Origin of the sequence: Candidatus Pseudoscillospira sp. SGI.172 (assembly GCF_050313575.1) — a bacterium.
GTDB lineage: Bacteria > Bacillota > Clostridia > Oscillospirales > Oscillospiraceae > Vermiculatibacterium.
Map to the genome: position 1 here is coordinate 1 of NZ_JBNPLQ010000009.1, position 53,523 is coordinate 53,523.

61 protein-coding genes, 2 pseudogenes and 2 riboswitches (1 of these 65 only partly in view) are annotated in these 53,523 nt (G+C 61.5%); of the genes and pseudogenes, 23 read left to right on the forward strand and 40 right to left on the reverse strand.

Features of this window, described 5'->3' with window-relative positions:
• Window positions 1-213: 213 nt before the first annotated feature.
• Entirely contained in the window at window positions 214-1,575 is a 1,362-nt protein-coding gene (locus ACQRD3_RS05105) for a citrate/2-methylcitrate synthase (protein ID WP_080906524.1), read from the reverse strand.
• A gap of 142 nt (window positions 1,576-1,717) precedes the next feature.
• Between ACQRD3_RS05105 and spoIID the strand changes: the two genes are divergently transcribed.
• From spoIID to ACQRD3_RS05140, 7 genes and pseudogenes are all read left to right on the forward strand, one after another.
• Window positions 1,718-2,758, forward strand: a complete 1,041-nt coding sequence (gene spoIID, locus ACQRD3_RS05110; protein WP_427780224.1) for a stage II sporulation protein D — start codon at window positions 1,718-1,720, stop codon at window positions 2,756-2,758.
• Between the two features lie 98 nt (window positions 2,759-2,856).
• A complete protein-coding gene (locus ACQRD3_RS05115; protein WP_427780226.1) occupies window positions 2,857-3,252 on the forward strand; it encodes a CidA/LrgA family protein in 396 nt (131 codons plus the stop codon).
• Window positions 3,245-3,937 carry an LrgB family protein gene (locus tag ACQRD3_RS05120; protein WP_427780228.1) on the forward strand — a complete coding sequence of 231 codons (693 nt, stop codon included), beginning with the start codon at window positions 3,245-3,247 and terminating at the stop codon, window positions 3,935-3,937. The genes ACQRD3_RS05115 and ACQRD3_RS05120 overlap by 8 nt, the downstream gene beginning before the upstream one ends.
• A gap of 598 nt (window positions 3,938-4,535) precedes the next feature.
• A pseudogene (locus ACQRD3_RS05125) lies at window positions 4,536-5,225 on the forward strand (PAS domain-containing protein); the annotation flags it as partial.
• Between the two features lie 982 nt (window positions 5,226-6,207).
• Window positions 6,208-6,300 (forward strand): annotated as a pseudogene (locus ACQRD3_RS05130) (hypothetical protein); the annotation flags it as partial.
• Between the two features lie 126 nt (window positions 6,301-6,426).
• A complete protein-coding gene (locus ACQRD3_RS05135) occupies window positions 6,427-6,726 on the forward strand; it encodes a response regulator (RefSeq protein ID WP_427780291.1) in 300 nt (99 codons plus the stop codon).
• Window positions 6,678-7,130, forward strand: a complete 453-nt coding sequence (locus ACQRD3_RS05140) for a response regulator (RefSeq protein ID WP_427780230.1) — start codon at window positions 6,678-6,680, stop codon at window positions 7,128-7,130. Before ACQRD3_RS05135 ends, ACQRD3_RS05140 begins: the two co-directional genes overlap by 49 nt.
• A gap of 131 nt (window positions 7,131-7,261) precedes the next feature.
• On the opposite strand, the gene ACQRD3_RS05145 is transcribed toward ACQRD3_RS05140, so the two are convergent.
• From ACQRD3_RS05145 to larA, 6 genes are all read right to left on the reverse strand, one after another.
• A complete protein-coding gene (locus ACQRD3_RS05145; RefSeq protein ID WP_080906516.1) occupies window positions 7,262-7,963 on the reverse strand; it encodes a FadR/GntR family transcriptional regulator in 702 nt (233 codons plus the stop codon).
• Window positions 7,964-8,125: 162 nt separating this feature from the next.
• Window positions 8,126-9,268, reverse strand: coding sequence for an acyl-CoA dehydrogenase (locus ACQRD3_RS05150; protein ID WP_080906515.1), 1,143 nt, complete (start codon window positions 9,266-9,268; stop codon window positions 8,126-8,128).
• A gap of 33 nt (window positions 9,269-9,301) precedes the next feature.
• Window positions 9,302-10,306 carry an electron transfer flavoprotein subunit alpha/FixB family protein gene (locus ACQRD3_RS05155; RefSeq protein ID WP_427780232.1) on the reverse strand — a complete coding sequence of 335 codons (1,005 nt, stop codon included), beginning with the start codon at window positions 10,304-10,306 and terminating at the stop codon, window positions 9,302-9,304.
• 12 nt (window positions 10,307-10,318) lie between these two features.
• Window positions 10,319-11,125 carry an electron transfer flavoprotein subunit beta/FixA family protein gene (locus ACQRD3_RS05160; RefSeq protein WP_080906512.1) on the reverse strand — a complete coding sequence of 269 codons (807 nt, stop codon included), beginning with the start codon at window positions 11,123-11,125 and terminating at the stop codon, window positions 10,319-10,321.
• 49 nt (window positions 11,126-11,174) lie between these two features.
• Window positions 11,175-12,596 carry an FAD-binding oxidoreductase gene (locus ACQRD3_RS05165; protein ID WP_080906510.1) on the reverse strand — a complete coding sequence of 474 codons (1,422 nt, stop codon included), beginning with the start codon at window positions 12,594-12,596 and terminating at the stop codon, window positions 11,175-11,177.
• A gap of 56 nt (window positions 12,597-12,652) precedes the next feature.
• Complete coding sequence (larA, locus tag ACQRD3_RS05170; protein ID WP_427780235.1) at window positions 12,653-13,927, reverse strand: nickel-dependent lactate racemase; 1,275 nt, start codon at window positions 13,925-13,927, stop codon at window positions 12,653-12,655.
• A gap of 337 nt (window positions 13,928-14,264) precedes the next feature.
• Here larA and ACQRD3_RS05175 point away from each other — a divergent pair, with 337 nt between their 5' ends.
• Window positions 14,265-15,815 (forward strand): L-lactate permease, encoded by a 1,551-nt coding sequence (locus tag ACQRD3_RS05175; protein ID WP_427780237.1) that lies wholly within the window; start codon window positions 14,265-14,267, stop codon window positions 15,813-15,815.
• A gap of 338 nt (window positions 15,816-16,153) precedes the next feature.
• A complete protein-coding gene (locus tag ACQRD3_RS05180) occupies window positions 16,154-16,984 on the forward strand; it encodes a putative RNA methyltransferase (protein ID WP_427780239.1) in 831 nt (276 codons plus the stop codon).
• A gap of 50 nt (window positions 16,985-17,034) precedes the next feature.
• Here ACQRD3_RS05180 and ACQRD3_RS05185 read toward each other — a convergent pair whose 3' ends face one another.
• The 6 genes from ACQRD3_RS05185 to ymfI all read right to left on the reverse strand — a co-directional run bounded on the left by ACQRD3_RS05185 (window position 17,035) and on the right by ymfI (window position 22,775).
• Window positions 17,035-17,736, reverse strand: a complete 702-nt coding sequence (locus ACQRD3_RS05185) for an ABC transporter ATP-binding protein (RefSeq protein ID WP_080906716.1) — start codon at window positions 17,734-17,736, stop codon at window positions 17,035-17,037.
• Window positions 17,737-17,745: 9 nt separating this feature from the next.
• The gene (locus tag ACQRD3_RS05190; RefSeq protein WP_080906506.1) at window positions 17,746-18,594 is read right to left on the reverse strand and encodes an ABC transporter ATP-binding protein; all 849 of its coding nucleotides are present in this window, start codon (window positions 18,592-18,594) and stop codon (window positions 17,746-17,748) included.
• Complete coding sequence (locus ACQRD3_RS05195; RefSeq protein WP_427780241.1) at window positions 18,591-19,631, reverse strand: branched-chain amino acid ABC transporter permease; 1,041 nt, start codon at window positions 19,629-19,631, stop codon at window positions 18,591-18,593. Before ACQRD3_RS05195 ends, ACQRD3_RS05190 begins: the two co-directional genes overlap by 4 nt.
• Before the next feature lie 13 nt (window positions 19,632-19,644).
• On the reverse strand, window positions 19,645-20,526 hold the full coding sequence (locus ACQRD3_RS05200; RefSeq protein WP_198933197.1) for a branched-chain amino acid ABC transporter permease: 882 nt from the start codon (window positions 20,524-20,526) through the stop codon (window positions 19,645-19,647).
• A 187-nt stretch (window positions 20,527-20,713) separates the two neighbouring features.
• Window positions 20,714-21,949, reverse strand: coding sequence for an ABC transporter substrate-binding protein (locus ACQRD3_RS05205; protein WP_427780243.1), 1,236 nt, complete (start codon window positions 21,947-21,949; stop codon window positions 20,714-20,716).
• A gap of 109 nt (window positions 21,950-22,058) precedes the next feature.
• On the reverse strand, window positions 22,059-22,775 hold the full coding sequence (gene ymfI / locus ACQRD3_RS05210; RefSeq protein WP_427780245.1) for an elongation factor P 5-aminopentanone reductase: 717 nt from the start codon (window positions 22,773-22,775) through the stop codon (window positions 22,059-22,061).
• A gap of 140 nt (window positions 22,776-22,915) precedes the next feature.
• Here ymfI and ACQRD3_RS05215 point away from each other — a divergent pair, with 140 nt between their 5' ends.
• The 12 genes from ACQRD3_RS05215 (at window position 22,916) to ACQRD3_RS05270 (ending at window position 33,333) form a co-directional block, all read left to right on the forward strand.
• Window positions 22,916-23,653, forward strand: a complete 738-nt coding sequence (locus tag ACQRD3_RS05215; protein ID WP_080906502.1) for an ATP-binding cassette domain-containing protein — start codon at window positions 22,916-22,918, stop codon at window positions 23,651-23,653.
• Complete coding sequence (locus ACQRD3_RS05220) at window positions 23,653-24,573, forward strand: SufB/SufD family protein (RefSeq protein WP_080906501.1); 921 nt, start codon at window positions 23,653-23,655, stop codon at window positions 24,571-24,573. Before ACQRD3_RS05215 ends, ACQRD3_RS05220 begins: the two co-directional genes overlap by 1 nt.
• Complete coding sequence (locus tag ACQRD3_RS05225; protein ID WP_427780247.1) at window positions 24,573-24,833, forward strand: NTP transferase domain-containing protein; 261 nt, start codon at window positions 24,573-24,575, stop codon at window positions 24,831-24,833. The genes ACQRD3_RS05220 and ACQRD3_RS05225 overlap by 1 nt, the downstream gene beginning before the upstream one ends.
• A gap of 293 nt (window positions 24,834-25,126) precedes the next feature.
• Window positions 25,127-25,244: riboswitch (molybdenum cofactor riboswitch) on the forward strand.
• Window positions 25,245-25,321: 77 nt separating this feature from the next.
• On the forward strand, window positions 25,322-25,813 hold the full coding sequence (gene mobB / locus ACQRD3_RS05230) for a molybdopterin-guanine dinucleotide biosynthesis protein B (protein WP_427780248.1): 492 nt from the start codon (window positions 25,322-25,324) through the stop codon (window positions 25,811-25,813).
• A complete protein-coding gene (locus ACQRD3_RS05235; RefSeq protein WP_080906363.1) occupies window positions 25,810-26,838 on the forward strand; it encodes a molybdopterin-binding protein in 1,029 nt (342 codons plus the stop codon). Before mobB ends, ACQRD3_RS05235 begins: the two co-directional genes overlap by 4 nt.
• 2 nt (window positions 26,839-26,840) lie before the next feature.
• Complete coding sequence (gene moaC, locus ACQRD3_RS05240; protein WP_080906364.1) at window positions 26,841-27,335, forward strand: cyclic pyranopterin monophosphate synthase MoaC; 495 nt, start codon at window positions 26,841-26,843, stop codon at window positions 27,333-27,335.
• Window positions 27,332-28,297 (forward strand): GTP 3',8-cyclase MoaA, encoded by a 966-nt coding sequence (moaA, locus tag ACQRD3_RS05245; protein ID WP_427780251.1) that lies wholly within the window; start codon window positions 27,332-27,334, stop codon window positions 28,295-28,297. The genes moaC and moaA overlap by 4 nt, the downstream gene beginning before the upstream one ends.
• A gap of 203 nt (window positions 28,298-28,500) precedes the next feature.
• Window positions 28,501-29,430 carry an MOSC domain-containing protein gene (locus ACQRD3_RS05250; RefSeq protein ID WP_080906366.1) on the forward strand — a complete coding sequence of 310 codons (930 nt, stop codon included), beginning with the start codon at window positions 28,501-28,503 and terminating at the stop codon, window positions 29,428-29,430.
• Between the two features lie 4 nt (window positions 29,431-29,434).
• Window positions 29,435-29,551, forward strand: a riboswitch (molybdenum cofactor riboswitch).
• On the forward strand, window positions 29,544-30,362 hold the full coding sequence (gene modA / locus ACQRD3_RS05255; protein ID WP_427780253.1) for a molybdate ABC transporter substrate-binding protein: 819 nt from the start codon (window positions 29,544-29,546) through the stop codon (window positions 30,360-30,362). It overlaps the preceding riboswitch by 8 nt.
• Before the next feature lie 67 nt (window positions 30,363-30,429).
• On the forward strand, window positions 30,430-31,119 hold the full coding sequence (gene modB / locus ACQRD3_RS05260; RefSeq protein WP_427780254.1) for a molybdate ABC transporter permease subunit: 690 nt from the start codon (window positions 30,430-30,432) through the stop codon (window positions 31,117-31,119).
• A 2-nt stretch (window positions 31,120-31,121) separates the two neighbouring features.
• On the forward strand, window positions 31,122-32,162 hold the full coding sequence (locus ACQRD3_RS05265) for an ATP-binding cassette domain-containing protein (RefSeq protein WP_080906369.1): 1,041 nt from the start codon (window positions 31,122-31,124) through the stop codon (window positions 32,160-32,162).
• 1 nt (window position 32,163) lies between these two features.
• On the forward strand, window positions 32,164-33,333 hold the full coding sequence (locus ACQRD3_RS05270) for a molybdopterin molybdotransferase MoeA (RefSeq protein ID WP_427780256.1): 1,170 nt from the start codon (window positions 32,164-32,166) through the stop codon (window positions 33,331-33,333).
• A 45-nt stretch (window positions 33,334-33,378) separates the two neighbouring features.
• Here ACQRD3_RS05270 and ACQRD3_RS05275 read toward each other — a convergent pair whose 3' ends face one another.
• Together ACQRD3_RS05275 and ACQRD3_RS05280 are read right to left on the reverse strand one after the other, a co-directional pair.
• Window positions 33,379-33,792 carry an Rrf2 family transcriptional regulator gene (locus ACQRD3_RS05275; protein WP_080906371.1) on the reverse strand — a complete coding sequence of 138 codons (414 nt, stop codon included), beginning with the start codon at window positions 33,790-33,792 and terminating at the stop codon, window positions 33,379-33,381.
• Window positions 33,793-33,795: 3 nt separating this feature from the next.
• Window positions 33,796-34,212 carry a rhodanese-like domain-containing protein gene (locus ACQRD3_RS05280; RefSeq protein ID WP_427780258.1) on the reverse strand — a complete coding sequence of 139 codons (417 nt, stop codon included), beginning with the start codon at window positions 34,210-34,212 and terminating at the stop codon, window positions 33,796-33,798.
• Between the two features lie 314 nt (window positions 34,213-34,526).
• Between ACQRD3_RS05280 and ACQRD3_RS05285 the strand changes: the two genes are divergently transcribed.
• Window positions 34,527-37,556, forward strand: coding sequence for an S-layer homology domain-containing protein (locus tag ACQRD3_RS05285; protein ID WP_427780260.1), 3,030 nt, complete (start codon window positions 34,527-34,529; stop codon window positions 37,554-37,556).
• A gap of 197 nt (window positions 37,557-37,753) precedes the next feature.
• On the opposite strand, the gene ACQRD3_RS05290 is transcribed toward ACQRD3_RS05285, so the two are convergent.
• Window positions 37,754-38,167: a hypothetical protein gene (locus tag ACQRD3_RS05290; RefSeq protein WP_427780262.1), complete on the reverse strand. Its 414-nt coding sequence runs from the start codon at window positions 38,165-38,167 to the stop codon at window positions 37,754-37,756.
• Between the two features lie 234 nt (window positions 38,168-38,401).
• Here ACQRD3_RS05290 and ACQRD3_RS05295 point away from each other — a divergent pair, with 234 nt between their 5' ends.
• The gene (locus tag ACQRD3_RS05295; RefSeq protein WP_080906376.1) at window positions 38,402-38,806 is read left to right on the forward strand and encodes a hypothetical protein; all 405 of its coding nucleotides are present in this window, start codon (window positions 38,402-38,404) and stop codon (window positions 38,804-38,806) included.
• An 84-nt stretch (window positions 38,807-38,890) separates the two neighbouring features.
• Here the strand turns inward: ACQRD3_RS05295 and ACQRD3_RS05300 are convergent, their stop codons facing one another.
• From ACQRD3_RS05300 to rpsQ, 24 genes are all read right to left on the reverse strand, one after another.
• Complete coding sequence (locus ACQRD3_RS05300) at window positions 38,891-41,647, reverse strand: S-layer homology domain-containing protein (protein ID WP_427780263.1); 2,757 nt, start codon at window positions 41,645-41,647, stop codon at window positions 38,891-38,893.
• 244 nt (window positions 41,648-41,891) lie between these two features.
• Window positions 41,892-42,389, reverse strand: a complete 498-nt coding sequence (gene bilS, locus ACQRD3_RS05305) for a flavodoxin family protein BilS (protein WP_427780265.1) — start codon at window positions 42,387-42,389, stop codon at window positions 41,892-41,894.
• A 419-nt stretch (window positions 42,390-42,808) separates the two neighbouring features.
• Window positions 42,809-43,150, reverse strand: a complete 342-nt coding sequence (rplQ, locus tag ACQRD3_RS05310; protein WP_080906379.1) for a 50S ribosomal protein L17 — start codon at window positions 43,148-43,150, stop codon at window positions 42,809-42,811.
• Between the two features lie 25 nt (window positions 43,151-43,175).
• Window positions 43,176-44,129 carry a DNA-directed RNA polymerase subunit alpha gene (locus ACQRD3_RS05315; RefSeq protein ID WP_080906380.1) on the reverse strand — a complete coding sequence of 318 codons (954 nt, stop codon included), beginning with the start codon at window positions 44,127-44,129 and terminating at the stop codon, window positions 43,176-43,178.
• A gap of 77 nt (window positions 44,130-44,206) precedes the next feature.
• Window positions 44,207-44,809 (reverse strand): 30S ribosomal protein S4, encoded by a 603-nt coding sequence (rpsD, locus tag ACQRD3_RS05320; RefSeq protein WP_080906381.1) that lies wholly within the window; start codon window positions 44,807-44,809, stop codon window positions 44,207-44,209.
• A 20-nt stretch (window positions 44,810-44,829) separates the two neighbouring features.
• Window positions 44,830-45,228: a 30S ribosomal protein S11 gene (gene rpsK / locus ACQRD3_RS05325; protein ID WP_080906382.1), complete on the reverse strand. Its 399-nt coding sequence runs from the start codon at window positions 45,226-45,228 to the stop codon at window positions 44,830-44,832.
• Window positions 45,229-45,240: 12 nt separating this feature from the next.
• Window positions 45,241-45,609, reverse strand: coding sequence for a 30S ribosomal protein S13 (rpsM, locus tag ACQRD3_RS05330; protein ID WP_080906383.1), 369 nt, complete (start codon window positions 45,607-45,609; stop codon window positions 45,241-45,243).
• 21 nt (window positions 45,610-45,630) lie between these two features.
• Entirely contained in the window at window positions 45,631-45,744 is a 114-nt protein-coding gene (gene rpmJ / locus ACQRD3_RS05335) for a 50S ribosomal protein L36 (RefSeq protein WP_006573428.1), read from the reverse strand.
• A 94-nt stretch (window positions 45,745-45,838) separates the two neighbouring features.
• Window positions 45,839-46,057 carry a translation initiation factor IF-1 gene (infA, locus tag ACQRD3_RS05340; protein WP_080906384.1) on the reverse strand — a complete coding sequence of 73 codons (219 nt, stop codon included), beginning with the start codon at window positions 46,055-46,057 and terminating at the stop codon, window positions 45,839-45,841.
• Window positions 46,058-46,061: 4 nt separating this feature from the next.
• Window positions 46,062-46,316 (reverse strand): KOW domain-containing RNA-binding protein, encoded by a 255-nt coding sequence (locus ACQRD3_RS05345; protein ID WP_427780270.1) that lies wholly within the window; start codon window positions 46,314-46,316, stop codon window positions 46,062-46,064.
• A 1-nt stretch (window position 46,317) separates the two neighbouring features.
• A complete protein-coding gene (gene map, locus ACQRD3_RS05350) occupies window positions 46,318-47,073 on the reverse strand; it encodes a type I methionyl aminopeptidase (RefSeq protein ID WP_427780294.1) in 756 nt (251 codons plus the stop codon).
• Between the two features lie 10 nt (window positions 47,074-47,083).
• Window positions 47,084-47,716 (reverse strand): adenylate kinase, encoded by a 633-nt coding sequence (locus ACQRD3_RS05355; protein ID WP_080906495.1) that lies wholly within the window; start codon window positions 47,714-47,716, stop codon window positions 47,084-47,086.
• Between the two features lie 23 nt (window positions 47,717-47,739).
• Window positions 47,740-49,089 (reverse strand): preprotein translocase subunit SecY, encoded by a 1,350-nt coding sequence (gene secY, locus ACQRD3_RS05360; protein WP_080906386.1) that lies wholly within the window; start codon window positions 49,087-49,089, stop codon window positions 47,740-47,742.
• A gap of 1 nt (window position 49,090) precedes the next feature.
• Entirely contained in the window at window positions 49,091-49,531 is a 441-nt protein-coding gene (gene rplO / locus ACQRD3_RS05365) for a 50S ribosomal protein L15 (RefSeq protein WP_080906387.1), read from the reverse strand.
• Window positions 49,532-49,544: 13 nt separating this feature from the next.
• Entirely contained in the window at window positions 49,545-49,727 is a 183-nt protein-coding gene (rpmD, locus tag ACQRD3_RS05370) for a 50S ribosomal protein L30 (protein WP_080906388.1), read from the reverse strand.
• A gap of 15 nt (window positions 49,728-49,742) precedes the next feature.
• Window positions 49,743-50,243 (reverse strand): 30S ribosomal protein S5, encoded by a 501-nt coding sequence (gene rpsE, locus ACQRD3_RS05375; protein WP_080906389.1) that lies wholly within the window; start codon window positions 50,241-50,243, stop codon window positions 49,743-49,745.
• An 18-nt stretch (window positions 50,244-50,261) separates the two neighbouring features.
• Window positions 50,262-50,621: a 50S ribosomal protein L18 gene (gene rplR / locus ACQRD3_RS05380; RefSeq protein ID WP_080906390.1), complete on the reverse strand. Its 360-nt coding sequence runs from the start codon at window positions 50,619-50,621 to the stop codon at window positions 50,262-50,264.
• Between the two features lie 17 nt (window positions 50,622-50,638).
• Window positions 50,639-51,187, reverse strand: a complete 549-nt coding sequence (gene rplF / locus ACQRD3_RS05385) for a 50S ribosomal protein L6 (RefSeq protein WP_080906391.1) — start codon at window positions 51,185-51,187, stop codon at window positions 50,639-50,641.
• Between the two features lie 15 nt (window positions 51,188-51,202).
• Window positions 51,203-51,604: a 30S ribosomal protein S8 gene (gene rpsH, locus ACQRD3_RS05390; protein ID WP_080906392.1), complete on the reverse strand. Its 402-nt coding sequence runs from the start codon at window positions 51,602-51,604 to the stop codon at window positions 51,203-51,205.
• Between the two features lie 178 nt (window positions 51,605-51,782).
• Entirely contained in the window at window positions 51,783-51,968 is a 186-nt protein-coding gene (locus ACQRD3_RS05395) for a type Z 30S ribosomal protein S14 (RefSeq protein ID WP_080906393.1), read from the reverse strand.
• A gap of 14 nt (window positions 51,969-51,982) precedes the next feature.
• On the reverse strand, window positions 51,983-52,528 hold the full coding sequence (rplE, locus tag ACQRD3_RS05400; protein WP_198933191.1) for a 50S ribosomal protein L5: 546 nt from the start codon (window positions 52,526-52,528) through the stop codon (window positions 51,983-51,985).
• A gap of 32 nt (window positions 52,529-52,560) precedes the next feature.
• Window positions 52,561-52,878 (reverse strand): 50S ribosomal protein L24, encoded by a 318-nt coding sequence (gene rplX / locus ACQRD3_RS05405; RefSeq protein WP_080906395.1) that lies wholly within the window; start codon window positions 52,876-52,878, stop codon window positions 52,561-52,563.
• Window positions 52,879-52,895: 17 nt separating this feature from the next.
• Window positions 52,896-53,264 (reverse strand): 50S ribosomal protein L14, encoded by a 369-nt coding sequence (gene rplN, locus ACQRD3_RS05410; RefSeq protein WP_080906396.1) that lies wholly within the window; start codon window positions 53,262-53,264, stop codon window positions 52,896-52,898.
• Between the two features lie 12 nt (window positions 53,265-53,276).
• Window positions 53,277-53,523, reverse strand: the 3' portion of a protein-coding gene (rpsQ, locus tag ACQRD3_RS05415) for a 30S ribosomal protein S17 (RefSeq protein WP_080906397.1). The gene runs 17 nt beyond the window's last position; 247 of the gene's 264 nt are visible here — the last part of the coding sequence; its start codon lies off the right edge, out of view; its stop codon occupies window positions 53,277-53,279.

The following is a 53,523-nucleotide window of genomic DNA, read 5'->3' on the forward strand; positions in this document are numbered from 1 at the left end:
CCCGTTTAGCATGGTCCGGTTATCCTTCCGGGGGCGGCCCCGCTTCCCCGTTTCTTCCGGTGGCAGCAGCAGCTTGATTCGTCCCCATTGTTCTTTTGTTAGTTCATATCGTTTCATGCTATTAGCTTCGCATAGCTTGGTTTATTGTGCAACTTTTATTTTTCAAACAAGGCCTAAAAGGGCGGAGGGATATTTTGCGTTTTGGGATCCTGTTCAGCGCTCCTCCAGCGGCACAAAGGGCCGCAGAGGGGCCACCACCTTGTAGGCCGGGCGGATGATCCGCCCGCCGGGGGTGTACAGTTCCTCCATGCGGTGGGCGCACCAGCCCACCATCCGTGCCATGGCAAAGAGGGGAGTGTACAGCTCCATGGGGATCCCCATCATCTTGTAGACGAAGCCGGAGAAGAGGTCCACGTTGGCGCAGACCACCTTGCGCTGGCCGTGAGCGGCCATGGCCTGGGGAGTGAGGCGCTCCACCGCCTCGTAGAGCCGGAACTCATCCAGCATCCCCTTGCTCTCGGCCAGATCCCGGGCAAACTTTTTCAGGATCACCGCCCGGGGATCGGAGAGCGTGTAGATGGCGTGGCCCATGCCGTAAATGAGCCCTGTGCGGTCCCCTGCCTCCCTGCTCAGCAGCTTTCCCAGGTAGGCGGAGACCTCCTCTTCGTCGGCCCAGTCCTTCACACCGTCCTCGATGTACCGGAACATCTCCATGACCTTCTTGTTGGCGCCGCCGTGGCGGGGTCCCTTCAGGGAGCCCACCGCCGCGCCCACGGCGGAATAGAGATCGGTGCCGGTGGAGGAGAGGACCCGGCAGGCAAAGGCGGAGTTGTTGCCGCCGCCGTGCTCGGCGTGGATCACCAGGCACAGATCCAGAAGCCTTGCCTCCTCGGGGGTAAACTTGTTGTCGTGGCGGACCGCCCAGAGAAAATTTTCCGCCGCCGACAGCCCCGGCTGAGGCCGGTGGAGGTAGAGGCTTTCATTGTCGTAGTAGTGCCGCTTGGCCGCATAGGCGTGGGCCACGATCTGAGGCGCCCGCGCAATGAGGATCATGGCTCGCCGAAGTTCGCTGGAAAGTGTCATGTCCTCAGGGTTATCATCATAGGAGTAGAGGGTGAGCACCGCCCGTCCCAGTTTGTTCATCACGTCGGGGCTGGGAGCCTTGAGGATCATGTCCTCGGTGAACATGGGGGGCAGGTCGTGGTTGGCCTCCATAAACGCGTCGAAACCCTCCAGCTGGGCCTTGGTGGGCAGCGCGCCGAACAGGAGCAGATAGGCTGTCTCGGCATAGCCGAAGCGGTGCTCCGAGGTAAAGCCGTGGATGAGCTCGGTCATGTCGATGCCCCGGTAGATGAGCTGGCCGGGCATAGGCACCCGGTCCCCGTCCTGAATGTAGTAGCCCCGAACGTTGGCGATCTCGGTGACGCCGGCCACCACGCCGGTGCCGTCGGCATTGCGCAGGCCCCGCTTGACCTCCCACTTTTCATAGGCAGAGGGATCGATCTGATTGTTCTTCCGGTATTCCTCGCAAAGTCCCTCCAGGAATCCGGCGGGGACAGCAGCTTCGTTCTGCACACGCAAGCACTCCTTTGCCCATGTAAATTGGAATTATTGTACACTTTTTTTGCGGGTCGGTCAACCGAAAAAGCGACTAAAATCAAGGAAGCAAAAAAGCGTCCTTCATAAGATCGTTGCAGGGAAAGGACAAGGTTTTGAAATGGCAAAACAAAAAACTTGCAAAAACGAGCACTGGCCCCGCCAGACCCTGGTGACCGGGGCGGCCCTTCTTCTCCTGCTCTTTCTCCTGCCGCTCTTTCTTCTCCCCCAGGAGGAGCCTCCGACAGAGGAACCGGAACCCACTGCGACCCTTCCCCTTCTGACCCCCGCCTCGGTCTCTCCGGTGCCGGGCTGGGACCAGAGTCAGACACTGCGCCTGCTCCGCTCCGACGGGAGGGTTGAGAATGTGACCCTGGCCGACTACCTCTGGGGAGTAGTGGCGGCTGAAATGCCCGCCTCCTTTTCCGCCGAGGCGCTGAAGGCGCAGACGGTGGCAGCCCGGACCTACTGTCTCTATCAGCGGGCCGGCGCGGGGGACAAGCACCCCGGCGCCGACGTGTGCACCGACTCCACCTGCTGCCAGGCCTACCTCACCCGGGAACAGGCCTCCGCGGCGTGGGGTGCGAACGCCCAGCGGTATGCCGACAAAATCACCGCCGCCGTATCGGATACCAACGGGCTTCTGTGCCTCTACAACGGCCAGCCCATCGACGCGGTGTTTTTCTCCTCCGCTGCGGGAAAGACCTCCGACGCCGCCCAGGTCTGGGGCTCCGAGGTCCCCTATCTGGCTTCGGTGGACAGCCCTGAGGGGGACGAAGTCCCCGGCTGGCGCACGGTGGTCACCTTTACACCGGCGGAATTCACCCAGAAATTTACCCTGGCGCACCCGGAGGCCGACTTCTCCGGCGACCCCGCCGGCTGGTTCTCCGCTCTCGTCACAAATGACTCCGGAGCTGTGGATACCGTGTCCATCGGCGGTGTGACGGTGACGGGCACCCAGGTGCGCTCGCTGTTCGGCCTGCGCTCGGCCCACTTTACCGCCGCGGCGGGGGACGCCGTAACCTTCTGGGTCACCGGCTACGGACACGGAGTGGGTATGAGCCAGTACGGCGCCAACGCCCTGGCGGGAGAGGGAAAGACCTTCGATGAAATCTTAAAATGGTACTATACCGGAATTTCTGTGGGGGGATGGGAACAATAGGGTTGGTCAGCCGGTCTCCTTGTACAATTCGCCCCTTGACACCGCCGTTTGAGCTTCTATAATAAAAGGGTTCTTATCTTTTTCGGCGGAGGAAAGTCATGGTACAGCTTCGGCAATTTTTGATTATTTTAGGCGTTTCATTTGTGGGAGAGGTCCTTCACACCCTGATCCCGCTTCCCATTCCGGCCAGCGTTTACGGCCTCGTTCTGATGTTCCTGGCCCTCTGCAGCGGTGCAGTGAAGCTCAGGCAGGTCCACGGCGCGGCCACATTTTTAATTGGGATCATGCCCATTCTCTTTGTCCCCCCGCTGGTTGGACTGGTGGATGCCTGGGGGCTGATTCGCCCCATCCTTCTGCCCACCGTTGGGATCATCGCAGCTTCCACCGCCCTGGTCATGGCGGTGACCGGCCTCACCGCCCAGGGCATTCTCCACCTCACCCGAAACCGGGAGGAACTCAGCCGGGAAGAAGAGGAGGGGGAGCAAAATGTCTGATTTCCTGGCCCACTCCCTGTTCTTTGGCGCGGGGATCACTCTGGTCTGCTACGAAGTCGGTCTCCTGCTGCGCCGACGCTTTCGGCTGGCGATTCTCAACCCGCTGCTTCTGGCCTCTCTCTGCGTTATGGCGGTCATCAAGCTGCTGGGCGTCTCCTATCCGGACTACAACAGCGGTGCCCGGTACCTCACCTATCTCCTCACCCCGGCCACCGTGGCCCTTGCCGTCCCCCTCTACGAACAGTTGCAGCTCCTCCGGAGGAATCTGGCGGCCATCCTGGGGAGCATTCTGGCGGGTACCCTGGCCGGCCTGGCGGGCATTTTTCTCATGAGCCGGTGCTTCGGACTGTCTCACCAGCTCTATGTCTCCTTCCTGCCCAAATCCATCACCACCGCCATCGGCATGGGGGTCTCCGAGGAGCTTGGGGGCGTAACGACCCTCACGGTGGCCTCCATCATTCTCACCGGAATTCTGGGCAATGTGGCGGGAGAGGCCGTATTTCACCTGTTGGGGATCCGCGATCCCATCGCCAAAGGCCTGGCTTTGGGAACCGGTGCCCACGCCATCGGCACGGCCCGCGCTCTGGAGCTGGGCAAGGTGGAAGGCGCCATGTCCAGCTTGTCCATCGCCGTGGCGGGGATCCTCACAGTGATCGCCGCTCCCCTCTTTGCCAAGCTGCTCTGAGGGCACAAAACACAGGAAAACAGGAACGCCGGAGAGGACCTTCAGAGGGTCCTCTCCGGCATTTTTTCAGAGCGAAACGATCGTGCTTTTCGTTCTTCCATGATACACTTTATAAAAATATTGCAGGGCAAATGAAATAATGCAGGGCCTTTTAGGGGGAATATCCCATGCCTGATTCCATATACAGCGCAGCAAAAGATCTGTTTGACCAGATGCAGGATGCAGTCTACGTCGTTTCTCAGGAGAACTGTGAGATCCTCTACCTCAACGGTGCTCTGAGAAGGTTGGCGGCAAAGGGCGCGGTGTCCTGCGGGGAGCCGTGCTATCGGATCCTGTGCGGGCGCGGCACCCCCTGCCCCGACTGCCGGGCACATCGGACGGACGGGAACACCGCATCCATCACGCCGGCCTTCACCGTGACTTCTCCCTGCAAACCTACCCCATCCGCTGGGATGACATCCCGGCATTTGCGGCCATCTGTGCCGATATCACAGAACCCCTCCCGGCGCAGGAAGCCTGCTCCTCGGTTTCCTCCACGCACCGCAGCCCCTCCAATGTCACGGAGCTCTACCGTGAGCTTCTGAACTGCTCCGACACCATGATTCAGGTCAGCGACTTTCAAACCCGGGAGATCCTGTACGCCAACCGGGCGGCCATCGATTTCGCGGGCCGGGCCCCAAACGGCATGGCGGGAAAAACGTGCTATGAATTTCTGTTTGGCAGAGGCTCTCCCTGTCCTTTCTGCCAGCTGTGCGGATGTGGGGAAACGGAAGGGCAGCGGGACGTGGTCTTGTCCGATCGATGCTACCTTATGAATTTCCGGCAGATCAGCTGGAACGGCCGCGACGCATTTATTGAGTACATGAGAGACATCACCACAGCGCGAAAATATGCCGAGGCGGAGCTGGAAGTCCGCAACGCCTCTTTTTCCGCCGTGGACAGCGCCCTGTCCGGAGGCACAATTATCGACCGTCTGGGCCTGGATCTGCCGCCTTTATATGTGTCGTCCAACTGTGAGAATTTTTTGGGTTACTCTCTGGAGGAATTCAAGGAGATGTACACCCGTCAGTACAAAGACATCATCCACCCGGAAGATTATCCGCAGGTGCTGGCCAAGAACCGGCAGCATACCCAGGCGCGGCCCAAACACTTTGAGATGGAATTTCGCTTCATCCGCAAGGACGGCAGCGTATTCTGGATCCTGGAAAAAGGCACTTATCTGGATGATTTTCAGGGAGAACCAGCCTATTTAATCATTTTTATCGATATATCTGAGCAAAAACGCACAGAGCAGGTTCTTTTTGAACGCAACGCCATCTTCGATGTGCTTTTGGAAACCAGCGGCCTGAGCATGTGGACCTATGACATCAGGACCAAAAGGGCCACGCCGATCAGCAGTAAAAAGCACCGTCGCCCCATGTCCTTGGGCGGGACGGCCAATTACCCGGAATCCGTGATCGCCACAGGCTTTATTCATGAAGAGAGTATGGAACCGCTGCGGCAGCTGATCCGGAAGGTGGACGAGGGGGTCCCCTCCGTTTCCGGGGATATTTGGTATCAGCCCGCAGACGGGGATATCCGGTGCGACAAGGTCACCTATTTGAACATTCGAAACGGCAGCGGCAAGATCATCCGTACCGTCGGCATCGCCGAAGACGTCACCGAGCAGAGGTTGGCACAGCAGCAGTTCGATGAGGAACTGCGCTATTCCGAATCGGCGCAAAGCGAGAAACTGCTGGTAAAGGTGCGCTGCAATCTCTCTCAAAGCAAAGTGGAGAGTTATATTGCAAAGGGGTCTGTGAGGATCTCCATGAGTGGGATGCCGTATGACCAGGGAATTGAAGCCCTTGCCGCCACCGGCTACACGGAGGAACAGCAAAATCGCATCCGCCGCATGCTGGGTACCGATCGGGTGCTGGAGGAGTTTGAAAAGGGGATCCACGAGTATCGGCTGGATTACCGCCGCAGGACTCACGACGGCAAGGTCCTGTGGGTCAATTCCACAGTCAAGACCTACCGGGACCTCAAAAGCGGGGACATCAAATCCTTCATGTACACCACCGATATCAATGACGAAAAAACAAACGAAGAGCTGATCTACACCGTCGCCACAACCGACTGCGACTACATCGCGCTCATCAATCTGGACACAAATGAATACCGCCTGTTCACCGGGAGCGTCAACGATACCATTCTGCCGTCCACGGGCACCTGCCCAAATTATGCCCAGTCTGTGATCGATATCGACACGGTCTGTGTGCACCCGGAGGATGTCCATCAGTGTATCCGGGACAACCTCGCCTTATGGCGGAACCGGTCTGGGACTCGTCATCTCCAAAAATCTGGTGGAACTGATGGGCGGCCGGATCTCGGTCAACAGCATCGTGGGGGTCGGCACAGAATTTGTGGTCACGGTCCCGCTGGGGCTCTGCCCGGAAAGGGCATGGCAAAAGGGTCCGAATATCTATCTGGAGAAGCTCTCGGCCCTGGTGGTGGACGATGAGGTCCTCATCTGCGAACAGGTGCGGAACCTCCTGCAGGAAATCGGCATACGGGCCGAATGGGTCTCCAGCGGACGTCAGGCGGTGGATCAGGTCGAACTGAAATGGGCTTCGCGGAAATACTACGACATCATTCTCATCGACTGGCGGATGCCGGATATGGACGGGATCGAGACCGCCCGGGAGATCCGCAGGATCGTCGGTCCCGATGTGACCATCATTATCATCGCCGCCTATGAGTGGGCGGAAATCGAAAAAGAGCCAAGGAGGCGGGGGTCAGCCTGCTGATCACCAAGCCGCTCTTTCCCTCCTCCCTTTTCTCCCCCCTTGAGCGCATTTTTTCGGAGAAAGCGACGGCCGCGCCGGAACACCCGGCGGAGGAATACGACTTCACCGGAAAGCGTGTGCTTCTGGTGGAGGAGCACCTCATGAACATCGAGGTGGCCCGGCGCCTGCTGGAGTCCAAAGGCATCACAGTGGAAGTGGCGGAAAACGGTCTGATGGCCATTGAGGCTTACGCCGCCAAACCTGTGGGCTATTTCAGCACAATTTTGATGGACATCCGGATGCCGGTCATGGACGGGCTGACGGCCACGAGATTGATCCGGCGGCTCAAAAAGGCCACCGCCGGGACCATCCCCATCATCGCCATGAGCGCAACGCCTTTGATGAGGATGTGGAAAAATCCATGACGGCGGGGATGAACGCCCATCTCTCCAAGCCCATCGAGCCTCAAACGCTCTTTGCCGCGCTCTATCGTTTCTTTCGGCAGGCCGAGCAGTAGAGGCCCCGGGCCTCATCCGCCGGGTGGGGGCAGCAGATGTTATCCCATCTGGCGGATGGCCTCGTCCACCACTTCAAAATGCTTCCGCATGGCCTGTTCCGCGGCCGGACCCTCCCGCCGCTGGAGCGCTGCGGCGATCTCCTCGTGGGCGCCCAGCAGCCGCTCCCGCTTTTCGGGATCCCCCACAATGCGCACGTACATGGTGCCGATAAATTCATCCACCGTGGAGACCATGGCACCGTAGATGGCCTGGATGAGCTTGTTGCCGCAGGCCTCGCAGAGCAGGTCGTGGTACTGCTGATCCAGCAGGGACGCCTTCTCCGCGTTCTCCTCCACTTTCATCTGCCGTGCCAGCCCTAAAAGGCGGGACGCCTGCTTGGGGGTGATGCGCGCCGCGGCCAGGAGCACCATCTCGCTCTCCATGCCCCGGCGGAGCTGGCTGATCTGCAAATAGTTGGTCTCCCCCAGCAGCATCATCATACGGATGCTCTCGCTGAGGTTGTTCTCCAGATCGCAGGAGACAAAATTGCCCGCTCCCTGTACGCTGGAGATGAAACCCATCAGGCTCATGGTGCGCAGCGCCTCCCGCACGGAGTTACGGCTCACCCCCAGCAGTTGGGCCAGATCCCGCTCGGGAGGCAGGGCATCTCCCCGCTTCAGGCTCCCCTGCCAGATCTCCTGCTTGATATAGCCCACGACTTTTTCATAGGCCTTTTCCGACTTGATATTCTTCTCTTCCACGTCCTACGCGTTCCTTTCTGCCCCCTGAGCTCTTCTTCCCATCATAGCATATTGTCTTTCCCGGAACAAGAAGGTCTTTCTTTAGAAAAACGGGTGCAGGCCGCGGCGCATCAAACGCCGCGGCCTGCACCCGCTCGCTTATATCAAATGGGGGACACAACTTTATTTGACGCCCATCCAGCCGGAGATGACCATGCGCTGCACCTCGCTGGTGCCCTCGTAGATCTCGGTGATCTTGGCGTCGCGCATCATGCGCTCAAAGGGATATTCCCTGGTGTAGCCGTAGCCGCCCACCAGCTGGACGCACTCCCGTGTGACCTGGCAGGCCACGTCGGAGGCAAAGAGCTTGGCCATAGCGGCCAGATGGCTGTAAGGCTCGCCGTCCTGCTTGGCCTGGGCGGCGCGGTAGAGGAGCATCCGGGCCGCGTCCACCTTGGTCTGGAGGTCGGCCAGCTGGAACTGGCTGTTCTGGAACTGGCTGATCCGCTTGCCGAACTGGATGCGCTCCCGGATGTAGGGGATGGTCTGGTCGATACAGCCCTGGGCGATGCCCACCGCCTGAGCGGCAATGCCCACACGGCCGCCGTCCAGGGTCATCATGGCGATCTTGAAGCCCTTGTTCAGCTCGCCCAGCAGGTTCTCCTTGGGGATCCTGCAATCCTGGAACACCAGCTCGCAGGTGGAGGAGCCGCGGATGCCCATCTTCTTCTCGTGGGCCCCCACGGTAAAGCCGGGGGTGCCCTTCTCCACGATGAAGGCGGAGATGCCGTGGTTTCCGGCCTCCTTGTCGGTCATGGCAAAGACCACGAACACGGAGGCAAAACCGGCGTTGGTGATAAAGATCTTGGAGCCGTTGAGGACCCAGTGGTCGCCCTTGTCCTCGGCCACCGTCTTCTGCATGGCCGCGTCGGTGCCGGCCCCGGCCTCGGTCAGGCCGAAGGCGCCCAGCTTCTCACCGCTGCACAGTCCGGGCAGATACTTCTGCTTCTGCTCCTCGGTGCCGAAGGTGGCGATGGGCCAGCAGCACAGGGAGGAGTGGGCCGAGACCATGACAGAGGTGGTGGCGCAGTGCTTGGCCAGCTCCTCGCAGCAGGCCACATAGGTCAGATAGCTCATACCCGCGCCGCCGTACTCCTCGGGGTAGGCGATGCCCATCATCCCCATGTCGGCCAGAGCGTGCCAGGTCTCCTCGGGGAAACGCTCGTTCTCGTCCACCTCGGCGGCCTTGGGGGCCACCTCTTTTTCGCAGAACTCATGGAGCATATCCAGGACGTCCTGCTCCTCTTCGCTGAAATGGAAATTCATAACCGTTCCCTCACATTCTGTTTTCGGGCCGTTTTAGCCGCGCATTTTTTTGATCTCGGCGGTCAGGGCGGGCACGATCTCCATGAGATCGCCCACAATGCCGTAGTTGGCCACGCCGAAGATGGGCGCGTCCGGATCCTTGTTGATGGCCACGATCACGTCCGAGGAGGACATGCCGGCCAGATGCTGAATGGCGCCGGAGATGCCGCAGGCGATGTAAAGCTTGGGTCCCACGGTCTTGCCGGTCTGGCCCACCTGGTGGGCGTGGCTGATCCAGCCGTTGTCCACGGCGGCGCGGGAGGCACCCACGGTGGCGCCCAGCACGTCGGCCAGCTCCCGGATGCACTGGAAGCCCTCGGCGCTGCCCACGCCCCGGCCGCCCGAGACGATGATGTCGGCGCCCTCCAGGTCCACCAGCTCTCCGGCGGCCTCACTGATGACCTCCCGGATCTGGGTGCGGATGTCCGCCGCCGCCACATGGAACTCCTCCCGGACGATTTCGGCGTGGCCGGCGCACTCGGCGTTTTTCTTAAAGACGCCGGGCCGGATGGTGCCCATCTGGGGACGGCTCTCAGGGCACATGATGCAGGCCATGAGGTTGCCGCCGAAGGTGGGACGGGTCCAGATGATATTTCCGCTCTCGGCGTCGATGTCCACCCCGGTGCAGTCGGCGGTCAGGCCGGTCTTGAGGCGGCTGGAGAGGCGGGGGGCCATGTCCCGGCCGTTGACCGTGGCGCCGATGAGCATGCTGGTGGGGCCGTATTTCTCCACCAGGTAGCATAGTGCGGCGGTATAGGCGTCGGTGCTGAATTTCTGATATTCCTCGCTGTCCAGAACGATGATCCGATCCGCGCCATGGGCATTGGCCTCGGCCACCGCCGCGTCGGTGTGGCTGCCGACCACCACAGCGACCAGCGCGCCGCCCTGTCGATCGGCCAGCTCCCGGCCGGGTGTGAGCAGCTCGATGCCCACATTCTTGGCAGAGCCGTCTTCCTTGGTTTCAATGAGGACCCAAAGATCCTTTGTTTTGGTTTCCATGTCGGCTCCTCCTCAAATCACATGGGTGGCGCTGAGCAGCTCGTACAGCTTGGCCGCCGTCTCTTCCGCAGTTTCTTCCTTGATCATGGTCCCGGCCGTCTTGCGGGGCGGGACAAATGTCTTTTTCACCTTGGTGGGGGACCCGTTCAGTCCGGCCCGTGTCAGATCGATGTCGGTCAGGTCGGCGGCGGTGATCTCCTTGATCTCCGCCTTCCGGGCCGCCATCTTGCGCTTGATGGTGGGGAAGCGGGGGTCGAAGGCGGGCTTGGTGAAGGTGACCAGACAGGGGAAGGACACGCCCACCACCTGCTTTTCATCCTCGCCCTCCCGCAGGACGCTCAGGCCCGTTTCCTCGGCGGTGGCCTCCAGGCCGTAAGTGACCTGGGGCCAGCCGAGGTGCTCGGCCAGCTCGGGCCCCACCTGCGCGGTGTCGCCGTCGATGGCCTGTTTGCCGCAGAATACCGCGTCAAACTTGGCCCCCTCCAGTTCCTCCACCTTGCGCACGGCGCAGGAGAGGATGTAGCTGGTGGCCAGGGTGTCGGAGCCGCCGAAGGCCCGGTCTGTCACCAGGTAGGCTTGGTCGGCCGCCATGGCCAGACAGTCCCGAAGGGCGCTCTGTGCCTGGGCGGGGCCCATGGTGAGTACCACGATCCGGGTGGCGGGATCCTGATCCTTGATGCGGGCCGCCGCCTCCAGGGCGTAGCCGTCAAAGGGGTTCAAAATGCTGGGCACGCCGTCGCGGACCAGGGTGTTGGTCACCGGATCGATCTTGATCTCGTTGGTATCCGGCACCTGCTTGATGCATACCAGAATGTTCATAACGCAGCTCCTTTTTCGTTGATGTCCGAGCCCGGCAGGGGCGGCAGACTCACTGAATATCGCAAACCTTTCCGGGGTTCAGGATCATCTTGGGATCGAAAACCTGCTTGATGCCCTTCATGAGACGGATGCTGGTCTCTCCCAGGGCCTCCTTCAGGTACTTGGCCTTGCCCATGCCGATGCCGTGCTCGCCGGAGATCTGTCCCCCCAGTTCCATGGTCTTCTGGTAGATATCGGACATAAAGGCATCCACCTGCTTGCGGAACTCCGCCTCTTCCATGGTGTTGGAGCAGGTATAGATGTGCAGGTTGCCGTCTCCGGCATGTCCGAAGTACTTGACCTCGAAGTCATAGTTCTGCTTGGTATCGGCCACAAAGCGGACATAGGCGGAGATCTGGTTGACCGGCACCACCACGTCGCACTCGTCCAGCAGCTTGGTCTGCTCCTCGATGCCCTCCAGGAAGGAGGACCGGGCCGCCCACACATCCTTCATCTTGGGGGCGGTGTCGGCCACCAGCACGTCCAGCGCTCCCTGCTCCAGCAGGAACTCGGCGGCCCGCTCCACCAGGGCGTCCAGCTCGTCCTGGCTGTCCCCGTCGAAGGTGATGAGCAGGTAGGCGCCGATCTCGGTGCCGTCGATCTGCTTGGGGAAGGTCTGCTTGCCCAGGTACTCCTCGGAGGAGACCAGGATCTCCTTCTCAAAGAACTCCAGCGCCTGGGGCTTGAAGCCCTCCCGGGTGATCTTGGGCACGGTGGAGGTGCAGGCGTCCAGGTCCTCGAAGGGGACCATCAGGCTGATGGTGGCCTTGGGGGCGGGGATGAGCTTCAGGGTCAGCTCGGTAATGATGCCCAGCGTGCCCTCAGAGCCGCACAGCAGATTGGTCAGGCTGTAGCCCGAGCTGGTCTTGGAGACCGTCGCGCCGAAATGTGCCACCTCGCCGGTGGGCAGGACCACGGTCATGGCTTTCACATAATCCCGGGTGCAGCCGTACTTCACCGCCCGCATGCCGCCGGCGTTGGTCGCCACATTGCCGCCCAGGGTGGCCATCTTCTCACCGGGATCGGGGGGATACATGCAGCCGTGGGTCAGGGCGTCGTCGGCCAGCTGCTGGAGCAGCACGCCGGGCTGCACGGTGACGGCAAAGTTCTCCAGGTCGTAGTTCAGGATCTTGTTCATCCGCATGGTGCACAGCACCACCCCGCCGTGGATGGGCGTGCAGCCGCCCACCAGGCCGGTGCCCGCGCCCCGGGTGGTCACCGGAACGTTGTGCTCATAGCAGACCTTCATGATGCCGGCCACCTCTTCGGTGGTCAGCACGTCGACGGCCGCCTCGGGCATCCGGGTGCCGTAAATGGGCATCTCGTCCCGGGCGTAGTCGGGGTTGACGTCGGCGCCCACGGCCACCCGGCCGGGCACCACTTTTTCCAGTTCTGCGAGGATCTCAGGCGTGACAGAATTGTACTGCGGCATAAAAATTCCCCCATATGTTCAATTTGATCGTCTGCGGAACGCAGCGGTTTTCTGGTTTACGGGCACACCATGACGGAGATCCCGTTAGGGATGACCACCAAATGGGCCTCTTCGCCCTTGGCCGCCCGGGCCCGGGCCAGCGCGGTATCCACGTCGGGGGCCCACTCCATCTTCATATCCTCCACCATCTGCCGCTGGGCAGGATCGGTGATGTAGATCACCCGGTGGCGGCACAGCACCCGCGCCAGGATCTGATACTCCCACTGGTCGGGGCGGGTCTTGTCCTGAGGCGTGGCCAGGATCTCTTCGGTGAGGGCCTGGGGCGAGGCACAGGTCTTGAGCGCCTGGTAGAAGCTCTCTCCGCCGTGTCCGTCGGAGCAGGAGCTCACCATCAGAAGCACCGCCCCCGGCGCGGCGGCGGCCTCTGCGGCGGTCAGCCCCTTCACGCTCTGGTAAAGATTCTGGTCCAACGGGTAGCCGCCGTTGGAGGAGATCACGATGTCCCCCTTCCGCTCCGGCTTCACCCGGCAGTAGTCCAGCAGCATCCGGCACCCGGCCTCGTGGGCCTGGAAGGGGTCGCCCGCGAAGGCGGCCGCCACTTTCTTGTCCTCGTCGATGATCACGTTGACGATGTAGGCCAGATGGGCCAGACGGCAGGCCTCCAGCATATCCCGATGGAGTGGATTCCCCTCCAGCACCCCGGTGCGGGCAAAAGGAGAGGCGATAAACTGGGAGCAGTGGTTCCCCAGCACGGTCACCTGGTCGCAGATGCCGGGGAGCACGCTCTTGCGGCCCCCGGAAAAACCCGCGAAGAAGTGGGGCTCGATAAATCCCTCGGCCACCAGCAGTTCGGCATCGGCCGCCGTCCGATCGATGACACAGCGGGCGCCGGAGGGCAGCACGCCGACGTCCACATTGCTCCCGGCGTCCCGGCTGTCATGGATCACGATGCGCTCCCGGTGGTAGATCTCGCTTCCCAGTTTGGCCTCCAGCTCCCCGGCGCTGGAGGGCCGGTGAAACCCAGTGGCCACCAGAAGGGTGATCTCGATGTCCGGGTTCCCCTCCCGCAGCTCCGCCAGCAAAAACGGAAGGATGTGCCGGCTGGGCACCGGCCGGGTGTGATCGCTGATGATGACGGTACAGGTCTTTTTTCCCGCGCTCAGCTCCCGCAGTCGGGGGCTGCCGATGGGCTTTTCCATTGCGGCGCGGACCAGCTCGTCCTCCCCCGCCTCCGCCTTCAGCGTCCCGATGCGGGACTCCAGGATCTCCGCGCCGGTCAGATCGTCCTGCAGGGGCATAGTGGTTTTTCCAAAGGGAATGTTCAGTGCCATATCCTGACCTCCCATGGATCGGCATCTCTGCCGGTCCAAAATTGGTTCTACCTTTATTTCGAGCCAGATTATAGCACGGATATTTTTTTCCTGCAACCCCATATACTTCATTTTTTCACTTTTTCTGTTTTGCCCATTTTCTCCGTCAAAATATGTTCATAATCACCATTTTTATTTATTTTGCTCCAGTGTTATTGACAGTTTTTTAAAAAAGAGCTATGCTCAAAGAACAATTTCATACCCAAGCCGCAATGATTCAGGTACTCTTTCTCTCAAAAATATGGTACTACCAAATTAATGTGCTCTGTGCGAGCGATTTTGTGAGGAGGCCCCCATCATGTCTTTTCTGCAGTCCTGTCTGGCCATGCTCCCCATCTTGTGGATCATCTTTGCCCTCACCGTACTGAAACTGCCCGGCCACAAAGCCTGTCTCGGCGCGCTGGCCGTGGCGGTGGTCCTGGCCCTGTCGATGTGGAAGATGCCCCCTGTGGACTGCGCCACCTCCGCGCTGGAAGGCTTTGCTTCCGCCCTGTGGCCCATCATCCTGGTCATCATCGCCGCCATCTTTACTTACAACCTGGTGCTGAAAACCGGCGGAATGGAGGTCATCAAGGGTCTGCTCACCGGCGTGTCCTCCGACAAGCGCATCCTCATCCTGTTGGTGGGCTGGTGCTTCGGCGGCTTTCTGGAGGGAATGGCCGGATTCGGAACGGCCATCGCCATCCCCGCCAGTATGCTGGTGGGCCTCGGGATGGATCCGGTCCAGGCCTGCATCGTGTGTATGCTGGCCAACGCCTTCCCCACCGCCTTTGGCTCGGTGGGGATCCCCACGGTAACCCTGGCCGGGGTCACCGGGCTGGAAGCCCTCCCCCTCTCCTTCACCACGGTGGTGGAGATGGTCCCCTTCATGATCCTCATCCCCTTCTTTATGGTGGCCGCTGGGGGCGGAGGGGTCAAGGCACTGAAGGGCGTCCTCGGCATCACTCTGGCCTCCGGCGTCTCCTTTGTGGTCCCAGAGCTGATCGTCTCCCGGTACCTGGGGCCGGAGCTCACCGTGATCGTTGGGTGCATCGTCTCCCTGCTGTGCACCATTCTGCTGGCCCGGGGGCGCAAAAACGTCCCGGTCCCCGCCGAGTACGACATGGGCGCCTCCGCCGCCGCCCCCTTGAAGACCTCGCCCGCTCCCCAGATGAAGCCGCTGGTGGCCTGTCTGCCCTTCCTGCTGATCTTCGCCCTGCTGCTGCTCACCTCCAAGCTGGTCCTGCCGGTGAACAGCTTCCTGTCCGCGTTCAAATCCACCTTCTCCATCAGCACCGCCGCCTCCGCCGGGACCACCACCTTCAGCTGGCTGAACACCCCGGGCGTGCTGATCTTCCTGGCCGCCATCGTGGGCGGACTGGTGCAGAAGGCCTCTCCCCGGCTGATGCTGGACACTCTGCTGGCCACCCTGAAGCAGATGACCAAGACCATCATCACCATCATGTCCGTGCTGGCCGTGGCCAAGATCATGACCTATTCCGGCATGATTTCCGACATCGCCGCCCTCTTTGTGACGCTCACCGGGCGCTTTTATCCCTTTGTCGCCCCCGCCATCGCCGCCATTGGGGCCTTCGTCACCGGCAGCGGCACCAACACCGAAGTTCTGCTGGGCAGACTCCAGACCGAGGCGGCCGCCGCCATCGGAGCTTCCTCCTACTGGCTGGCTGCCGCCAACTCCGTGGGCGCCGGGATCGGCAAGATCGTAAGCCCCCAGTGCATTGCCACCGCGGTGGCCGCCGTTGGGATTTCCGGGCAGGACAGCGCAGTGCTCAAAAAGATCCTCCCCTGGGTTGCGGTCCTGCTGGTGCTCGCCAGTCTGGTGATCGGCTTCAGTCAGCTTCCCCTGTGACCCCTCGATTCGGCAGGATTTAGCTGGGATTTTCTGTAAAGTGTATATATTTTACAGATTATACCATCTCAATCTCTTGTCTCTCAGCAGATGGAAAGGAAACACTCTTGCAGCCCTCCTCCGGGCAGGCAGTCACATTTTGAGTTCCCCTGTCGGGACATGTCCCCCTTTTCCCCCCTAAAAACCAAACAGGCGGAGCCGGCTCTTCGTGCCGGCTCCGCCTGTTTGGTAAAAAGGGCCCCGCAGCCCCAGGCGTTTTCCGCCCGGAACACCCGGCCGTGGTTGCCTTCGCCCCCGAAAACGTGCTATACTGAGACAAACAAGAGGGGGGATCCGAATTGGAGAGCTTATTTGCCTGTCCCAACTGCGGCAGGCCGCTGGAGCGGGAGGCAAACGGATACGCCTGCCCCGCCGGCCACCGCTTCGATCTGGCCCGGGAAGGTTATGTCAACCTGCTTCCCGCCAACTTTCAGCACTCCAAGGCCCCCGGGGACGACAAGGAAATGGCCCGCGCCCGCACCCGGTTTCTGGACGGGGGCTGGTATTCCCCGCTGCGGGAGCGCCTTTGCCGTCTGCTGGACCTCCACACCGGCTCCGCCCCCGCCCTGCTGGATGCCGGCTGCGGAGAGGGCTGGTACACCGCCGCCCTGGCGCGGGTGGTCTCCGGCAAGGGCGGACGGACAGCCGGAGTGGATCTTTCCCGGCCCTCGGTGAAAAAGGCGGCCCGACGGTGCCCGGAGGCCGAGATCGCGGTGGCTTCGGTCTACCGCCTGCCGGTGGCCGACACCTCCATGGACGCCGTGGTAAACTGTTTTTCCCCTCTGGCCGCCGGGGAATTCCGGCGGGTGATCCGGCCCGGCGGCTGTTTTCTCTATGTGGTGCCGGGGCCCCGGCATCTCTGGGAGCTCAAGCAGGTACTCTATGACCGCCCCTATGAAAATCCCGTAAAAGAGGAAGTCTACCCCGGCTTCCGCGCCCTGGGCTCGGAGGCGGTGGAGACCTCCTTCCTGCTCCCCGGTCCCCAGAGCATCCGGGATCTCTTCTGTATGACGCCCTATTACTGGAAAACCCCAAAGGCGGGGGCCGAGCGTCTGGCGGCGCTGGACACGCTGTCGGTCACCGCCCAGTTCCGCATTCTCTGCTTCCGCCGGGAGGAATCAACTCCCTGAAAACACGAAAAAGCTGTCCCCGCTCTGTGGGGACAGCTTTTTTATGGGCATTAGCCGCCCAGGTATGCCTTTTTGACGCTCTCGTCGTTCAGAAGCTCCGCCCCTGTGCCGCTGGTGACGATCTTGCCGGTCTCCAGCACATAGCCCCGGTCGGCCACCGACAGGGCCATCTGGGCGTTCTGCTCCACCAGAAGGATGGTGGTGCCCGCCTTGTGGAGGGACTGGATGATGTCGAAGATCTGATCCACCAGAATGGGAGCCAGGCCCATGGAGGGCTCATCCAGCATCAGCAGCCTGGGAGAGGACATGAGCGCCCGGCCCATGGCCAGCATCTGCTGTTCCCCGCCGGAGAGGGTGCCCGCCGTCTGCTTCCGGCGCTCCTTGAGGCGGGGGAACTGCGCGTAGACCTTCTCCAGCCCCGGATCCACCTCGGAGCCGGGCCGGGTGTAGGCACCCATCTCCAGATTCTCCTCCACGGACATCTGGAGAAATACCCGCCGCCCCTCGGGAACGTGGGCCAGGCCCATTTCCACGATCTTATGGGGTTTGACGCCCAGGAGGGACTTCTCCTGAAATTCCACTCCGCCGGTCTTGGGGTGGAGCAGGCCGGAGATCGTTTTCAGCGTGGTGGACTTGCCCGCGCCGTTGGCGCCGATGAGGGTGACCACTTCCCCCTCGTTGACCTCGAAGGAAACTCCCTTGATGGCGTGGATGGCGCCGTAGTATACGTTGATGTCGCTGACGCTTAACAGTGCCACGGCTCAGCCCTCCTTCCTGGTGCCCAGATAAGCCTTGATGACCTCCGGGTTGTTCTGGATGTCCTTGGCGGTGCCCTTGGCGATGATCCTGCCGAAGTTGAGCACGCAGATGCCCTCGCAGATGTTCATGACAAGGGACATGTCGTGTTCGATGAGCATGACGGCAATCTGGAAGGTGTCCCGGATCTTGACGATGTTCTCCATGAGCTCGGCAGTCTCCGAGGGGTTCATTCCGGCGGCGGGCTCATCCAGAAGAAGGAGCGAGGGGTTGGTACCCAGAGCCCGGACGATCTCCAGGCGGCGCTGGGCTCCGTAGGGCAGGCTGCCCGCCTCGTGCTCGGCCAGGTCCTGCATGTCAAAGATGGACAGCAGTTCCAGCGCCCGCTCCCGGGCCCCCTTCTCCTGCCGCCAATAGGCGGGAGAGCGGAGAATGGCTGTGGGCAGACGGTATTTCATGGAGGAGTGCAGGCCGATGAGCACGTTCTCCATCACGGTCAGCTTGGAGAAAAGGCGGATGTTCTGGAAGGTTCGGGCGATGCCTGCGTGATTGACCTGCACGGTGTTCATTCCGGCAGTATCCATGCCCCCCAGCAAAATAGTGCCCCGGGTTGGCTGATAGACCTTGGTCAGGAGGTTGAACACCGTGGTCTTGCCCGCGCCGTTGGGGCCGATGAGTCCGGCGATCTCGGTGCGGCCAATGGCCATGTTGAACTCGTCCACGGCGGTCAGCCCGCCGAAGTCGATGCCCAGATGCCGGCATTCCAGGATGGGGCTCTTGTCCACGTCCCGCTCGGGGATGATATTGGTGCTGGGCACCGGGACCAGCTTGGCGTCCTCGTTGTACCTTTTCATTTCGCCGCCTCCTTTTTCTGGGGTTTGCGGCCGATGCCGATCCGCTCCAGGATGCGGGAGAGGGAGAAGTCATAGTCCCCCAAAAGGCCGGTGGGTTTGAAGATCATCATGAGAATGAGAACGGCAGAATAGACCACCATCCGGTACTCGGAGAAGCCGCGCAGGGCCTCCGGCAGAACAGTGAGCACACCGGCCGAGAGGATGGAGCCCAGCATGGAGCCCATGCCGCCCAGCACCACCATGACCAGGATCTCGATGGACTTCATGAACCCGAAGCCGCCGGGCTGGAGCGAGCCCAGGTTGCCCGCGTACAGGCATCCGGCCACACCGGCGAAGAAAGCGGATATGGTGAAGGCCATGACCTTGTAATAGGTGGTGTTCACACCGCAGGACTCGGCGGCGATCTCATTCTCCCGGATGGAGAGGATGGCCCGGCCGTGGCGGGACTTCATCACCATATGGATCACCAGGCAGGTCAGAATAATACACAGCGCCACATTCAGCACGTTTGTGACCTTGGGGATCCGCTTCAGACCGGAGGCGCCGTAAGTAAAGTCAAAGCCCAGCACGGAGTCGATGTTGGTGATGACCACCCGGATGATCTCTCCAAAGCCCAGGGTAATGATGGCCAGGTAGTCGCCCTTGAGCCGCAGGGCGGGGATGCCGATCAGGATGCCGAACACGGCGGCCACGATCCCGGAGAGCACAATGGCGGCAATCACATAGAACACATACTGCCCGCCGGATGCCTGGGCGGCATCCACTGCTTTGAGGAAGATGCCGCCGGTGTAGGCCCCCACCGCCATAAAGCCCGCGTGGCCAAGAGGAAGCTGGCCCAGATAGCCGGTAGCCACGTTGAGGGAGACCGCCAGGATGATGTTGATGCCCACCAGGATCAAAATCTTGGTATAGTAACCCGTCAGGGCCCCGCTGGCGGTCAGGGCCTGCAGACAGACCACCAGCAGGATCATCAGTACGCCGTTGATGGCGTAGCGGGCGGGCATGGAAAGGATGCCCCTGCGTTTGCTGACACTCATTTTCCCGCCCCCCTTACACTTTTTCCACAATGGGCTTGCCCAGAAGCCCGGTGGGCTTCACCAGCAAAACCACAATGAGGATGGCAAAAACCACGCCGTCCTTCCACACTGACAGCCCGGCAGCGGAGACCAGAGCCTCGGCAAGTCCGATGGCAAAGCCTCCCACCATGGCCCCGGGGATGGAGCCGATCCCGCCCAGCACGGCAGCCACGAAGGCCTTCAGGCCCAGCATGGAGCCCATGGTGGGGCTGGCCTGGGGATAGGCGCACAGGTAAAGCACCGAGCCGATGCCTGCCAGCGCGGAACCCACCGCAAAGGTAAAGGAGATGGTCCGGTTCAGGCTGATGCCCATCAGCTGGGCCGCACCCATATCCTCGCTCACCGCCCGCATGGCTTTGCCCAGTTTGGTCTTTTGCACCAGAAAGGTGAGGGCCGCCATGGAGAGAATGGAGACCACCAGGGTGAGCATGGCCGGGAAACTCACCGTCACGCTGCCCAGAGAGAGACTGGGTCCGCTGACCAGCGTGGGGACCGTCTGCGCCCCCGCGCCGAAAATCAGCTGAAAGCCGTTTTCCAGCAGGAAGGACACGCCGATGGCGGTAATGAGCAGGCTCAGCCGGGGTGCGGAGCGCAGGGGGGTATAGGCCAGCTTCTCAATGAGCATGCCCAGGAGGGTACAGGCGATGATGGCCAGCAGCATGGACACCACCGGGTGAAGGCCCAGATTGCTCATGGAGTACCACACCACGTAAGCGCCCACCATGATGATGTCGCCGTGGGCAAAGTTCAGCAGCAGGATAATGCCGTAGACCATGGAATAGCCCAAAGCGACCAGCGCATAGATCGAGCCGGACTGCAGGCCGTTGATGACCTGGCTGACAATGGTGGAAAACAAGGGTCATCCGTCCTTTCTCTTTCAAATTCTCTTGACAATCTCTCTGCTGGGTATGCGCGGGAAGCGGGCGGCCACAGGCCGCCCCTGCGGCCTCTCCGCAGAGGTGACCTCTGATCGCCCGTGTTCCGGGGAAAAGCCGTGCGGGAGGGAAGCGTTCCCTCCCGCACAGAGGCTTTTGGAAAGATCCTTAGAACATCTCGGAGAAGACTTCCTTGCCGCCCTCCAGCTTCATCATGGCGGCGGACTTGATGGGGTTGTTGTACTCGTCGAACTCATAAGTACCGGTAATGCCCTCCAGCCCCTTGGTGGCCTTCATGGCGTCGATGACAGCCTGCTTATACTCGTCGGTGCCGGCCTCCAGGCCCGCATCCTCCGCAGCCTTCAGGGCATTGCACATCAGCATGGCGGAGTCATAGCCCAGAGGGGCAAACATGTTGGGCACATCCTCGTTGTACTTGGCGGTATAGGCGCTCTCGAACTGAGCCACGGCGGGGGTACCGGCGGCATAGCCGGAGCAGTAGACCGCGCCTTCCAGATCCTCGGCGCTGGCGTACTTGGCGATAGAGCCCCAGCCGTCGCCGCCCAGGAAGGTACTGGTGACACCCACCTGACGGGCCTGGGTCACGATCATGCCGGAGTCCTCATAGTAGTTGGGGCAGAACACCACGTCGGGATTGGATGCGGCCACGTTGGTCATCTGGGCCTTAAAGTCCACATCGCCCTTGGCATAGGCCTCTTCGTTGGTGACGGTGATGCCCAGCTCCCCGCACTTGGCCACGAAGGCGTCCTTCAGGCCCTCGGCGTAGTCGTTGCCGGTCTCGAAGATGACGGCGGCGGTGGCGGCGCTCAGCTTATCTTTGGCGTACTGGGCCATTTTCTCGCCCTGGAAGGGGTCGATAAAGCAGGAGCGGAACACGTTGGTGCGGATCTCGCTGTCCGCCTTCTCAGGGTCCAGCATGGTCACGCCCGCGGCAGTGGCGGAAGCGGTGATCTGGGGCATGTTCATATCATAGGTCTCATCGGCCACGGCGATGGTTGCGCCGGTGAGGACAGAGCCGATCAGAGCGGTGATCCCGTCGCCCACCAGGCGGTTGTAAGCGTTGACGGCCTCGGTGGCGTCGCCCTTTTCGTCATAGGCAATGGCCTTCACGGTCTTGCCGTTGATTCCGCCCTTTTCATTGAGCTGGTCGATGTAGAGCATCACGCCGTTCTGCACGGCATTGCCGTAGACGGCGTTGTCGCCGGTGGTGTTGGCCAGAACGCCGACCAGGATCTCGCCGCCCTCGGCAGCGGGAGCGCCGGATCCCGCCGCCGCGGACCCTGCAGGGGCCTTGGACTCGGCGGGAGTTCCGCCGCCGCAGCCGGTGAGCAGACCGGCAGTCATCGCACCGGCGAGCGCAAGAGCAAGAATACGTTTCTTCATTTCATCCTACCTCCTTTAGATTGTTGACAATTATACGTTTCTCTCTCAAAATTGTCAACCGTTTTTTTGCATAATATCGCCGCTCCTTCCGTGGACTTTTTCTCTCTGCTCAAATCACCAGTCCACCGTTCGCGGAAAGCACCTGTCCGGTGACAAAGTCGGCCGCCGGAGAACACAGGAACGACACGCAGCCAGCAACGTCCGCCGCCGTTCCGAGACGCCCCAGCGGAGTCTCCTCCGCTAATTCCGCCAACGCCTCCTGCCCCAGCTTTTGATTCATTTCCGTGTCGATGACTCCCGGGGCAACGCAGTTGACCGAGATGCCGGAGGGCCCCACCTCCTTGGCCAGCGCCCGGGTCAGCCCGATCACTCCCGCCTTGGCTGCGGAGTAGGCCGCTTCGCAGGAGGCCCCCACCTGTCCCCACATGGAAGACATCGTTACGATTTTCCCACTTTTTTGTCCGATCATATGGGGCAGCACCGCCCGGCAGCAGAAAAACACCCCATCCAGGTCAGTTCCCAGGACTTTTCGCCACTCCTCGTCCCTCATATCCTGAAGCAGCCCCTGCCAGGCCACGCCGGCATTGCATACCAAAATGTCAAGTTGACAAAATTTTTCTAACACAGTGTCAACCATTTTTTGAACCTGGGCACTGTCGGACACATCCGCCTGAACGGCGATCCCACCCAGTTCCTCTGCCAGGGACTCCGCCTGGGCCCGGGCAAAATGATAGTTGACGGCCACCCGGTACCCGTCGGCAGCCAGACGCCGGGCCACAGCCGCTCCGATCCCCCGGCTTCCTCCGGTGACGAGAGCAGTTTTCATACAAACACTTCCTTTTCCGGCGGTACGCCGCTTTGCAGCTATTGTACCACAAATTTTCCTCTTTTCATTGTAATTTTATCTTTCTCGTGATAGAATATCGAACTGATAGGAATAAACCCGCAAATAAAGGAGTATTCGATATGTTAGAGATCAGCCATCTGCGTTACGACGTGACGGCCGAGGACGGCGAGGCGCTGGGCATTCTGCGGGATGTCTCCCTCACCGTGGGGGACGGGAAACTGGTTGTCATCACGGGCCCCAACGGCGGCGGCAAGACCACTCTGGCCCGGACCATTATGGGCTTGAACCAATCCACCGGCGGCACCATCCGCTGGAACGGCGCCGACCTCACCGGGCTGTCCATCACCGAGCGCGCCCGGGCCGGGGTGAGCTACGGCTTTCAGCAGCCCCCCCGCTTCAAGGGCCTGAAGGTGCGGGATCTGCTGGCTCTGGCCGCCGGCAAGGATTCTCTGACTCCCGCCGAGGGCTGCCAGTACCTCACTCAGGTGGGCCTGTGCGCCGACGACTATATCGACCGGGAGGTGGACGCCTCCCTCTCCGGCGGCGAGGTCAAGCGCATCGAGATCGCCACCATTCTGGCCCGGAAGGCCGGACTGATGATCTTTGACGAGCCGGAGGCCGGCATCGACCTGTGGTCTTTCGCCAAGCTCACTGAGACGTTTGAGACCATCCACAAGCGGGGTGAGTCCACCCTGCTCATCATCTCACACCAGGAGCGTATCATCCAGCTGGCCGACGAGATCGTGGTCATTGAAAAGGGCGAGGTGGCCAAGCAGGGTCCCCGGGATGAGATCTTCCCCCAGATCATGGCCCGCACCGTGCCGGGCTGCGGCTATATGAAGGAGGCGGACCGCTGATGGACAAGACGGAGTGGAAAGTATTAAAGGAGATCGCCGAGCTGGAAAAGGTGCCCCAGGGGGCCTATAACTTCCGGGTCAACGGAAAGCTGGACGCCCGCTCGGTCACCGCCAACATCGATATCGAGTCCAAGGCCGACGGCAAGCCCGGCATCGACATCATCGTCAAGCCGGGCACCAAGGGCGAGAGCGTCCACATTCCCGTGGTCCTCAGCCAGTCCGGGCTCACCGATGTGGTGTACAACGACTTCTATATCGGCGAAGGGGCCGATGTGGACATCGTGGCCGGCTGCGGCATCCACAACACCGGCTGCGAGACCAGCCAGCACGATGGCATCCACGTGTTCCACATCGGGAAGAACGCCCGGGTGCGCTATGTGGAGCGCCACTACGGCGAAGGCCCCGGCACGGGAGAACGTATTCTCAACCCCCGCACCGAGGTCTATCTGGAGGAGGGCGCCTCCATCACCATGGAGATGACTCAGATCCGGGGCGTGGACTCCACCAAGCGGGACACCGTGGCGGTGGTGGGCGCCGGCGGCGAGTGCATCATCAACGAAAAGCTCCTCACCGACGGTGCGCAGTTTGCCGAGTCCAATGTGGAGATCGTCCTGGAGGGAGCCGATGCCACCGGGCGGGTGGTCTCCCGGTCCGTGGCCAAAGGCACCTCCAGGCAGGTGTTCCACCCCTGCATGACCGGCAAGGCCAAGTGCTTCGGCCACGTGCAGTGCGACTCCATCATCATGGATGATGCCCGCATCAAGTCCATCCCCGCCATCGACGCTCAGAGCGTGGACGCCCAGCTCATCCACGAGGCCGCCATCGGCCGCATCGCCGGGGACCAGATCCTCAAACTCATGACGTTGGGTCTCACCGAGCAGGAAGCCGAAGAAAAAATTCTGGAAGGCTTCCTGGATTGATGGGAGCGGCCCTTGCTGGCGGGGGCAAAAGTTCCCGTTTTTTCCGGGACAAGAGCCAGTTGGAGGTCTCAGGACGGCAGTTGGTCCTCTCCATTATGGATGCTCCCCTCACCTTTTGCCGTGAGCTCTTTTTAATGAGCAACTTCCAAGGTAAATTTGATCTCCCCGGTGTGGTGGCGCTCTCCGACACCTACCAGAATGCCGTGCCTCTGGGCGTCATTCTGGCCGGACTCTCCGCTGGCAGGAGAAGAATCTCATAGCGGCCTGCCGTGACATGCCCTTCCTTTCCCAGAGCCGGCAATGCGCCTGCTGGAGGTGTGTGGAGATCATTCATCCTGTATTCCCCCAGTAGGCAAAAAATTTTGACCTTTCTTTGCTGTCTACGACCGCCGCCTTCTTCTCAGGGCAGAGGAACTGCTCCTGGCCGGGAAACGTCGCGTCTGTGGCCTCTATGAGGGGACAGACACCCTGTTCCCGGACTGTGGGGACTGGTACCGGACGGGAGATCCCCCGTCTACAACATCAACTATCCCGAAAATCTGGAGCTGCTTTTATAATACTGATTCTCCGAGCCTGTCTGCCTACGGCGTTTCGCTAGGGCAGTCCGGCCTGGGTTCTGCTGGAAACGGCGGGGCCTTCCGTGCTTGAAAAGGAGAGACCGCCGGGACGCAGACCTTCTGCGCCTCCAGTTGGTCCCTGCTTTTTCAAAAAGCAGGGACTTTTTTATCCCCCAAAGGAGGCGCATCCTATGCCCGCCATCCCCGTGTGGTCTCTTGTCGCTCTGTCCAACACCGGCAAGACCACCTTCCTGGAAAAGCTGATTCCCGCCCTGCGGGTTCTGGGCCTGTCGGTGGGTGTGGTCAAGCACGACGCCCACGACTTTGAACTGGACCACGAGGGTAAGGACACCTTTCGCCTGAGTCAGGCAGGGGCAGAGGTGACCGCCATCCTCTCAGACACTCAGTTTGCCCTCCGCCAAAGAGGGGCCCTTTCCCCTGAGGAGGCGGTGGCCCGGGTGACGGGCGTGGATCTCATCCTCACCGAGGGCTTCAAGCACGGTCCCTGGCCCAAGCTGGCCCTCTGCCGGGCGGGCAGCGCCCCGGCGGTGCCGCTGGAAAACTGCGCCGCCCTCATCACCGACACGCCCCCGGCCTCCTGCCCCATTCCCGTCTTTTTTATCGACGACCCCACACCCCTGGCCCTCTGGCTGGCGGGCCAATGCAAGGAGGAAACGCCATGAAGCTCATTCGTACCGAAGACGCGGCGGGGCACGTGCTCTGCCACGACATGACCCGCATCGTCAAGGGGGTCTCCAAGGGCCCCGCCTTCCGGAAGGGGCACATCGTCGCTCCGGAGGACATCCCCCTGCTGCTGTCCATGGGGAAGGAAAATCTCTACGTCTGGGAAAAGGAACCGGGGATGCTCCATGAGGATGAGGCCGCCCGGATCCTCTATCAGATCTGCGCGGGGGACGCAGAGAATCTGCGTCCCTCCGAGGTGAAGGAGGGCAAGATCGAAGTTTCCGCCGGAGAGGACGGCCTGCTGCTGGTGGACATCCCAAGGCTGAAGGCCGTCAATTCTCTGGGCGGACTCATGATTGCCACCCGGCACAGCCATCTCCCGGTAAAACGGGGGGACAAGCTGGCGGGGACCCGGATCATTCCCCTGGTCATCCGGGAGGACAAGCTGGCTGAGGCCCGCGCCGCCGCCGGGGAGATCCCCCTGCTCTCTCTCAGGCCCTTCCGGGCCAGGAAGGTGGCCATTGTCACCACCGGCAGCGAGGTGCGAAAGGGGCTCATCACCGACACCTTCACCCCCGTGCTGGAGGAAAAGGTGGGTGAGTACGGCTGCTCTGTCTTGGGCCACGTCTGCCCCGGGGATGACCCCGCCGCCATCACTGCCGCCATCCTGGACTTCAAGCGGCAGGGGGCCGAGCTCATTCTCTGTTCCGGCGGCATGAGTGTGGACCCCGACGACAAGACCCCCCTGGCCATCAAAAACACCGGCGCGCGGGTGGTGAGCTACGGTTCCCCCGTCCTCCCGGGAGCCATGCTGATGGTGTCCTATCTGGACGCTGTGCCTGTGGTGGGCCTGCCCGGCTGCGTCATGTACGCCAGGCGCACCGTATTTGACCTGGTCCTCCCCTGCTTCCTGGCCGACGTGCCGGTGACGGCGGAGGACCTGGCCGCCATGGGCCACGGCGGTCTGTGCCTGAGCTGCGGGACCTGCACCTGGCCCAACTGCGGCTTCGGAAAGGGGTGGTGAGGATGCCTCTCAACCACTTTGACGCCGCCGGGAACGCCATCATGGTGGACGTCTCTCAAAAGGCGGATACCGTCCGTCAGGCCACCGCGGCGGGCCGCATTCTGGTCAGTTCGGACTGCTTCGAGGCCATTCGCTCCGGCACCGCCAAAAAAGGGGACGTGCTGGGGGTGGCCCGGGTGGCCGGGATCATGGCCACCAAGCGCACCAGCGAGCTCATTCCACTCTGCCACCCCCTGCCTCTCACCAAGGTCTCGGTGGAGTTTGCCCTTCTGGAGGAACTGCCCGGGGTGGAGGCGGTGTGCACCGCATCCTGCACCGGCAAGACGGGGGTGGAGATGGAGGCTCTCACGGGCTGCACTGTCGCCCTTCTCACCATCTACGACATGTGCAAGGCCATGGATCGGGGCATGACCCTCACCGGGGTCTACCTCCGGGAGAAAGACGGGGGCAAGAGCGGCCGCATTGAAAACGCCGTCCCCCGGGGGGAGGCCCGATGACGGACGGGTTCGGGCGGAAAATCGACTATCTCCGGCTTTCCATCACCGACCGGTGCAATCTGCGCTGCCGGTACTGCATGCCCGAGGAGGTTCCCTTTGTGCCCCATGGGGACATTCTTCGCTACGAGGAGATGGTGCGTGTCTGCGCCGCCGCCGCCCGGCTGGGGGTGGACACCATCAAGGTCACCGGCGGAGAGCCGCTGGCCCGAAAGGGCTGCGCCGGTCTGGTCGCCGCGCTGAAGGCTGTCCCCGGTATTCGAAAGGTGACTCTCACCACCAACGGTGTCCTGCTGGCCCAGCAGCTTCCCGGACTTCTGTCGGCGGGGCTGGATGGGGTCAACATCAGTCTGGATACGTTGGACCGGGAGGCCTACCGCCGTCTCACCGGTCGGGATGAGCTGCCCCGGGCGCTGGACGGGCTGGAGGCCGCGCTGGCTGCCGGTGTGCGGACCAAGATCAACGCCGTTCCCCTGGCCGAAACCGGACGGGAAGGTCTGCTGGCCCTGGCCGCGCTGGCCGAGACCCGGCCGGTGGACGTGCGGTTTATTGAACTCATGCCTGTGGGGCACGGCAGCGAGCTGGCCCCCTTTGGCCAGAATGCCCTGCTGGCCGCGCTGAAAGAGCGCTGGCCCGGACTCGCCCCTACGGACGAAAAGCGGGGAAACGGCCCCGCCCGCTACTGGATCGCCCCCGAACTGAAGGGGGCCGTCGGATTCATCAGCGCGGTCAGCCACGAGTTCTGCGCGCACTGCAACCGGGTGCGGCTGACCAGCGAGGGATTTTTAAAGCTGTGCCTATGTTACGGCGACGGGGTGGATCTCCGGGCCCCGCTGCGGGGAGGGGCGTCCGAGGCCGAACTGGAAGAACTGCTGCGGCAGGCTGTTCTTCAAAAGCCCGCCCGCCATTCCTTTGGGAAAGGCCGGGCACCGGAGGGACGGATCATGTCTCAGATCGGGGGATAGGCCGCGGCCTCCGGACAGGCGGGACCCAGGCATTGCCGCTTGGCTGTCAGGTGACGGCCCGTTCCGCGTCCATGCTCTGAAAGGCCGTCCGTTTCTGCGAAAAAAGAATCGTCGCCCGAACCCCTCGCTCAGAGAGATGCAATCACATTGCAAATAAACGGAACCACACCCTCATCTCAACTTACAGAACGGAGTCTGATCCCATGTCAAAGATCAAAGCCATCTGCATCAGTGAAAAAAAGGGCACACAAAAGCACCCTGTCGATTCCGCGAATTTGGTGGAGGACTGGGGTATCGAGGGAGACGCCCACGCCGGGCACTGGCACCGCCAGGTGTCTCTCCTCTCCTTCGAGAAGGTGGAGGCCTTTCGCGCCAGGGGGGCCCGGGTGGACTTCGGCGCGTTCGGGGAAAACCTGGTGGTGGAGGGCTTCGACTTCCGGAGCCTGCCCGTAGGTACCCGTTTCCAGTGCGGCGGCGTTCTGTTGGAGATGACCCAGATCGGCAAGGAATGCCACGCCCACTGCGCCATCTATCAGGTGATGGGCGACTGCATCATGCCCCGGGAGGGGGTCTTCGCCCGGGTCATTCGGGGCGGGAAACTCCATGTGGGCGACGAGCTGACCCTCCTCCCCCCCGACCCCGCCGTCCGCCGGGCGGCAGTGGTGACGCTCAGCGACAAGGGCTCCCGGGGCGAGCGCGCCGACGAGAGCGGGCCCCTGCTGGCCCGTCTGCTCGCCGAGGCGGGCTACGAGGTGGTGGAGGAACTTCTCCTTCCCGACGAGCAGGGCCGCATCCAGACTGAGCTGATCCGCCTCTCCGACGGCCGGCAGTGTCATCTGGTGCTCACCACCGGCGGCACCGGCTTCTCCCCCCGGGACGTGACCCCGGAGGCCACCCTGGCCGTGGCCACCCGGAACGCCCCCGGCATCGCGGAGGCCATCCGGGCCCATTCCATGACCATCACGCCCCGTGCCATGCTCAGCCGGGGGGCCTCGGTGCTCCGAAACGGCACCCTCATCGTCAATCTCCCCGGCAGCCCCAAGGCCGCCCGGGAGGGGTTGGAGTATATCTTACCCGCTCTGGGCCACGGCCTGGACATTCTTCGGGGGACAACGGGCGAATGCGCCCGTTAATATAAAGTCCCGCAATCTTCGAGCCCGTCCGTCCTAAAGCCCCGGCCACGGCGGCGGGCCAATGGGTGCGTCCGGAAACAGGCGCGCCTTCCGTTTGAAAAGGAGAGAATACGATGAAAAAGCACCTCATTCCCGCCCTGTCCCTGGCCCTCTGTCTGGGCCTCACCGCCTGTTCCGGCGGCGGCGCCGCCCCCTCCGCCACACCCGCGCCCTCCGAATCCGCCGCTGCGGCCGCAGGGCCTGTGGAGCTCCACGTCTTTGCCGCCGCCTCCCTGAAGGAGGCCCTTACACAGATCGGGGAAAACTACAAGGCCGTGGCTCCCAACGTCACCCTCACCTTTACCTTCGACTCCTCCGGAACCCTTCAAAAGCAGATCGAGGAGGGAGCCGAGTGCGACCTCTTCCTCTCCGCCGCCCAGAAGCAGATGAACGCGCTGGCGGAGGGCAAGTACATTGACGAGGCCTCCCGGATCGACCTGCTGGAAAACAAGGTGGTCCTGGCCGTCCCCGAGGGCAACCCCGCCGGGGTCAGCGCCTTTGAGGATGTGAACACCGACAAGGTGAAGATGATCGCCCTGGGCAACTCCGACGTCCCCGTGGGCCAGTACTCCGAGGAGCTGTACACCTCTCTGGGCATTTGGGATGCCATTCAGGGCAAGATCACCTTCGGCTCCAATGTAAAGGAAGTCACCACCTGGGTCGGCGAGGGCACCGTGGACTGCGGCGTGGTCTACGCCACCGACGCCCACTCCGCCGGACTGGAGATCGTGGCCGAAGCTGACCCCGCCCTGCTCACCAACAAGGTCGTCTACCCCGCCGCCATCCTCTCTGCCTCCACCCACGCCGACGACGCCAGGGCCTTCCTGGACGATCTGACCGCCGCAGACAGCGTGGCCGTGTTCCAGTCTGTGGGCTTTGCCATGGCGAACTGACCCGTTTGAGGCGGGGCGTCCCGGACGCCCCGCCTTTTCCCACTTTTTAAAGAAAGCCGGTGTCACCATGGACTGGTTCCCCCTTTTGAACTCCCTGCGCATCGCCCTCATCTCCACCGTCTGCGTCTTTTTTCTCGGGATTCTGGCCGCCTGGTACGTGGCCAAACTGCCCAGAGGCCTCAAAGGGGCGCTGGACTGCGTGCTCACCCTGCCTCTGGTGCTCCCCCCCACGGTGGTTGGTTTCTTTCTGCTCAAGCTGCTGGGGCCAAAAACTCCGCTGGGGGCCTGGCTGCTCAACACCTTTGACCTCCGGCTCACCATGACCTGGCCGGCCGCCATCTTCGCGGTCATATTAGTGACCTTTCCGCTGATGTACCGCACAGCCCGGGGCGCTTTTGAGTCCTTTGACCCCAATCTTCTCTCCGCCGGGCGGACACTGGGCCGCTCCAACGCTTGGGTGTTTTGGCGGGTGCTGATGCCCGGCTGCCGCCAGGGCCTGCTGGCGGGCACCGTGCTGGCCTTCGCCCGGGGGCTGGGGGAATACGGGGCCACCTCCATGGTCTCGGGCTACACCCCCGGCCGCACCGCCACCATCGCCACCACTGTCTACCAGCTCTGGCGGGAGGGGGACGACGCCCTGGCCTACCGCTGGGTGGCAGTGAACGTGGCGATCTCTCTGGCGGTCCTGATGGCCGTCAACCTGCTGGAGCGCCGGGAGCATCGGGAAAAGTGGCCCAGCGGCTGGTCGGAGGTATGATTATGGCGTTGGAAGTGCAGATCGAAAAGAAGTTTGAGAAATTCCACCTTCAGGTGTCCTTCACCTCCTCCGATGGCATCACCGGCCTGCTGGGGGCTTCCGGGTGCGGCAAGAGCATGACCCTCAAGTGCGTGGCCGGGCTCATCACCCCCGACGCCGGCCGCATCGTGCTGGACGGGCGCACACTCTACGACTCCGCCCAAAAGATCGACCTTCCCCCTCAGCAGCGGCAGGTGGGCTACCTTTTTCAGAATTACGCCCTTTTCCCCAACATGACGGTGACGGAGAACATCCGCGCCGGGGTCCGGGACCGCACCCGGCGGCAGGCGGCGGCCGACGAGCTGCTGGAGCGTTTCCGGCTGACCGACATTGCGGGCAAATACCCCCGGCAGATCTCCGGCGGACAGCAGCAGCGCACCGCTCTGGCCCGGCTCTTTGCCAGCCGTCCGGCCTGCCTGCTGCTGGACGAGCCCTTCTCCGCCCTGGACGGCTACCTGCGCTGGGAGATGGAGCTGGAGCTGGGGGAACTGCTGAAGGACTTTTCCGGCCCATCGGTGCTGGTGACCCACGACCGGGGGGAAGTCTATCGGCTGTGCCAAAACGCCTGCGTCCTCTCCCGGGGCCGCTCTGAGCCTCTCCGTCCGGTCCGGGACCTCTTCCAATCCCCGGACACCCTTTCCGCCTGTCTCCTCTCCGGCTGCAAAAATATCTCCCGCGCCCGCCCGGCAGGAAGACAGCGGGTAGAAGCTCTGGACTGGGGCGTGATCTTGGACGCGGGTCGCCCCGTGCCGGATGATTTGGCCTACGTGGGCATCCGGGCTCACTTCCTCGCCCCCCACCCCGGCCCCAACCCCATCCCCTGCCGGGTGGAGCGGGTGGTGGAGGACGTGTTTTCCACCGTGGTCATGCTTTCCACCCCGGGCGGGTACGAGGGCAGCGCCCGGCTCCGCTGGGAGCTGGAGAAAGACGCCTGGGCCGCTTTGGGCGGGCCGGAGGCCGTCACCCTCTCGGTCTCTCCCGGCGACATCATGCTGCTGAAATGAGGTGAACCCCACGGAACAAATCTCCTTGGAGGCGGGTCTGGCCCGGCTCATGGCCCTGATCTCCCCCCTGTCCCGGTGGGAGCAGGTTTCCCTGTCCGCCGCACCCGGTCGGGTGCTGGCCGAGCCGGTCATCGCCCGGCTGGACACGCCGCCCTTCCCCCGTTCGCCTCTGGACGGGTACGCCCTCCGCGCCGCCGAGACCGTCGGTGCCTCTCCCGGCCAGCCGGTGCGTCTGGCTCTGGCGGGACAGGCCGTACCGGTCTCCACCGGCTCCCCCATCCCCGTGGGGCTCGACTGTGTGGTCAAGGCGGAGGACACCCGCCGGGAGGGCGGCATGATCGTACTCACTGCCCCGCTCTCCCCCTGGCAGAACTATATTTTTCAGGGAGAAGACATGCGGGCGGGCGCGGCCCTCTTTCCCGCCGGAACCCGGCTGGACTGGACCTGTATGGGGGCATTGGCCGCACAGGGTGTGGAGACGCTCTCCGTCTGTGCCCGACCCCGGGTGGGCGTGCTCTCCACCGGCGGGGAACTGGCATCCCCCGGCGCGGCTCTTCCCCCGGGCGGCATTTACGACGCCAACGGCCCTCTGCTGGCCGCCCGGCTGGCCGTCCTGGGCATGGAACCGATCCTCCTCCCCCCCGTAAGCGATGACGCCGCCGCCATTGCCGGATGCATCCATGCCGCTTTTACGGAGATGGCCTGTGATTTTCTGCTCACCACCGGCGGGGTCTCCGTGGGGGCGGAGGACTCCCTGTCCCAGGCGGCGGAGCTGTTGAAGGGTTCCGTCCTGTTCCACGGCCTTGCGGTCCGGCCCGGCTCTCCCGCCATGGCTTTTTCTGTGGAGGCCCGTCCGGTGCTTTCTCTCTCCGGCAATCCCTTTGCGGCTCTGGCCGTTTTTGAGGCGATCGGCCGACCGGCCCTGGATGTCCTGGCCGGGCAGCCTTCCCCGCAGCCCCGCCGCATTTTTCTTCGGCTGGCGGACAGGCTGCCTGCCTCCTCCGTCCGGCGGCTGATCCGGGCTGTCTCCGTTGGCGAAACGGTGACTCCGGCCCCCGGCGGACACGCTTCGGGGCAGGTGTACTCTCTGGCCGGCTGCAACTGCCTGATCGACCGTCTCCCCGGTCCAGCGCTCCCCCCCGGCGCGCCGGTCAGCGTCCTTCCGCTGTAAGCGCAAAAACACGCCAGGTTCTCGAAAGAGAAGCTGGCGTGTTTTTTATACTCGAAAGATTTTCCGTTCCACGTCCCCAACCGTAACGTTTTGCAGCCGTTCCCGGCAAAGCTCATCCAGCTCGGCGTAGAGCCCGTCCATCACATCGGCCATGCCGGAGGCCACCAGGCATTCCATATCGCTGTCGCCGCTGCGCCAGGCGGCGTCTACAAAGCGGATGTCCAGCGCCTTGGCCACCTGCCCCAGGGTGATCCGATCCGGGTTGCCGGAGAAGCGGTAGCCGCCCACGTTCCCCTCCCGGGAGTCCACCAGCCCGGCCCTACGGAGAGCGGCCATCACCTTCCGTACCCGGGCGGGGTTGGTGCAGATATTTTCCGCCAGCGCCTCGCTGGAGAGCAGGCAGTCCTTATGGTGCAGATACACCAGTGCGTGGACCGCCACATTGAACGAACTGTCCATATCCTACTCCTTAACCACGTCATAGGGCCAGTCAATCATGCCCCCAAAATCATAGACGTTCCGGTAGCCCAGAGCCAACAGCTTATCGCTGGCCTCCTTGCTGCGGCGGCCGCTGCGGCAGTAGACCAGCAGTGTGGCGTCCGTGTCGTGCAGGGCTTCGGGCATCGTGCCGCCGATGCTTTCGTTTGGGACCAGCACGGCATCTTTGATGTGCCCCTCGCCGTACTCCTCCTGGGTGCGCACGTCCACCACCACAACGTCCCCCGCATCCATTTTTTCTTTTGCCTCTTCTGGAGTGATCTTATGATACTCCGCGGCGGGGGTACCGTCCCCAGGCACGGGCGGCTCCTCTCCCGGAGCCTGACATCCCACCAGCAGCACCAGAGCCGCCAATCCTCCCAAAAACAGGGGTTTCATCATCGTGTACACTCCTTCGCCGTTCTTACTGTTACTTTATCAAATACAGTTCATGCTGTCAAGAGGGAGGAATAAAAGTTCATGTCTACCAAAAGTCTACCAAAAAAAGCCGCAAACGCTTGGGGCTCAAGGGGTTGGAAGAGCATGCCAAAAAGCCGGTCTACCAAAAAGTCTACCATGGTTATCTTTTGATTGTAAACTTGTTGTTTTTATAAAAAAGAAGTCAAAATTTATAATGTTTTTTTTAAAAGCAGAGGTGTCGTTCTCCTATTATCCGGAAAGATTTTCCCTGCCAAAAATAAGAAGGAGGAATATCCATGAACAACCTCAAGCGCGTTCTCAGCCTGGGCCTCACCGGCGCCATGCTGACCGGCATGATGGTCATGGGCGCCAGCGCCGCTAAGTTTAACGATGCTGACAAGATCACCCATACCGAAGCCGTCAACACCATGGTCGCCCTGGGCGTACTCAAGGGCAAGGACACCGGCAACTATGATCCCCAGGGGATCGTCACCCGTGCCGAGATGGCCAAGATCATCTGCGTCGCTCTGAACGGCGGCGAGGATCCCACTCTGGGCGTCAAGGCCACTCCCACCTACAAGGACATCAAGGGCCACTGGGCCGAGAGCTACATCGAGTACTGCTCCAGCATCGGCGTGATCGCCGGCCAGGGCGACGGCACCTTCGCTCCCGACGCCACCGTCACCGGCTCCGCCGCCGCCAAGATGTTCCTGGTGGCTCTGGGCTACGACACCAAGGTGTTCGGCTTCACCGGCATGGACTGGGAGATCAACACCAACGTCCAGGCCAACGACGCCAAGCTGTACGACGATCTGAAGGGCATGAACGCCTCTGCCGGCCTGACCCGCGACAACGCCGCTCAGATGGCCTTCAACGCCATGGAAGCCAAGATCATGGAAAAGAGCTATGACAGCGTCGCTTCTACCGGCGAGGTCACCTACAAGTACGCTCTGAGCACCACCACCACCTTCCTGAACGAGTACTTCGACGCCTACACCTTCATCGGCACCTATGAGGGCAACAAGGACACCGGCGCCGCCAACGTGGACGGCCAGATCAAGGTCATCGGCCGTCTGGACACCGAGTCCGCCGTTTACGATGACAAGGGCGCGATCAAGAACGACCGCTCCGCCTATCTCCCCTCCGATCTGGACATCTCCAACATCGGCGAGGAAGTGAAGGTCATCTTCAAGGACGGCAAGTCCGGCACCACCAAGACCCCCGATAAGAACGACACCATCTACGGCGTCTTCAACACCGGTAAGACCGAGGTCTACAACGTGACCAAGAACGACATCCAGGACGCCGAGAGCGAGACCAAGGTGAAGTTCGGCGACGCCAAGTATGACCTGGCTTCCTCCGTGAAGGTCGTCACCAACTACATCACTGACGACGCCAAGACCTACGAGGGTAAGAATCAGGGCTCCGAGCTCCAGAAGGCCCTGAAGGTCCAGTCCGGCGACACCATCAAGTTCGTCGCCAATGACGACGGCAAGATTTACGCCGCCTATGTGACCGAGTACAAGGCCACCAAGGTGACCGGCGTCACCTCCAGCAAGGTCACCCTGTCCGGCGTCGGCGCGATCGACATCGACGACAATCACATTTACGAGGGCATCGCCAAGGACGACGTGGTGGTCTACACCAAGTTCTATGACGCTGACAAGGACGACGCCACCTTTACCGTCGTCAAGGCTGAGACCGTCACCGGCGAGCTGACCTCTTTCAAGGACGACGACAAGAACACCACCAAGGTCACTGTGTCCGGCACCACCTACAAGGTCCACAACACTCTGGTCGAGGTCACCGACGACTCCACCACCAAGGTGGACGAGGAGGACATCGGCGAGGACGTGGTGATCTACCTGGTCAACGGCCTGGTCGCCGCGGTCGACGTGCCCGACACCACCACCAACAGCTACGCTGTGGTCACCGGCTTCAACGGGGGCACCGTGGACGCCACTTACGACGCTATGAACGTCAAGGTCCTGATGTCCGACGGCAGCACCGCCAAGTACGACGTCCACAAGGACTCCACCTATGACGGCAGCAACAAGATCAAGGACCTGGAGGACAGTGTCGAGAAGAAGCTGTTCGAGAACAAGACCCTGATCAAGTACACCATGTCCGGCAACGAGATCAAGATCAAGGACATTGTGGATCGGGGCGATGGCGTGAAGGTCACCCTGACCACAGGAGATAATAACAGCATCAAGCTGTGGAACAAGGACAACAAGTCCCTGACCCTTACCACAAAGAATAACGCCGTGGACACCACCGCCGTGGCTTCCAGCGACGCCGTGCTCTACGTCTACGTGGGCGGCGAGACCGATAAGTGGTACACCTACAGCCTGCGCAGCCTGGGCAACATCAACATCACCGGCGACACCGCTCTCCAGTACTACCTGAAGGACGGCCAGGTCGTGGCCGCCTGCGTGGAACTGTCCCGCAAGCCCGGCAGCAACACCGCCGACACCCTGTACGGTATTGTCACCGACTACAACGGCACCACCAAGATCTCCGGCGACACCTACTACAGCTACTCCGTCTGGACCGGCGAGGACAAGACCGTTTACGTCGACTCCAAGGATGCCACCAAGCTGGCCACCGGCAACATCGTCACCTTTGACGAGACCAGCGACGGCCAGTACACCCCCGGCGACTTCACCGTGTATGCCCAGTTCAGCAACGGTGCCTATACCTTCAAGAATGTGGGCAGCACCATGGCTGTGGCTGTGGATTCCTACAGCGCCAACAAGGGCATCCTGACCTACTTTGCGGGCACTAGCAAAGTTGCCGGCAGCAACCCCGTCACTTACGTGGGCACCGGCGACAGCAAGTCCCTCTCCGTGGCGGACGACGTGGTCATCGTCTACGTGGATGGCGATGAGCAGGACAAGGGCAGCGACAACGGCGTGGCGTCCTTCGACACCACCACCGGTTATGCCAACGCCATCGTCCACAAGGACAGCGACGGCGTGGTCGACGCCATCATCGTCGAGACCTCCGGCAAGAAGAACTTTGGCTCTGCTCCCGCTGAGCCTGTCTCCCTGAAGAACGACAATAAGACCATCGAGGACTCCGAGGGTAAAAATGGTGCCTACACCGTGACTGTTCCCGAAAAGGCCACCGTTGGTGCTTCCTTTGACGTCACTGTGAAGTGCACTTCCGTTGACGAGGCGAACGCAAAGGGTGAGGTTGTGACCGTCACATATGGCGCTCAGGAGGCCAAGTTGACCTTTGAGAAGGCCGAAACTCAGACCGCCACCTTTACCGCAGTCTCTGAACAGACTTCCGTGAGCGCCACTGTTAAAGCTGCTGAGTGACTTCTTCTTCCCTTTCTGATCGAGGGAAAAGCCGCGTAAAACGAGAGGGTACCCCGGATGATTTCTCGTCCGGGGTACCCTTTCCCCGTACACATCGCAGGCAGATCGCAAAAGAGCGGCGTTCCCCATCGGGGAACGCCGCTCTTCTCGCCGCGAAAAACCGGCCTTTTCCGCCGCCGGGGCGGCGGCCCCACGCGTCAGCACAGGGCCAGATAGTGGAAGGTTGAGATCCCGCTGTTGCTGAACAGCTTCCAGCTGGTACCGTTGTTGGAGAGATAGTAGACCCGGAAGCCGGTGTCCTCTATGGATACGGATACCAGCGTGTCGTTCAGCCGCACCGGGCGCCCCCGCAGGGCCAGGCCGCCGTAGCAATAGTAGCCGTCCCGGATTTCCCCGGATTCCTCGGCCACCAGCACCGCCCGGGGCTGGAAGCCCAGGTCGATCAGCTGCGAGGCCTTCCCATTCCCCGTGTAAGCGCCCGCGACCACTCTGGACGCCCCGTCGATCGCCGTATCAATGGCCGCAAAATTCTCATTGAACTCCTCCCGCAAAAAGTCATCCCCCGGTTCCCACTTGTGGAGCTGGTAGTGCTCCGTCTTTTGACTTGACATGATACCTCCCCTTTCGTTGGGGCGGCGGCCTGCCGCCCAACCGGGCGGGGGCGGCGTACAACGTTGCCGGAAGGAGTCCTCCTTCTTTTTCCGAGGGGTTTTTGCGCCCCGGCCACAAAAATTTTGGGCAAAAGGGCGCAAAAACCCCCCGGAAACAGTGGGGGGACGGCTTCGTCCCAGGTTGCATCCCCCGCCGCCAGAGGGGGAACCAACATTTGAAAAGGGGGATGCAGCATGTCAACCAACAAAAGCGAGCGCTATCAGTTAAACCTCTGGGAGCCGGGGGACGACTTTATCCGCACGGAATTCAACGAGAACTTCACCAAGCTGGACGGGGCGGCCCGGGTGGTATTCGGCACCTACACCGGGGACGGCGCCGCAACACGACACATCGAGCTGGGTTTTCAGCCCGCGGGAATCATCCTGATGCGCGAGGATGGAATCATGGCGCCAAGCGCGACCTCCATCTATGGAGGATTGGCCTTTCAGAACAGACCGGCCCATTCGACCATGTGGGGGAACAAAGACCTTTTTTCGGTGGATGAAAGCGGCTTCACCGTTCACTATCAGCTATTTGAACATCTAACCATCACTGTGAACACGTTAGACTATGTCTATTTCTACATGGCGATCCGGTGATCAACGAAGAGGAAAAGCGGCGCTCCCCGAAGGGAGCGCCGCTCTTTTGTCATTCCGCTCAGACAGAGTGAAGAGATCCGGCAATTAGCCGTTCACGTTCAGGATGTCGTTGCAGTAGACGATCAGGGCAACAGTGTTGCCGGTGCCCATGACATAGTACGCGTTGGCGTAGTAGTTGCCATCGGGAGTCTTGTCGGCAATGGCCAGCTCGCCGCCGGTCACACCTTCCTTGTCCGCCACGTTGACGGTCAGGATGACGGTGTCCTTGTCGATCTCCAGAAGGTTGCTCTTGCTGCCATTCTTGTTGACCACATCCACACTGGCGGTGCCGATGGTCTCGGTGGTCATACCGGACAGGAACTGGATCTCATCGCTGCCGTTGTAGGCCACGATGGCGCCAATGCCGGAGGTAGCCTTATCCAGCTTGGCAACGGACTTGACGTCGATGTAGTTGCCGTCAGCCACATAGGTGATCACGGTGTTCTTGGCCAGGTTGGTCAGATCAGCGCTGTTGGCCTTGTCGCTGGTGGTCACAGTGACGGTCTCGGTGCCGTTGAAGATCTTGAAGGTAGCGACCAGGCCGTTGTCGCTGTTATCCACAGTCTCAATGGAGGAGACCACGTAGCCGTACTGGGTGTCGGCGGAGGTCACATTGCCCTCCACGTAGGCCAGAGAAATGGTGCTGTAGCCGTTGGAGGAGTTCTTGTCGGCGTAGGCGTTCTTGACAGTGGCGGTAGCCATCTTCATCAGGGTGGCGCCGGTGACGACAGAGTAGCTGGTCTCGGACTTCTTGACGAAGACCACAGCATCAGGAGCAATGTAGTTGCCGCCGATGGTGCTCTTGCTGTTCTTGGCATAGGTGTAAGCACCGGAGACGACCTCGTCAAAGCCGGCAGTGTCGGCATTGGAGGAAGCCGGGGTCAGAACGTACTTGTCGTCCTCGACCTTGTAGGTGACCAGCTTGGCGACCAGAGAATCGCTGTTGGAACCGCCGCCGCTAACGGTGGCAGAGTAGTTCTTGTCGGTGTCGACAACCTTCTTGGTGCCGTCGGTGAAGATCAGCTTCGCCTGGTTGCCGTTCAGGCCGTTGGCAAAAGAGCCGACAGCGGAGATGACCACGGCGTAGTCCTTGGTCTCCACGGTCTTGCTGGTATCCAGGTAGAAGGCGTAGCCGTTGACGATGACAGCCTTGCTGGCGGTACCGCCGGCAGTAGCGGTCTCGGAGCCGCCGGAGATCAGCAGGGTGGTATCGGCGATGTCGTACCAGGTATCAGCGATCTTGAAGCTCTTGCCGCTGTTCTTGGTGGAGGTGATGGCGCCGGAAACAATGGTATCCACCTTGGCGTAGGTCTCGGTGTCGTCCACAGTGTTCTTGGCAGCCACGATGGTGACGTAGTCGTTCTTGGCCATGCCCTCGTAAACGTTGGCATCCTCAAACTTCACGGTCTTGCCGCCGGCGGTGAAGGACTTGGAGCCCACGTAGGTCACCTTGGCGACAGTGAAGGGAGTGTAGACGACCTGATCAACCTTGCCGTCGCCGTCCAGATCCACAGCCTTGAAGGAAGCGGCCTTGTTGGTGGGCAGGGTGCCCAGGTTGGTGGTAGTGGCGCCGTCAAAGTTGTTGAAGGCGTACACGGGGGTCTTGGCGGCGGTGGTGTTGTCCAGCTTGTAGCTGTTGTCGCCAAAGTCCACAGTGGTGTCGGTAGCCTTGCAGTCGATGTCGCCGATCACGCCGGTAGCCAGAACGGCGCCGCCGGAGGCGAACACGCCGTAGACATCGTCAGAAGCCTTGGACAGGACCTTGACCTTCTCGCCCATCAGAGCGCTGAAGTCCTCAGCGACCTTGGTGTAGGTCACGCCGTCAGACAGAGTGACGGTGTAGGTGCCCTTGGCGTCCTTCTCTACCTTCTTCAGGTAGACCATATCCTCGTCATAGGTATCCAGAGAGAGATACTTGTGGCCGAAGGTCTCGTCCTTGGTCTTGGTCACGGACTGAGTGCCGTAAACAACCTTGGAGAGAGAAGCCAGGGTGTAGTCGGTGCCCAGCTTAGCGTCGCTCTTGACAGCAGTGGCGGCAGCGGCGGCATCGGCGTAGGAGGAGTACTCCTCGTTGTTCAGCACGTTCAGCTCGCTCACCTTGGAGGTGAACACATAGACCTTCTCGCTGCCCACAGCCACGGACTCGGTGCCGGTGTAGGTGTAGGTGCTGGTCTTGTAGTCAGCGCCGCTGGAGCCCAGCTCCACGGTCTTTGCGTCCAGAGCGTTGTAAAGCATCTGGGCGGCGTTGTCACGGCTCATGGCAACGGAGGTGTTGATGCCGCTGAGCTTCTTGTACAGGCCGACCTGGTTGGCCTGGGAGTTGGTGTTGATGGCCCAGTCCAGACCCACAAAGCCGGAAACCTCAGCCTTGTAGCCCATGGTGGTCAGGATCATCTTGGCGGCCTCGGTGGAGGTCACAGTGGCGTCGGGGCCATAGCTGCCGTCGCCGCGGCCGGCAACGTAGCCCATGGAAGAGCAGTACTCGATGTAGCTCTCAGCCCAGTGGCCCTTGATGTCCTTGTAGGTAGGAGTGGTCTTGACGCCCAGGACGGGCTCCTTGCCGCCGTTGATGGCGACGCAGAGCATCTTGGCCATCTCGGCACGGGTGACGTTGCCGGTGGGATCAAAGGCACCGGTGTCCTTGCCCTTGATGACGCCCAGGGCGACCATGGTGTTGACGGCATCGGTGTTGGTGATCTTGTCGGCGTCGCTGAAGTTGGCAGCGCCGGCGCCCATGACCATCATGCCGGCCAGCATGGTGCCGGTGAGGCCCAGGCTGAGAACGCGCTTGAGGTTGTTCATGGATATTCCTCCTTCTTATTTTTGGTTTGAGGCATCGTCTTTTTGCCAGGCGGAGGCAAAAGAACGACTCCCCTTACCTTACAGAGGCCATCATACCCTATCCGCCTCTCATCGTCAAGAGCGACGGGGCATTTGTAACACAAGCGTAATCTTGCGCGGCAAACTCCCATTTCTGTATGGCGGATTCCTTAAGACAGTTGCACGAACCGATACATCCGGCGCCGGAAAAACTTCGGACCATCGCTCAGGACATCACGTTCAGCGCCAGTTCGCCCAGCCGTTTCAGGTCTTCCTCGTTCGGATGCGTAAGAGCGCGGTCAAAATTTTCTATCCACTCCCGCGCCTGCTCGGGCTGCCGTACGGCCATGGCCTCATAGCGCTGTCGGACCGACGGCGGCATCCTGCCCTGGCACAGGAAAGATCCTGCCAGCGTATTGGAGGGATCCAGGCGGGCAGCCACCCTGCCCAGGATCTGGTCAAAATACGCCTGGCTGCCGCCGAAGCCCGCAGTCCCAAACAGAAATATCTTTTTGTTATGCAGCCGCTCCAAAAACGCGGCGCTCTCCTGATCGGCCCCTCCTCGATCCGTCCAAAAACCCGTAAAAATCAGCTCGGCCGCCTCTCCCCGGGGGTCCGGTCCGCCCAAGTAGACGCGCTCCTCCGCCGGCAGTGCATCCGCCAGCTTCTCCGCCAACAGCGCGGTATTGCCGGTTCTGCTGCTGTATACAATGGAATATTTCATCGATCAGATTCCTCCTTACTCCGGCAGCACTCCGGGTACTGCGCCGTCTTCTTCAGCAGGGACAAAAGCTGCATCCGTTCTCCGCCTGAGAGTCCCACGGTCACCCGTTCCTCCCACCGTCCAAACAGGTCGTGGCTCAGCCGGAAGACTTCCAGGCCCCGCTCCGTCAGGCGCAGCAGGCAGGAGCGCCGGTCAGCCTGTCATTGCAGTACTCCACAAAGCTTTTGCGCAGCGAGGTCACATAATTGGCAAGCGGCTGGTCCATGGTCCACCTCCGGTTTTCTCAGACTCAGCATAAGAAAAACAGTTGACTTTGTCAAGTATTTTTGGGGGTGCAAAAAAAGCTCCCGTCGTATCCCGGGCATTCCAGGGATACGACAGGAGCTTTTGCGTGTGGATGAAACGGGTTCCGGCCGGAATTACACCAGCTGGACCACGGCCATCTCAGCGGCGTCACCGCGGCGGGGCCCGATGCGGACCACGCGGGTGTAGCCGCCGTCACGAGTGGCGTACTTGGCGCCGATCTGGTCGAAGAGCTTCTTCGCCACATCCTCCTTGGTCAGGAAGGCCAGCGCCTGACGGTAGGCGGCCAGGTCGTTCTTCTTGGCCAGGGTGATCATCTTCTCGGCCATGGGAGCCACTTCCTTGGCGCGGGTGACAGTGGTCTTGATCTGGCCGTTCTCCAGCAGGTAGGTGGTCATGGCGCGGAGCATGGCCATACGCTGGTCGGTGGGCTTCCCCAGTTTACGATTCGCGGGCATGTTGTCTCACTCCTCTCGGCGTGTATTAGTTGTTGTTCTCGTCGTCAGCAAGGTTCAGACCCATCATGGCCAGCTTGTTGATGACTTCCTCCAGGCTCTTGCGGCCCAGATTGCGCACCTTCATCATCTCGTCCTGGGTCTTGGAGATCAGATCCTCGACGGTGTTGATGTTGGCCCGCTTCAGGCAGTTGAAGGACCGGACGGAAAGATCCAGCTCCTCGATGGTCATCTCCAGCACCTTGTCCCGCTGGGCCTCAGCCTTCTCCACCACGGTGGATGCGGAGCCCATGGTCTCGGACAGGTCGGTGAACAGCAGGAAGTGGTCCACCAGGATCCGGGCGCCCAGGCTGACCGCGTCGCGGGCATCGATGGTGCCGTTGGTCCAGACCTCCAGGGTCAGCTTGTCGAAGTCGGTCCGATCGCCCACACGGGTGTTCTCCACGGTGTAGTTGACCTTCTTCACAGGGGTGTAGACCGAATCCACAGGGATGACGCCGATGACGGTCTGGGGAGTCTTGTTCCGGTCGGCAGGGTCGTAGCCCCGGCCGTGGGACAGGGTCAGCTCCATGTTGAGGCTGGCCCCGGGGCCCAGAGTGGCGATGTGGAGCTCCGGATTCAGGACCTCCACCTCGCCGTCGGCCTTGATGTCGCCTGCGGTGACTTCGCACTCGCCGCTGGCTTCAATATACACCGTCTTGACTCCCTCGCTGTGGAGCTTGGCGATGATGGACTTGACGTTGAGGACGATCTCGGTGACATCTTCCTTCACGCCGGGAATGGTGCAGAATTCGTGCTGGACCCCGGCGATCTTGATGGAGGTCACCGCGGTGCCGGGCAGGGAGGAGAGGAGCACCCGCCGCAGGGCGTTGCCCAGAGTGGTGCCATAGCCCCGCTCCAGCGGCTCCACCACGTACTTGCCGTAGGTGTTGTCGCCCACGTTCTCCTGACAGTCAATGCGGGGTTTTTCGATTTCAACCATAGATTACCCTCCTTCTGAGGACGGCGGGGCAGACCCGCCGCCGATTCGATGTGCTCGTCTGAATTCGAGGGTAAGGCTTACTTGGAGTACAACTCGACGATGAGGTGCTCCTCGATGGGCAGGTCGATATCCTCGCGGGCAGGCATCTTGGTAACGGTGCCCTTGAGGGTGTTCTTCTCTTTCTCCAGCCACTGGGGAACGTTGACGATGATGGCGTCCTCGCCCAGGAACCGCTTGAACTTCACGGAGGACCGGCTGGTCTCACGGACCTCGATCACATCGCCCACCTTCACCAGGTAGGAGGGGATGTTGACCTTCCGGCCGTTGACGGTGAAGTGGCCGTGGTTCACCAGCTGACGGGCCTCGCGGCGGGTCATGGCGAAGCCCAGGCGGTAGACTGCGTTGTCCAGGCGGCGCTCCACCATGACCAGCAGGTTCTCACCGGTCTTGCCGGGCATCCGGGCGGCCTTCTCGTAGTACGCGCGGAACTGCTTCTCCATGATGCCGTACACGAACTTGACCTTCTGCTTCTCCTGCAGCTGCATGGCGTACTCGCTCTGCTTGCGGCGGACGTTGGCCTTGGGCTTGCGATTGGTGGTCTTCTTGTCGTAACCCATGGCGGCGGGAGAAATGTTCAGCGCCTTGCAGCGCTTGGCGACGGGCTGCATATTCTTAGCCATATTCTGATTTCTCCTCCTTCTTACACTCTGCGGCGCTTGGGCGGGCGGCAGCCGTTGTGGGGCACGGGAGTCACGTCCTTGATGAGGGTGACTTCCAGGCCCACGGCCTGCAGCGCGCGGATGGCGGCCTCACGGCCGGCGCCGGGTCCCTTCACGTAGACCTCGACGGTCTTCAGGCCATGCTCCATGGCGGCCTTGGCGGCCGTCTCGGCGGCGGTCTGAGCGGCGAAGGGGGTGGACTTCCGGGAGCCCCGGAAACCCATCTCGCCGGAGGATGCCCAGGACAGGGCGTTGCCGTTGGCGTCGGTCATGGTGACCATGGTGTTGTTGAAGGAGGAGCGGATATGCACCTGGCCCTTCTCCACGTTCTTCTTCTCGCGGCGCTTGCGCACCACTTTTTTCGCGTTATTCGCAGCCATTGATATCCCTCCTTACTTCTTCTTATTCGCGACGGTACGCTTCGGGCCCTTGCGGGTACGGGCGTTGGTCTTGGTCCGCTGGCCCCGGACAGGCAGGCCGCGGCGATGCCGCACGCCCCGGTAGCAGCCGATCTCGGTCAGCCGCTTGATGTCCATAGCCAGGTCGCGGCGGAGGTCGCCCTCCACGGTATAGCTGTGCGCGATCACCTCACGCAGCTTCGCTTCCTCGTCCTCAGTCAGGTCCTTGACCCGGGTATCGGGGTTGATCCCGGTTTCCGCCAGGATCTTATTGGCGCTGGTGCGCCCAATGCCGAAGATATAGGTCAGACCGATCTCGATCCGTTTGTCCTTCGGCAGGTCAATGCCAGCAATACGAGCCATACTGTTTCAGCACCTCCTACTTTAACCTTGTCTCTGTTTATGCTTGGGGTTTTCGCAGATAACCATGACCTTGCCCTTGCGCTTGATGATCTTGCACTTCTCGCACATGGGCTTCACGGACGGTCTTACTTTCATGATAAACCTCCTTGAATGCCTGAATGGCCCCAGCAGGGAGTGGGCAAGGCCCAGCTTCTCCCTCGCCGGTCGTTGATGGTAACTTTCACGGCGCTCATTTCGTGCGCCAAGTGATTCTGCCTCGGGTCACATCGTAGGGCGACATCTGGACCGTGACCTTGTCTCCGGGCAGGATGCGGATGAAGTTCATCCGCAGCTTCCCGGAGATGTGGGCCAGGATGATGTGGCCGTTTCCGATGTCCACGTGAAACGTGGTGTTGGGAAGGGATTCTGTGACGACGCCCTCCACCTCGATCATATCGTCCTTTGCCAAAGCGTCAAACCCTCCTTGACTGGGCTCGGAAAGCGGCCAGCGCTCTCCGGATCTCATTGTCGGTGACCGGTGTCTGCCGGTCCAGCTTCCGGGCATAGGCCCCTGCGGGTTCGGTGTGCCTTCGCTTCTTCCGCTTGGGGGCGGACAGACGGCGGTGCTTTCCGTCGCAGAGCAGGAGGTAAGGTTCCTCCACGCCCACCACGAAAAAGAGCTCTCCTCTGTCACGCCCGGCCAGGGATCGCACGACGGCCCACTCCATCTCAGCCCTCGCCCGGATCGGTGAGGATCTCGGGCTCGCCGTCGGTGATGAGGATCGTGTTCTCATAGTGGGCGGTGAGGCTGCCGTCGGCGGACACCGTGGTCCACCGGTCCCCCAGCACACGTACATGCCAGTCGCCGGCGCACACCATGGGCTCCACAGCGATCACCATGCCCGGCTGGAACCGGGCCCCATGGCCGGCCGCCCCGTAGTTGGGGACTTCCGGTGCCTCGTGCATCTTGGAACCCACACCGTGGCCCACAAAGTCCCGCACCACGCCGTAGCCGAAGCTCTCGACATACTGCTGGACCGCGTGGCCCACATCGGAGACCCGCTGTCCCACCCTGGCGAATTTGATGCCCTCAAAGAAGCTCTGCCGAGTGACCTCGATGAGCTTTCGGGCCTCGTCGCTCACCTCCCCGCAGGGGAAGGTGGCGGCACAGTCGCCGTGAAAACCGTCCAGATAAGCGCCCACGTCAATGGAGACGATGTCGCCCTCTTCCAGCTTTCTGTGGTTGGGAATGCCGTGGATCACCACCTCGTTGACCGAGGCGCACACAGAGGCGGGATACCCGCCATACCCCAGGAACGACGGCTTCGCGCCGTGGCTTTCGATGAACTTCCGAACCGCCCGGTCGATCTCCAGCGTGGTGACGCCCGGGCGGACCAGGGAGCCGGCCAGCGCGCGGGCCTGAGCGGTGAGCCGCCCGGCCGCGCGCATCTTCTCGATCTCCCTGGGGGACTTGATGGAAATCATGTCCACAGGATCACTTCCCCAGTACCGCCATAATCCGACGGTTGACGCTCTCGATGTCCCCCGCGTCCTCCACCAGGCTCAACACGTTCCGCTCCTGGTAAAAGGCCTTGAGCGGCTCGGTCTCGCTGTGGTAGACCTCCAGGCGGTGGCGTACTGTGGCGGCAGAGTCGTCCGGGCGCTGGATCAGCGCATGGCCGCAGTTGTCACAGGTGCCCTCGCTCTTGGGGGGATTGTTGGTCAGGTGATAGGTAGCGCCGCAGTTCTGGCACACTCTGCGCCCTTCCAGGCGCTCCTCCACCACGTTGTCGGCGGTCTCGATAGAGATGACGTGGTCGAACCGGACGCCCGCGCTCTCCAGGGCCTGAGCCTGGGCGATGGTGCGGGGCACCCCGTCCAGGATATAGCCCAGAGCGCAGTCGGGCTTTTCCACCCGCTCCGCCACGATGCCGATGATGACATCGTCGGGGACCAGCTTGCCGGCGTCCATAAAGGACTTGGCCTTCTTGCCCACCTCGGTGCCCTCCTTGACGGCGGCACGGAGCATATCTCCGGTGGAGATGGTGGGAATGCCCAGTTTTTTGCTGACGATGGCCGCCTGAGTGCCCTTACCGGCACCCGGAGGGCCCAAAAAGATCAGTTTCATCATTTTTTACTACGCCTCCGGTATCACTCAAGGAATCCCTTGTAGTGACGCATCATGAGCTGAGCCTCCAGCGCCTTGCTGGTCTCCAGGGCAACACCCACCACGATGATGATGGAAGTGCCGCCGATGGCCAGGCTCTGAACACCGATGATGTTTCCGGTGACGATAGGAGCGATGGCGATCACGGAGAGGAAGATGGCACCGAAGAAAGTGATCTTATTCAGCACCTTGCGAATAAAATCAGCGGTGGGCTTGCCCGGACGGAAGCCGGGGACAAAGCCGCCGTTCTTCTTCAGGTTGTTGGCCACCTCCACCGGATCAAACTGCATGGTGGAGTAGAAGTAGCTGAACGCCAGGATCAGGAGGAAATACACCACGGTGTACACGATCCCGTTGGCGTCAAACACTTTCAGAAAACCGCCCCAGAACCCCTCGTCCCCGGCCTGCACGCCTGCAAAGGCGCAGATGGTGGCGGGGAGGGAGGCAATGGACTGTGCGAAGATGATGGGCAGCACGCCGGACATATTCACCTTCATGGGGATGTGGCTGGACTGGCCGCCGTACATCTTCCGGCCCACCACCCGCTTGGCATACTGCACGGGGATGCGGCGCTCGGCGTTCTGGATCCAGACCACAAAGAGGATCAGGGCCAGCATGCCGATGATGATGAGTGCCAGGCCCCAGGGGGGCATGACGAAATAGTTGGCCAGCTGCTGCGCGGTGAAGTCGGTGGTGTCCACGGGGTGGGCCCAGTGGCTCACGCCGGTGGCCATGGTGCGGATCATCTGGGGCATCCGGGAGAGGATACCGGCAAACAGGATCATGGAGATGCCGTTGCCGATTCCCTTGTCGGTGATCTGCTCGCCCAGCCACATGACGAAAGCGGAGCCGGCGGCAAAGGTGGCCACGATGACGATGGCCGCCCAGATGCCGTTCATGCCGCCCAGGTCCAGCAGGTTGTTGGTACGGATGATGGTGTAGTAGCCAAAGCCCTGGAGAATGGCGATGGCCACGGTGACATAGCGGGTGATGGCGGCGATCTTCTTCTTGCCCTCTTCTCCCCCGTCCTTGGCCAGCCGCTCCAGGGCCGGAACGGCCACCGTGAGGAGCTGGATGATGATGGAGGAGTTGATATAGGGCTGTACGCCCAGAGCAAACACGGCGGCGATGGAGAAAGCCGTGCCGTTCATGGTGCCCAGAAGGCCGAAGATGGTGCCGGACATGCTGCTGATATAATCGGCCAGCGCGTCTGTCTGAATGAAGGGGACAGGCACGGCGGAGCCGAGGCGGAAGATCAAAAGCGCAAAGACGGTAAACAGGATCTTGTTTTTAAGCTCAGGGACCTTCCACGCGTTTTTCAGTGTCTGAATCACTTCAGATCACCTCGGCCTTTCCACCTGCCGCTTCGATCTTTTCCTTGGCGGAGGCGGAGAAAGCCGTGGCGCGCACCGTCAGCTTCTTGGTCAGGTTGCCGTTGCCCAGAACCTTCACGCCGTACTCGCACTTGGAAAGGATGCCCATTTCCAGCAGGTCGCAGACATTGACGGTGGCACCGTCCTCAAATTTGTTCAGAGAAGCCACGTTGATGGCCTCCAGGGGCTTGGCGAAAATGTTGTTGAAGCCGCGCTTGGGCAGGCGGCGGGCCAGAGGCATCTGGCCGCCTTCGAAACCGACGCGGATGCTGCCGCCGGAGCGGGCCTTCTGGCCCTTGTGTCCCCGGCCGCCGGTCTTACCGTTGCCGGTACCGGGACCGCGGCCCTTGCGCTTGCCCACCTGGGTGGAGCCGGCCGCGGGGGAAAGATCATGCAAATTCATGCTACGCTCCTCCTTACTTGTCCTCGGTGACCTGCAGGAGGTAACCGATGCTGGCGATCTTGCCGCGGGTGGCGGCATTGTCCGGCTGGACGGTGGTATCACCGATCTTGCGCAGGCCCAGAGCTTCCGCGGTGGCCTTGTGCTTGGCGAGACGGCCGTTCAGGCTCTTGGTCAGCTTGATAGTCAGGTTAGCCATTTCGTTCCGTCCTCCTTAACCGACGATTTCTTCCACGCTCTTGCCCCGGGTCCGGGCGACCTCTTCGGGCGTCCGCAGAGAGCGGAGACCCTGGAAGGTGGCGGAGACCACGTTCTGGGGGTTGTTGGAGCGCAGGCATTTGGCACGGATGTCACGGATGCCGGCGGCCTCCATGACAGCGCGCACCGGGCCGCCGGCGATGATGCCGGTACCGGGGGCAGCGGGCTTGAGCAGCACGCGGCCGGCGCCGAACTCACCGATGACCTCGTGGGGAATAGTCGTGCCGGAAACACTGATCTTGGTCATGTTCTTCTTGGCATCCTCGATGCCCTTGCGGATGGCCTCGGGGACTTCGGCGGCCTTACCGGTGCCGAAACCCACATTTCCCTTTTCGTCGCCGACCACCATGAGGGCGGCGAACTTCATGACGCGGCCGCCCTTGACGGTCTTGGACACGCGGTTCAGGGAAACGAGCTTCTCGCTGTACTCGCTTTGTTCTCTTTCAAATCTAGCCAATTTCGTTTCCTCCTCCCGTTAAAATTCCAGGCCGCCCTCGCGGGCGCCTTCGGCCAGGGCCGCGACGCGGCCGTGGAAAACATAGCCGCCCCGGTCGAACACCACGGTCGTGATGCCGGCAGCCTTGGCGCGCTCGGCGACCATCAGGCCCACCTTCTTGGCGGCCTCACAGTTGGAGCCGTTTCCCTCAAAGGCCTTGTCCAGGGAGGAAGCGGAAACCAGAGTCTTGCCCGCGACATCGTCGATGATCTGGGCATAGATGTTGGTCCCGCTGCGGAACACGTTCAGACGGGGTCTCTCGGGCGTGCCGGAGATTTTCCCGCGGACTCTCTTGTGGCGCTTAAGCCGCTGCGCGTTGGTATCGGGTCTCTTGATCATTTTGGCACACCTCCTTATTATTTCTTCTTGGCGCCGGTCTTGCCTTCCTTGCGGCGGATGACTTCATCGGCATATTTGATGCCCTTGCCCTTGTAAGGCTCAGGCGGTCTTTTCTCTCTCACTTCGGCGGCAAACTGGCCCACCTTCTGCTTGTCAGCACCGCGGATCACAATGTGGTTGGGATCGGGCACATCGATGGTGATGCCGTCAATCTCCTCCACGATGACCTGGTGGGAGAAGCCCAGGGTCATCACGAGCTTCTTGCCGTCCTTTGCCACACGGTAACCAACACCGTTGACATCCAGCCTCTTCTCGAAGCCGTCAGTCACGCCCACCACCATGTTGTGGAGCAGGCTCCGGGTCAGGCCGTGGAGGCTGCGGTTCTCTTTGGTGTCGTCAGGACGGGACACATGGAGCTCGGCGCCCTCCTGGGTAATGTTCATGGCGGGGCACAGCTGCTCGGTCAGGGTGCCCTTGGGACCCTTGACGGTGACCAGGTTGCCCGCCTCGATCTTCACGTCCACGCCAGCGGGGACAGAGATCGGCATTCTACCAATTCTAGACATTCTCTATTCCCCTCCTTACCACACGAACGCCAGGACTTCACCGCCGACGTGGGCCGCACGGGCAGCCTTGTCGGTCATGACGCCCTTGGACGTGGAAACGATGGCGATGCCCAGGCCCTTGATGACCCGGGGCAGCTCTTCAGCACCGGCATACACCCGCAGGCCGGGCTTGGAGACCCGGCGCAGGCCGGTGATGACCTTTTCCTTGTTGGGCTGGTTGTACTTCAGGGCGATGCGGATGATGCCCTGCGTGCCGTCGTCAATGAGCTGATAGCTCTTGACATAGCCCTCGTCCAACAGGATCTGTGCGATGGACTTCTTCATGTTGGAAGCGGGGACGTCAACCGTGTCATGCTTGGCATTGTTGGCATTGCGGATGCGGGTGAGCATATCCGCAACAGGATCTGTAATGTGCATGAGTGTTACCTCCTTATAGAATTACAGGCTTCGCCTGTATCAGCGGCAAGGTATCGGAGTTAGGCGCTCTCCGACCTGTTGTCCGCCGGCGGGGGATATTGTAAAAGTGAAACGTGAAGCGTGAAAGGTGAAAAGCGGGCTGCACTTTTCACGTTTCACTTACTTCCCTTTTCACGATTTACCAGGAAGCCTTCTTCACGCCGGGGATCTGGCCCTTGTAGGCCAGCTCGCGGAAGCAGATACGGCAGATGCCGTAGTCCCGCAGGTAGGCGTGGGGACGGCCGCAGATCTTGCAGCGATTATAGCGGCGGCTGGAGAATTTCGGCTCGGCCTGCTGCTTGAGGATCATGGATTTCTTAGCCATCTCGTTTTCCCTCCTTAGGCGCGGGCGGCGAAGGGAGCGCCGATGAGCGTCAGCAGCTCACGAGCCTCTTCGTCGGTATTGGCGGTGGTGCAGAGCACGACGTCCATGCCCCGGATCTTGTCGATCTTGTCATACTCGATCTCAGGGAAGATCAGCTGCTCCTTGATGCCCAGGGCATAGTTGCCGCGGCCGTCGAAGGAGTTGGGGTTGATGCCGCGGAAGTCGCGCACGCGGGGCAGGGCCACGTTGAACAGGCGGTCCAGGAACTCCCACATCCGGTCGCCTCGGAGGGTGACCTTGGCGCCGATGGGCATCTCCTCACGGAGCTTGAAGTTGGCCACGGACTTCTTGGCCTTGGTGATGATGGCCTTTTGGCCGGTGATCTTGTTCAGATCGCCCACGACGGCCTCCAGGACCTTGGAGTTGTCCCTGGCCTCGCCGCAGCCGCAGTTGACCACGATCTTATCCAGCTTGGGGATCTGCATGACGGACTTGTAGCCGAACTTCTGCATAAGAGCAGGAGCGACCTCGGCCTGATACTTCGCCTTCAGGTTGGGCATTTTCTTTTCAGCCATTTGTTACTCCTCCTCTCTCAGATCTCGGCGCCGCACTTCTTGCAGACGCGCACACGCTTGCCATCCGCGCCCACCTTGCTGGCGGGACGGGTGGGCTTGTTGCACTTGGGGCACACCCGCATGACCTTGCAGGCGTAAATGGGGGCTTCCTTCTTCACGATGCCGCCCTCTTCGCCCTGCTTGCGGGGCTTGGTGTGGCGGGTGGCCACATTGACCTTCTCCACAATGACCTTGCGGGTCTCGGGCATGGCCTCGAGGACCTTGCCCTGCTTGCCCTTGTCCTTGCCGGAGAGGACGATGACAGTATCGCCCTTCTTGATGCTCATAGTGTTCATGTTCTTCTCCTACCCCCTTACAGCACTTCGGGAGCCAGGGACAGGATCTTCATGTAATCCTTATCCCGGAGCTCACGGGCCACGGGCCCAAAGATACGGGTGCCCTTGGGGTTCTTGTCGTCCTTGATGAGGACGGCGGCGTTCTCGTCAAAGCGGACGTAGCTGCCGTCGGCACGGTGGATACCCTTGGCGGTACGGACGATAACGGCCTTGACCACTTCGCCCTTCTTCACGGTGCCGCCGGGCTGAGCCTTACGGACAGAGGCCACAACGACGTCGCCGATGTTGCCGAACTTCCGCTTGGAGCCGCCCAGGACACGAATGGCTTTGATTTCCTTGGCGCCGGTATTATCGGCCACCTTCAGATAGCTTTCCTGCTGAATCATACTGGCACCTCCTTATTTGGCTTTCTCGAGGATCTCGACCACGCGCCAGCGCTTGTCCTTAGACAGGGGCCGGGTCTCCATGACCCGCACGCGGTCGCCCACGTTGCAGGCGTTCTGCTCATCGTGGGCCTTGAGTTTGTAAGTTCTCTTGACGATCTTCTTGTACAGGGGATGGGCCACACGGTCGGCGATGGCCACAACCACGGTCTTGTCCATCTTATCGGAAACCACCAGGCCGACTCTGGTCTTGCGTGAAGAA

What these genes read in the sequence shown, in the direction of transcription:
- spoIID (WP_427780224.1), top strand. Translation starts at nt 1,718, where the DNA reads ATGGCAAAACAAAAAACTTGCAAAAACGAGCACTGGCCCCGCCAGACC.
- ACQRD3_RS05115 (WP_427780226.1), top strand. Translation starts at nt 2,857, where the DNA reads ATGGTACAGCTTCGGCAATTTTTGATTATTTTAGGCGTTTCATTTGTG.
- ACQRD3_RS05120 (WP_427780228.1), top strand. Translation starts at nt 3,245, where the DNA reads ATGTCTGATTTCCTGGCCCACTCCCTGTTCTTTGGCGCGGGGATCACT.
- ACQRD3_RS05150 (WP_080906515.1), bottom strand. Translation starts at nt 9,268, where the DNA reads ATGAATTTCCATTTCAGCGAAGAGGAGCAGGACGTCCTGGATATGCTC.
- ACQRD3_RS05155 (WP_427780232.1), bottom strand. Translation starts at nt 10,306, where the DNA reads ATGGAAACCAAAACAAAGGATCTTTGGGTCCTCATTGAAACCAAGGAA.
- ACQRD3_RS05160 (WP_080906512.1), bottom strand. Translation starts at nt 11,125, where the DNA reads ATGAACATTCTGGTATGCATCAAGCAGGTGCCGGATACCAACGAGATC.
- ACQRD3_RS05165 (WP_080906510.1), bottom strand. Translation starts at nt 12,596, where the DNA reads ATGCCGCAGTACAATTCTGTCACGCCTGAGATCCTCGCAGAACTGGAA.
- larA (WP_427780235.1), bottom strand. Translation starts at nt 13,927, where the DNA reads ATGGCACTGAACATTCCCTTTGGAAAAACCACTATGCCCCTGCAGGAC.
- ACQRD3_RS05175 (WP_427780237.1), top strand. Translation starts at nt 14,265, where the DNA reads ATGTCTTTTCTGCAGTCCTGTCTGGCCATGCTCCCCATCTTGTGGATC.
- ACQRD3_RS05190 (WP_080906506.1), bottom strand. Translation starts at nt 18,594, where the DNA reads ATGAAAAGGTACAACGAGGACGCCAAGCTGGTCCCGGTGCCCAGCACC.
- ACQRD3_RS05195 (WP_427780241.1), bottom strand. Translation starts at nt 19,631, where the DNA reads ATGAGTGTCAGCAAACGCAGGGGCATCCTTTCCATGCCCGCCCGCTAC.
- ACQRD3_RS05205 (WP_427780243.1), bottom strand. Translation starts at nt 21,949, where the DNA reads ATGAAGAAACGTATTCTTGCTCTTGCGCTCGCCGGTGCGATGACTGCC.
- ymfI (WP_427780245.1), bottom strand. Translation starts at nt 22,775, where the DNA reads ATGAAAACTGCTCTCGTCACCGGAGGAAGCCGGGGGATCGGAGCGGCT.
- ACQRD3_RS05215 (WP_080906502.1), top strand. Translation starts at nt 22,916, where the DNA reads ATGTTAGAGATCAGCCATCTGCGTTACGACGTGACGGCCGAGGACGGC.
- ACQRD3_RS05220 (WP_080906501.1), top strand. Translation starts at nt 23,653, where the DNA reads ATGGACAAGACGGAGTGGAAAGTATTAAAGGAGATCGCCGAGCTGGAA.
- ACQRD3_RS05225 (WP_427780247.1), top strand. Translation starts at nt 24,573, where the DNA reads ATGGGAGCGGCCCTTGCTGGCGGGGGCAAAAGTTCCCGTTTTTTCCGG.
- mobB (WP_427780248.1), top strand. Translation starts at nt 25,322, where the DNA reads ATGCCCGCCATCCCCGTGTGGTCTCTTGTCGCTCTGTCCAACACCGGC.
- ACQRD3_RS05235 (WP_080906363.1), top strand. Translation starts at nt 25,810, where the DNA reads ATGAAGCTCATTCGTACCGAAGACGCGGCGGGGCACGTGCTCTGCCAC.
- moaC (WP_080906364.1), top strand. Translation starts at nt 26,841, where the DNA reads ATGCCTCTCAACCACTTTGACGCCGCCGGGAACGCCATCATGGTGGAC.
- moaA (WP_427780251.1), top strand. Translation starts at nt 27,332, where the DNA reads ATGACGGACGGGTTCGGGCGGAAAATCGACTATCTCCGGCTTTCCATC.
- ACQRD3_RS05250 (WP_080906366.1), top strand. Translation starts at nt 28,501, where the DNA reads ATGTCAAAGATCAAAGCCATCTGCATCAGTGAAAAAAAGGGCACACAA.
- modA (WP_427780253.1), top strand. Translation starts at nt 29,544, where the DNA reads ATGAAAAAGCACCTCATTCCCGCCCTGTCCCTGGCCCTCTGTCTGGGC.
- modB (WP_427780254.1), top strand. Translation starts at nt 30,430, where the DNA reads ATGGACTGGTTCCCCCTTTTGAACTCCCTGCGCATCGCCCTCATCTCC.
- ACQRD3_RS05265 (WP_080906369.1), top strand. Translation starts at nt 31,122, where the DNA reads ATGGCGTTGGAAGTGCAGATCGAAAAGAAGTTTGAGAAATTCCACCTT.
- ACQRD3_RS05275 (WP_080906371.1), bottom strand. Translation starts at nt 33,792, where the DNA reads ATGGACAGTTCGTTCAATGTGGCGGTCCACGCACTGGTGTATCTGCAC.
- ACQRD3_RS05280 (WP_427780258.1), bottom strand. Translation starts at nt 34,212, where the DNA reads ATGATGAAACCCCTGTTTTTGGGAGGATTGGCGGCTCTGGTGCTGCTG.
- ACQRD3_RS05285 (WP_427780260.1), top strand. Translation starts at nt 34,527, where the DNA reads ATGAACAACCTCAAGCGCGTTCTCAGCCTGGGCCTCACCGGCGCCATG.
- ACQRD3_RS05290 (WP_427780262.1), bottom strand. Translation starts at nt 38,167, where the DNA reads ATGTCAAGTCAAAAGACGGAGCACTACCAGCTCCACAAGTGGGAACCG.
- ACQRD3_RS05295 (WP_080906376.1), top strand. Translation starts at nt 38,402, where the DNA reads ATGTCAACCAACAAAAGCGAGCGCTATCAGTTAAACCTCTGGGAGCCG.
- ACQRD3_RS05300 (WP_427780263.1), bottom strand. Translation starts at nt 41,647, where the DNA reads ATGAACAACCTCAAGCGCGTTCTCAGCCTGGGCCTCACCGGCACCATG.
- bilS (WP_427780265.1), bottom strand. Translation starts at nt 42,389, where the DNA reads ATGAAATATTCCATTGTATACAGCAGCAGAACCGGCAATACCGCGCTG.
- rplQ (WP_080906379.1), bottom strand. Translation starts at nt 43,150, where the DNA reads ATGCCCGCGAATCGTAAACTGGGGAAGCCCACCGACCAGCGTATGGCC.
- ACQRD3_RS05315 (WP_080906380.1), bottom strand. Translation starts at nt 44,129, where the DNA reads ATGGTTGAAATCGAAAAACCCCGCATTGACTGTCAGGAGAACGTGGGC.
- rpsD (WP_080906381.1), bottom strand. Translation starts at nt 44,809, where the DNA reads ATGGCTAAGAATATGCAGCCCGTCGCCAAGCGCTGCAAGGCGCTGAAC.
- rpsK (WP_080906382.1), bottom strand. Translation starts at nt 45,228, where the DNA reads ATGGCTGCGAATAACGCGAAAAAAGTGGTGCGCAAGCGCCGCGAGAAG.
- rpsM (WP_080906383.1), bottom strand. Translation starts at nt 45,609, where the DNA reads ATGGCTCGTATTGCTGGCATTGACCTGCCGAAGGACAAACGGATCGAG.
- rpmJ (WP_006573428.1), bottom strand. Translation starts at nt 45,744, where the DNA reads ATGAAAGTAAGACCGTCCGTGAAGCCCATGTGCGAGAAGTGCAAGATC.
- ACQRD3_RS05345 (WP_427780270.1), bottom strand. Translation starts at nt 46,316, where the DNA reads ATGGAGTGGGCCGTCGTGCGATCCCTGGCCGGGCGTGACAGAGGAGAG.
- map (WP_427780294.1), bottom strand. Translation starts at nt 47,073, where the DNA reads ATGATTTCCATCAAGTCCCCCAGGGAGATCGAGAAGATGCGCGCGGCC.
- ACQRD3_RS05355 (WP_080906495.1), bottom strand. Translation starts at nt 47,716, where the DNA reads ATGAAACTGATCTTTTTGGGCCCTCCGGGTGCCGGTAAGGGCACTCAG.
- rplO (WP_080906387.1), bottom strand. Translation starts at nt 49,531, where the DNA reads ATGAATTTGCATGATCTTTCCCCCGCGGCCGGCTCCACCCAGGTGGGC.
- rpmD (WP_080906388.1), bottom strand. Translation starts at nt 49,727, where the DNA reads ATGGCTAACCTGACTATCAAGCTGACCAAGAGCCTGAACGGCCGTCTC.
- rplR (WP_080906390.1), bottom strand. Translation starts at nt 50,621, where the DNA reads ATGATCAAGAGACCCGATACCAACGCGCAGCGGCTTAAGCGCCACAAG.
- rplF (WP_080906391.1), bottom strand. Translation starts at nt 51,187, where the DNA reads ATGTCTAGAATTGGTAGAATGCCGATCTCTGTCCCCGCTGGCGTGGAC.
- rpsH (WP_080906392.1), bottom strand. Translation starts at nt 51,604, where the DNA reads ATGCACATTACAGATCCTGTTGCGGATATGCTCACCCGCATCCGCAAT.
- ACQRD3_RS05395 (WP_080906393.1), bottom strand. Translation starts at nt 51,968, where the DNA reads ATGGCTAAGAAATCCATGATCCTCAAGCAGCAGGCCGAGCCGAAATTC.
- rplE (WP_198933191.1), bottom strand. Translation starts at nt 52,528, where the DNA reads ATGCCCAACCTGAAGGCGAAGTATCAGGCCGAGGTCGCTCCTGCTCTT.
- rplX (WP_080906395.1), bottom strand. Translation starts at nt 52,878, where the DNA reads ATGAACACTATGAGCATCAAGAAGGGCGATACTGTCATCGTCCTCTCC.
- rplN (WP_080906396.1), bottom strand. Translation starts at nt 53,264, where the DNA reads ATGATTCAGCAGGAAAGCTATCTGAAGGTGGCCGATAATACCGGCGCC.